General features: G+C 35.2%; 48 protein-coding genes. 2 read left to right on the top strand and 46 right to left on the bottom strand.

Translation table 11 applies throughout. From position 1 onward, the window contains the following. Nucleotides 1-239: 239 nt before the first annotated feature. The 19 genes from rplS to HHH54_RS03015 form a co-directional block, all read right to left on the bottom strand. Complete coding sequence (gene rplS, locus HHH54_RS03105) at nt 240-590, bottom strand: 50S ribosomal protein L19 (protein WP_198617378.1); 351 nt, start codon at nt 588-590, stop codon at nt 240-242. Nucleotides 591-704: 114 nt separating this feature from the next. After that, complete coding sequence (gene trmD / locus HHH54_RS03100) at nt 705-1,430, bottom strand: tRNA (guanosine(37)-N1)-methyltransferase TrmD (protein WP_198617377.1); 726 nt, start codon at nt 1,428-1,430, stop codon at nt 705-707. Further along, nucleotides 1,427-1,930, bottom strand: coding sequence for a ribosome maturation factor RimM (gene rimM, locus HHH54_RS03095; protein WP_198617376.1), 504 nt, complete (start codon nt 1,928-1,930; stop codon nt 1,427-1,429). The genes trmD and rimM overlap by 4 nt, the downstream gene beginning before the upstream one ends. A 103-nt stretch (nt 1,931-2,033) precedes the next feature. After that, nucleotides 2,034-2,309, bottom strand: a complete 276-nt coding sequence (gene rpsP, locus HHH54_RS03090) for a 30S ribosomal protein S16 (protein ID WP_198617375.1) — start codon at nt 2,307-2,309, stop codon at nt 2,034-2,036. Between the two features lie 122 nt (nt 2,310-2,431). Continuing rightward, nucleotides 2,432-3,799 carry a signal recognition particle protein gene (gene ffh, locus HHH54_RS03085; RefSeq protein ID WP_198617374.1) on the bottom strand — a complete coding sequence of 456 codons (1,368 nt, stop codon included), beginning with the start codon at nt 3,797-3,799 and terminating at the stop codon, nt 2,432-2,434. 13 nt (nt 3,800-3,812) lie between these two features. Further along, a complete protein-coding gene (locus tag HHH54_RS03080) occupies nt 3,813-4,145 on the bottom strand; it encodes a putative DNA-binding protein (RefSeq protein WP_198617373.1) in 333 nt (110 codons plus the stop codon). Then, nucleotides 4,132-5,337 (bottom strand): signal recognition particle-docking protein FtsY, encoded by a 1,206-nt coding sequence (gene ftsY / locus HHH54_RS03075; RefSeq protein WP_198617372.1) that lies wholly within the window; start codon nt 5,335-5,337, stop codon nt 4,132-4,134. Before ftsY ends, HHH54_RS03080 begins: the two co-directional genes overlap by 14 nt. A gap of 3 nt (nt 5,338-5,340) precedes the next feature. After that, the gene (smc, locus tag HHH54_RS03070; RefSeq protein ID WP_198617371.1) at nt 5,341-8,904 is read right to left on the bottom strand and encodes a chromosome segregation protein SMC; all 3,564 of its coding nucleotides are present in this window, start codon (nt 8,902-8,904) and stop codon (nt 5,341-5,343) included. Between the two features lie 4 nt (nt 8,905-8,908). Continuing rightward, nucleotides 8,909-9,640: a ribonuclease III gene (gene rnc, locus HHH54_RS03065; protein WP_198617370.1), complete on the bottom strand. Its 732-nt coding sequence runs from the start codon at nt 9,638-9,640 to the stop codon at nt 8,909-8,911. A gap of 153 nt (nt 9,641-9,793) precedes the next feature. Then, complete coding sequence (locus tag HHH54_RS03060) at nt 9,794-10,027, bottom strand: acyl carrier protein (RefSeq protein ID WP_019165520.1); 234 nt, start codon at nt 10,025-10,027, stop codon at nt 9,794-9,796. Between the two features lie 167 nt (nt 10,028-10,194). Next, complete coding sequence (fabG, locus tag HHH54_RS03055; protein WP_198617369.1) at nt 10,195-10,932, bottom strand: 3-oxoacyl-[acyl-carrier-protein] reductase; 738 nt, start codon at nt 10,930-10,932, stop codon at nt 10,195-10,197. Beyond that, nucleotides 10,925-11,851, bottom strand: a complete 927-nt coding sequence (gene fabD / locus HHH54_RS03050; RefSeq protein ID WP_198617368.1) for an ACP S-malonyltransferase — start codon at nt 11,849-11,851, stop codon at nt 10,925-10,927. Before fabD ends, fabG begins: the two co-directional genes overlap by 8 nt. Continuing rightward, the gene (plsX, locus tag HHH54_RS03045) at nt 11,844-12,830 is read right to left on the bottom strand and encodes a phosphate acyltransferase PlsX (protein ID WP_198617367.1); all 987 of its coding nucleotides are present in this window, start codon (nt 12,828-12,830) and stop codon (nt 11,844-11,846) included. Before plsX ends, fabD begins: the two co-directional genes overlap by 8 nt. Nucleotide 12,831: 1 nt before the next feature. Continuing rightward, nucleotides 12,832-13,392, bottom strand: coding sequence for a transcription factor FapR (fapR, locus tag HHH54_RS03040; RefSeq protein ID WP_198617366.1), 561 nt, complete (start codon nt 13,390-13,392; stop codon nt 12,832-12,834). Between the two features lie 145 nt (nt 13,393-13,537). Continuing rightward, nucleotides 13,538-15,583 carry an ATP-dependent DNA helicase RecG gene (gene recG, locus HHH54_RS03035; protein ID WP_198617365.1) on the bottom strand — a complete coding sequence of 682 codons (2,046 nt, stop codon included), beginning with the start codon at nt 15,581-15,583 and terminating at the stop codon, nt 13,538-13,540. A gap of 2 nt (nt 15,584-15,585) precedes the next feature. Beyond that, entirely contained in the window at nt 15,586-16,467 is an 882-nt protein-coding gene (gene sdaAA, locus HHH54_RS03030; RefSeq protein ID WP_198617364.1) for an L-serine ammonia-lyase, iron-sulfur-dependent, subunit alpha, read from the bottom strand. Continuing rightward, on the bottom strand, nt 16,464-17,132 hold the full coding sequence (gene sdaAB / locus HHH54_RS03025) for an L-serine ammonia-lyase, iron-sulfur-dependent subunit beta (RefSeq protein WP_198617363.1): 669 nt from the start codon (nt 17,130-17,132) through the stop codon (nt 16,464-16,466). Before sdaAB ends, sdaAA begins: the two co-directional genes overlap by 4 nt. 199 nt (nt 17,133-17,331) lie before the next feature. Next, nucleotides 17,332-18,981, bottom strand: coding sequence for a fatty acid kinase catalytic subunit FakA (gene fakA / locus HHH54_RS03020; RefSeq protein ID WP_198617362.1), 1,650 nt, complete (start codon nt 18,979-18,981; stop codon nt 17,332-17,334). A gap of 12 nt (nt 18,982-18,993) precedes the next feature. Beyond that, nucleotides 18,994-19,368, bottom strand: coding sequence for an Asp23/Gls24 family envelope stress response protein (locus HHH54_RS03015; protein WP_198617361.1), 375 nt, complete (start codon nt 19,366-19,368; stop codon nt 18,994-18,996). Between the two features lie 353 nt (nt 19,369-19,721). Here HHH54_RS03015 and rpmB point away from each other — a divergent pair, with 353 nt between their 5' ends. Further along, on the top strand, nt 19,722-19,910 hold the full coding sequence (rpmB, locus tag HHH54_RS03010; protein WP_086429264.1) for a 50S ribosomal protein L28: 189 nt from the start codon (nt 19,722-19,724) through the stop codon (nt 19,908-19,910). Nucleotides 19,911-20,043: 133 nt separating this feature from the next. Here the strand turns inward: rpmB and HHH54_RS03005 are convergent, their stop codons facing one another. From HHH54_RS03005 to gmk, 14 genes are all read right to left on the bottom strand, one after another. Next, entirely contained in the window at nt 20,044-20,679 is a 636-nt protein-coding gene (locus tag HHH54_RS03005; RefSeq protein WP_198617360.1) for a thiamine diphosphokinase, read from the bottom strand. A 3-nt stretch (nt 20,680-20,682) separates the two neighbouring features. After that, nucleotides 20,683-21,333, bottom strand: coding sequence for a ribulose-phosphate 3-epimerase (gene rpe / locus HHH54_RS03000; protein ID WP_198617359.1), 651 nt, complete (start codon nt 21,331-21,333; stop codon nt 20,683-20,685). Next, nucleotides 21,333-22,208: a ribosome small subunit-dependent GTPase A gene (gene rsgA, locus HHH54_RS02995; protein ID WP_198617358.1), complete on the bottom strand. Its 876-nt coding sequence runs from the start codon at nt 22,206-22,208 to the stop codon at nt 21,333-21,335. Before rsgA ends, rpe begins: the two co-directional genes overlap by 1 nt. A 172-nt stretch (nt 22,209-22,380) precedes the next feature. Then, the gene (locus HHH54_RS02990; RefSeq protein WP_198617357.1) at nt 22,381-23,646 is read right to left on the bottom strand and encodes a cytochrome P450; all 1,266 of its coding nucleotides are present in this window, start codon (nt 23,644-23,646) and stop codon (nt 22,381-22,383) included. Between the two features lie 156 nt (nt 23,647-23,802). After that, nucleotides 23,803-25,839, bottom strand: a complete 2,037-nt coding sequence (gene pknB / locus HHH54_RS02985) for a Stk1 family PASTA domain-containing Ser/Thr kinase (protein ID WP_198617356.1) — start codon at nt 25,837-25,839, stop codon at nt 23,803-23,805. Beyond that, nucleotides 25,836-26,579, bottom strand: coding sequence for a Stp1/IreP family PP2C-type Ser/Thr phosphatase (locus tag HHH54_RS02980; protein ID WP_198617355.1), 744 nt, complete (start codon nt 26,577-26,579; stop codon nt 25,836-25,838). Before HHH54_RS02980 ends, pknB begins: the two co-directional genes overlap by 4 nt. Before the next feature lie 6 nt (nt 26,580-26,585). Then, entirely contained in the window at nt 26,586-27,680 is a 1,095-nt protein-coding gene (gene rlmN / locus HHH54_RS02975; RefSeq protein WP_198617354.1) for a dual-specificity RNA methyltransferase RlmN, read from the bottom strand. A 6-nt stretch (nt 27,681-27,686) separates the two neighbouring features. Next, a complete protein-coding gene (gene rsmB / locus HHH54_RS02970) occupies nt 27,687-28,988 on the bottom strand; it encodes a 16S rRNA (cytosine(967)-C(5))-methyltransferase RsmB (RefSeq protein ID WP_198617353.1) in 1,302 nt (433 codons plus the stop codon). After that, nucleotides 28,989-29,921 (bottom strand): methionyl-tRNA formyltransferase, encoded by a 933-nt coding sequence (gene fmt / locus HHH54_RS02965; RefSeq protein ID WP_198617352.1) that lies wholly within the window; start codon nt 29,919-29,921, stop codon nt 28,989-28,991. Further along, nucleotides 29,914-30,402: a peptide deformylase gene (gene def / locus HHH54_RS02960; protein ID WP_349771828.1), complete on the bottom strand. Its 489-nt coding sequence runs from the start codon at nt 30,400-30,402 to the stop codon at nt 29,914-29,916. The genes fmt and def overlap by 8 nt, the downstream gene beginning before the upstream one ends. A 219-nt stretch (nt 30,403-30,621) precedes the next feature. Continuing rightward, nucleotides 30,622-33,030, bottom strand: a complete 2,409-nt coding sequence (priA, locus tag HHH54_RS02955) for a primosomal protein N' (protein WP_198617350.1) — start codon at nt 33,028-33,030, stop codon at nt 30,622-30,624. Then, nucleotides 33,030-34,238, bottom strand: coding sequence for a bifunctional phosphopantothenoylcysteine decarboxylase/phosphopantothenate--cysteine ligase CoaBC (coaBC, locus tag HHH54_RS02950; protein WP_198617349.1), 1,209 nt, complete (start codon nt 34,236-34,238; stop codon nt 33,030-33,032). Before coaBC ends, priA begins: the two co-directional genes overlap by 1 nt. A gap of 154 nt (nt 34,239-34,392) precedes the next feature. Then, the gene (gene rpoZ / locus HHH54_RS02945; RefSeq protein WP_198617348.1) at nt 34,393-34,602 is read right to left on the bottom strand and encodes a DNA-directed RNA polymerase subunit omega; all 210 of its coding nucleotides are present in this window, start codon (nt 34,600-34,602) and stop codon (nt 34,393-34,395) included. Continuing rightward, on the bottom strand, nt 34,602-35,225 hold the full coding sequence (gene gmk / locus HHH54_RS02940; protein WP_198617347.1) for a guanylate kinase: 624 nt from the start codon (nt 35,223-35,225) through the stop codon (nt 34,602-34,604). Before gmk ends, rpoZ begins: the two co-directional genes overlap by 1 nt. A 155-nt stretch (nt 35,226-35,380) precedes the next feature. On the opposite strand from gmk, the gene HHH54_RS02935 reads away from it, so the two are divergent. Next, the gene (locus HHH54_RS02935; RefSeq protein WP_198617346.1) at nt 35,381-37,078 is read left to right on the top strand and encodes an Rqc2 family fibronectin-binding protein; all 1,698 of its coding nucleotides are present in this window, start codon (nt 35,381-35,383) and stop codon (nt 37,076-37,078) included. A 113-nt stretch (nt 37,079-37,191) separates the two neighbouring features. Here HHH54_RS02935 and HHH54_RS02930 read toward each other — a convergent pair whose 3' ends face one another. The 13 genes from HHH54_RS02930 to lspA all read right to left on the bottom strand — a co-directional run bounded on the left by HHH54_RS02930 (nt 37,192) and on the right by lspA (nt 51,014). Continuing rightward, a complete protein-coding gene (locus HHH54_RS02930; RefSeq protein WP_198617345.1) occupies nt 37,192-37,611 on the bottom strand; it encodes a VOC family protein in 420 nt (139 codons plus the stop codon). Between the two features lie 301 nt (nt 37,612-37,912). Then, the gene (gene pyrE, locus HHH54_RS02925) at nt 37,913-38,521 is read right to left on the bottom strand and encodes an orotate phosphoribosyltransferase (protein WP_198617344.1); all 609 of its coding nucleotides are present in this window, start codon (nt 38,519-38,521) and stop codon (nt 37,913-37,915) included. Then, nucleotides 38,521-39,213 (bottom strand): orotidine-5'-phosphate decarboxylase, encoded by a 693-nt coding sequence (gene pyrF / locus HHH54_RS02920; protein WP_198617343.1) that lies wholly within the window; start codon nt 39,211-39,213, stop codon nt 38,521-38,523. The genes pyrE and pyrF overlap by 1 nt, the downstream gene beginning before the upstream one ends. Nucleotides 39,214-39,215: 2 nt before the next feature. Further along, a complete protein-coding gene (locus tag HHH54_RS02915) occupies nt 39,216-40,133 on the bottom strand; it encodes a dihydroorotate dehydrogenase (protein ID WP_198617342.1) in 918 nt (305 codons plus the stop codon). Further along, nucleotides 40,130-40,894 carry a dihydroorotate dehydrogenase electron transfer subunit gene (locus HHH54_RS02910; RefSeq protein WP_198617341.1) on the bottom strand — a complete coding sequence of 255 codons (765 nt, stop codon included), beginning with the start codon at nt 40,892-40,894 and terminating at the stop codon, nt 40,130-40,132. The genes HHH54_RS02915 and HHH54_RS02910 overlap by 4 nt, the downstream gene beginning before the upstream one ends. A 13-nt stretch (nt 40,895-40,907) precedes the next feature. Continuing rightward, the gene (gene carB, locus HHH54_RS02905; protein WP_198617340.1) at nt 40,908-44,081 is read right to left on the bottom strand and encodes a carbamoyl-phosphate synthase large subunit; all 3,174 of its coding nucleotides are present in this window, start codon (nt 44,079-44,081) and stop codon (nt 40,908-40,910) included. Next, nucleotides 44,074-45,174 (bottom strand): carbamoyl phosphate synthase small subunit, encoded by a 1,101-nt coding sequence (locus HHH54_RS02900; protein ID WP_198617339.1) that lies wholly within the window; start codon nt 45,172-45,174, stop codon nt 44,074-44,076. The genes carB and HHH54_RS02900 overlap by 8 nt, the downstream gene beginning before the upstream one ends. Further along, nucleotides 45,174-46,448 carry a dihydroorotase gene (gene pyrC, locus HHH54_RS02895; protein ID WP_198617338.1) on the bottom strand — a complete coding sequence of 425 codons (1,275 nt, stop codon included), beginning with the start codon at nt 46,446-46,448 and terminating at the stop codon, nt 45,174-45,176. The genes HHH54_RS02900 and pyrC overlap by 1 nt, the downstream gene beginning before the upstream one ends. A gap of 1 nt (nt 46,449) precedes the next feature. Continuing rightward, nucleotides 46,450-47,337 (bottom strand): aspartate carbamoyltransferase catalytic subunit, encoded by an 888-nt coding sequence (locus tag HHH54_RS02890; protein ID WP_198617337.1) that lies wholly within the window; start codon nt 47,335-47,337, stop codon nt 46,450-46,452. 22 nt (nt 47,338-47,359) lie between these two features. Beyond that, complete coding sequence (locus HHH54_RS02885; protein WP_198617336.1) at nt 47,360-48,652, bottom strand: uracil-xanthine permease family protein; 1,293 nt, start codon at nt 48,650-48,652, stop codon at nt 47,360-47,362. Between the two features lie 160 nt (nt 48,653-48,812). After that, nucleotides 48,813-49,337 (bottom strand): bifunctional pyr operon transcriptional regulator/uracil phosphoribosyltransferase PyrR, encoded by a 525-nt coding sequence (gene pyrR / locus HHH54_RS02880; protein WP_198617335.1) that lies wholly within the window; start codon nt 49,335-49,337, stop codon nt 48,813-48,815. A gap of 271 nt (nt 49,338-49,608) precedes the next feature. Then, nucleotides 49,609-50,529 carry an RluA family pseudouridine synthase gene (locus HHH54_RS02875; RefSeq protein ID WP_198617334.1) on the bottom strand — a complete coding sequence of 307 codons (921 nt, stop codon included), beginning with the start codon at nt 50,527-50,529 and terminating at the stop codon, nt 49,609-49,611. Continuing rightward, nucleotides 50,526-51,014 carry a signal peptidase II gene (lspA, locus tag HHH54_RS02870; protein WP_198617333.1) on the bottom strand — a complete coding sequence of 163 codons (489 nt, stop codon included), beginning with the start codon at nt 51,012-51,014 and terminating at the stop codon, nt 50,526-50,528. The genes HHH54_RS02875 and lspA overlap by 4 nt, the downstream gene beginning before the upstream one ends. Between the last annotated feature and the right edge of the window lie 261 nt (nt 51,015-51,275).

Below are 51,275 nucleotides of genomic sequence, written 5' to 3'. Positions count from 1 at the left end.
CATAAATATCTCTCCTTAATTAGTTTGTTGGTACTTACAATTATAGAGGTATTTGTGCCGTTTTTATATTAAAAACTAAAAAATAACGGCTAGTGAATATTTCACCAACCGTTAAAAGTATAGAACCTTCATTTTTCATCATGAAAATCTTCCTGTTTTCGGTTCTGAGACACATTAATGTCCCAGCCCCTTTTTTCATATCTTTGTTAAATCATCATTATGCGTTAAGTGCTCTAGAATTAGCGAATTTCTTGGATACGAGCAGCTTTACCACGTAAACTACGTAAGTAGTATAATTTCGCACGACGTACTTTACCACGACGTTTCACTTCGATTTTTTCAATTTTAGGTGTGTGTAATGGGAATGTACGTTCAACACCTACACCTGAAGAAATCTTACGCACTGTGAAAGTTTCTGAAATTCCGCCACCACGACGTTTAATCACAACACCTTCGAATACTTGGATACGCTCACGTGTACCTTCGATGATACGTACATGAACACGTAAAGTATCTCCAGCGCGGAATGATGGAATGTCGTCACGTAATTGTGATTTTGTAACTGCTTCAATTAATTTGTGATTTGTCATTTTTTATACTCTCCTTCAACCTATGTTCATGCCTCGACAATCATTAGAGCAGCGGACCATAGTGATATTTGTGTCTTCACACTCAAGTTATAGTAGCATAAACTACTTTTTTTTTCAATGCTTCTTTAGTGATTTTAAATATTTTCTATCTTCCTCTGTTAATGGATAATGTTCTAATAAATCTGGACGCTTTTTGAAAGTACGTTGTAATGATTGTTCATGGCGCCATGTATCAATGCGTTGATGATCTCCAGATAATAATACATCAGGGACTTTCAATCCTCTAAATTCACGTGGTCTAGTGTATTGTGGATATTCTAACAATCCGCTTGAAAAGGAATCATCCTCATGTGATACTTGGTTGCCTAAAACTTCAGGTATAAGTCTCACAACAGCGTCTGTAATCATCATCGCTGGTAGTTCTCCACCTGTTAACACATAATCACCCACAGAAATTTCATCAGTTACAAGCTCGGAGCGAATACGTTCGTCATATCCTTCATAATGTCCACATATAAATACGAGATGATCTGCTTGTGCTAAAGACTCAGCTTGTTTTTGATTAAAAGATTTCCCTTGCGGTGTCATTAAAATTACACGTGTTTCTTCAGTCGTTTGTATTGTATCCATAGCATTGAAAATAGGTTCTGGTTTAAGGACCATGCCTTGTCCTCCGCCGTATGGATAGTCATCCACCTGATTATGTTTATTATTAGCATAAGCTCTAAAATTAATAATTTTAGTATCTAAAATTCCTTTTTCACGGGCTCTTTTCAAGATAGATTGGTTAAGCACGCCTTCAAACATTTCAGGAAACAGGGTTAAATAATCGATTTTCATTCTGTTAACAACCCTTCCATCGGTGTAATATCAATACGTCTATGTTCAATATCTACTGTTTTCACGACATCTTCAATATATGGAATAAGATGTTCTTTCTCTCCTTTAACGACCCAGACATCATTAGCACCTGTTTCAAAAATTTCCACTACACGACCGATTGGTTCGTCCGCTACAAAAACAGTACAACCTATAATATCTGAATAATAAAACTCATGTTCATCGAGTTCTATTTCCTCATGATCACGTTCTTGATATAACAGATGTCCTTTCAAGTGCTCGATATCATTAATATTCGTATAGCCTTCAAATTTCAACATATGTAATCCTTTGTGTAATCGATGTGATGTTACGACTAATTCTAACATTTCACGATTCACTTCAACCTCTAACACTTCTCCTGGTTGAAAACGAATATCCGTAAAATCTGAGTGTGACTTTACCTTTACTTCACCTTTTATACCATGGGTATTCACGATTTTGCCGACTTCTACTTTCATTATTTGAAAGCCTCCTAACTAAAAAATCGTATCAATAAGACAAAAGGGCTTTGAGTCACAATCGATTGATTTTAGCTCAAGCCCTCTCTTGTATAAGATTAAATTATTTTGCTTTTTTTTGCTCGTCAAATGTTTTTAAAATACCTTGACGTGATAAGATGTTGTGTACTGTATTCGTTGGTTTCGCACCATCTTTTAACCATTTTAAAGCTAATTCTTCATCAATTTTAACTTCAGGAGCATTTACTGCTGCTGGGTTATAAGTTCCGATTTGTTCGATGATACGGCCATCACGTGGTGCACGTGCATCAGCTACTACAATACGGTAGAATGGGTTTCTTTTTGAACCTAAACGTGTTAAACGAATTTTAACTGCCATTTATAATTCTCTCCTTTAATTTCAATAATTTGTTATCTACAAGAAATTATAATAACAGGGTTTTAAACCTTTGTAAAGAGAAAATACTTTACCAATTAAAATTTCTTCAAACCTATTTCTTACTAAAAAGGAAGATTCATGCCTTTTAACATATTTTGTAGTTGCTGTTGTTTTCCTTTTTTACCTTTACCGCCACCTGTGAATTGTTTCATCATCTTTTTCATATCATTAAACTGTTTTAACAAGCGATTAACTTCTTGTAATGAACGACCAGATCCTGCAGCGATACGGCGTTTACGAGATACATTTAACTTAGCTGGGTCTTCACGTTCATCTGGTGTCATAGATTGTATGATTGCTTTAATATGATCGATTTGTTTTTCGCTCATATTAAGCTTATCTAAGCCCTTAATTTTGTTCATGCCTGGAATCATTTTCATAATATCATCCAGTGGACCTAGGTTTTTAACTTGATCTAGTTGATCCAAAAAGTCTTCAAGTGTGAATGAAGAAGTACGCATCTTTTGTTCTAAGTCTTTTGCTTTTTCTTCATCTACATCTTGTTGTGCTTTTTCGATTAAGCTAAGAACATCACCCATACCTAAAATACGTGAAGCCATACGTTCAGGATGGAAAAGTTCTAAACCATCTAACTTTTCGCTCATACCTACAAATTTAATCGGTTTCTCAGTAACTGCACGAATTGATAAAGCCGCACCACCACGTGTGTCACCGTCTAATTTTGTAAGTGTGACACCTGTAACATCAAGTTGTTGGTCGAATGATTCTGCAACATTAACTGCATCTTGACCAGTCATAGCATCTACGACAAGCATGATTTCATTTGGTTTTGAAATATCCTTAACTTCTTGTAATTCATTCATGAGTGCTTCATCAATATGCAAGCGTCCTGCTGTATCAATGATAACGAAATCAAGATGCTCTGATTTCGCATGTTGTAATGCATTTTCAACAATTTGTTGGGGTGGGACTTGATCTCCTTCAGAGTAAACGGGGATATTAATTTGTTTTCCTACCGTTTGTAACTGATTAATTGCAGCTGGACGATAAATATCAGCTGCTACTAAAAGTGGCTTTTTGTTATATTTTTTTCGCATTAATAATGCAAGTTTTCCAGCTGTTGTTGTTTTACCTGCCCCTTGTAGACCAACCATCATTACAACTGTTGGGGGTTTTTTTGACATTGTAATAGATGTATTATCGCCACCCATTAATGTCGTAAGTTCTTCTTGTACAATTTTAATAACTTGTTGTCCTGGTGTTAATGATTTCATTACATCAGAACCTAAAGCACGCTCTGAAACTGTTTTAACAAAATTCTTAACGACTTTAAAGTTAACGTCCGCTTCAAGTAACGCTAAACGAACTTCGCGCATCATTGTTTTAATATCAGCTTCAGTCACTTTACCTTTACCTTTAATTTTTTGCATCGTTGCCTGCAATCGATCTGACAATCCTTCAAATGCCATAAAGTGACCCTCCTTATTCTAAATCCTCAAGTTCTTGAATATAATTTTGTAACGCTTTAGGATTATTAATATTTTCTTTCATTTTTCTATAGATTTCTTGTCTTTTGGTAAAACGGCGATAAAGACCTAATTTTTTCTCGTAGTCCTCTACTAAGTCGCCAGTTCTTCTAATGTTATCATACACGGCTTGCCTACTCACTTCAAATGTCTCTGCGATTTCACTTAAAGCATAATCTTCTAAATAAAAAAGTTGTAGATAGTTACGTTGTTTTTTTGTGAGTAAGGATTGATAAAAATCGAATAAATAATTCATTCGAACGGTTTTAACTAAATCATTCTCGCTCATAGTCTACTTCCTCTGATTCTTGTTCTTCTGGTACATTTTGCTCAATCATATCGGCAAATAACCCGTATACATAACTTTCAGCATCGAATGGTTGTAAATCATCTAATTTTTCACCAAGACCTACGTATTTTACTGGAATATGCAATTCATTACGTATTGCAAGTACAATACCACCTTTTGCTGTACCGTCTAATTTCGTTAATACAATACCCGATACGTCTGTAACTTCCTTAAACGATTTTGCTTGTGATAATGCATTTTGACCTGTTGTAGCATCGAGACATAATAATACTTCATGCGGTGCTTCAGGAATCGCACGTGAAATCACGCGTTTAACTTTTTCAAGTTCATTCATTAGATTTTGTTTATTTTGCAAACGACCTGCTGTATCACAAATCAAAACATCTACACCTTTATTTTTAGCAGCATTGATAGCATCATACATAACAGCCGCTGGATCTGAACCTTCATTTTGTCGGATAACTTCCGCACCTACACGTTCTCCCCATACTTCAAGCTGTTCAATTGCACCTGCACGGAAAGTATCCCCTGCAGCTAACATTACTTGTTTGCCTTGTGCTTTATAACGGTGCGCTAACTTACCAATTGTTGTAGTTTTACCTACACCGTTGACCCCTACCATTAAAATGACATTAAGACGGCCTTCTTCTAAGTTCATAAACTCTATTTGATCATCATCTTGATGGTAAATTTCTACTATTTTTTCAACAATAACTTCTCTTAAATCTTCAGTCTCAGTGATATTACGACGTTTAGCTTCCATTCTTAATTCATCTACTAATTCCATTACTGTATTAAAGCCAACGTCTGCTTGTATTAACATTTCTTCTAATGCTTCAAAAAAGTCTTCATCTACTTTTCTGTAATGTGCTAATAAATTATTAAGTTGTGTTTGAAAGTTTTCTCTTGATTTTTCAAGACCTTCTCTAAATTTAGCACCTAATTTTTGAGACTCAATTTCTTCAAATTCTTCGATAGATATTAAACCATCATCCAAATCATCATCCCATTGTTGTGACCAATCGGGCTCGTCAGATGTTGACTGATGACTTTGATCTTTAAACGGCTCGTCTTGTTGTTCTGGTTCTGATTCAACCGGTGTATCTAGATGTTCTTCTTGCTCTCTTTCATTTTTAGAAAACTTATCTTTTAATCGTTTAAAAAAACTCATTACTTAGTCCTCCTCTAACATTTTATCAATTGTATTTAAATTCACACTGACAAGTCTCGAAACACCTAATTCCTGCATCGTCACACCATATAACCTGTCGCACATTTCCATTGTTCCTTTACGATGCGTAATTACTATAAATTGAGTTGCTTCAGATAACGTTTTTAAATAATTAGCATAACGCGTCACATTTGTTTCATCTAATGCCGCTTCTACCTCATCTAAAATAACAAAGGGAGCAGACCTCACTTTTAAAATGGCAAATAGTAAAGCAATTGCACTGAGTGCTCGTTCGCCTCCACTTAACAATGATAAATGTTGTAATTTTTTACCTGGAGGTTGAACTTTAATCTCGATGCCTGCTGTTAGATAGTCATTATCCGTCAATTCAAGTTCTGCCTGTCCTCCTTCAAATAACGTTTTAAAGACATTTTCAAACTGTGTTTTAATAGCGTTAAATGTAGCACTAAAACGCTCTACCACTTCTTTATCCATTTCATGAATGATTTGCTCTAAAGTTTCTTTAGCTTCTCTTAAATCATTTCGTTGTTCTAATAGAAAGTCATAGCGTTCTTGAATTTCTTCATATTGTTCAATTGCTTTTAAATTGACTGGTCCTAGTTCATCTATTGAAAGTTGTGTCAGTTTAACTTTTTGTCTTAATTGATCAATTTCTAAATTAAGGTTTGAAAAATGTGAATGCGCGTATTCAAATGTCATATGATACTTTTCATCAAGATGTTTTAGATTTTGATCTATTAAAACATCTAATCGTGATTGTGAAGTTTTAACATTTTGATACTGATTTTCAAGTTCTAAAAGCGATTGATGACTTTTTTCCAACGCTTTTTCATTTGACTCAATTAAATCTTCAATTGACTGGCGCTCGTGTCGAAACGTTTCTTGTTGTTCGAGTAAGTGCTTCTTTTTCTCACGAAACGCTTCTATCTCCTCACTTATTTTCGTTAGTGCCGTGTCATCGTTAACCTCATCAGAATTAATAAGATCAAGTTGGTCATTTAATTGAGATTGTTGCTTGTCTATTTGTTTCATTTGTTGTGTATAACGCTTCAAGTTCGCTTGTTGCGTTGAGAGTTTTTCTTTTGTTACAGCTAAGTCGGACTTATATTGATGTAAACGGTTTTGATGTTTTTGTAATTCTGTCTTATCATGTTTATTTTGCTCAGTGAGTTGTTTAATTTGTCGATCTAATGACTGTAAAGTGTCATCGATTTCAGCTTTTCGTTGTTGCTTAGTTAATAATGTGTTTTGACTCTCATTTGCATTATAACCGTCATTTTTTTCGAATTGAAATTCTTCATGGTCACGCTTTAACTGTTGTTCTATTTTAGAATATCGATCATATTCTAAATCTAAATCATGAAGCGCTTGTTTAAGTTGATTAAATTGGTGTTGTTGTTCAAGATACGTATCACTATATGACTCTTTTTCCTCTTTCTTTTGACTACAAAACGCTTCCAATTGTTTAATTTGACGTGTATATGTGTCAAGTTGTTGAGTTAAACGTTCATATTCATGCTTATGCCCTAAAACAGATTGTTGGTGCGCTTTACGTCCACCCGTCATCGCTCCACCCGGATTAACTATATCACCTTCAAGTGTTACAATGCGTGTTTTATAACGTATTGCATTAGCGACCTCATTCGCCGTTTTCAGATGATCAACAATAATCGTTCGCCCTAACAAGTTTTCAGCTATTGATTGATACTTAGCATCATATGTAACCAAATCACTAGCTATTGCAATATATCCTTCATGTTGTTTGGCTTGTGCTATGATTTGTGGATCTAAATGTTTAGGCTTAATCACGGATAAAGGTAAAAAAGTAGCTCTTCCTGATTGCTTGGTCTTTAAATATTGTATAGCTTGTCTTGCTACATGTTCATCTTCCACAATGACATGTTGAAGTGTTGCACCTAACGCGACTTCAATTGCTGTCGTATATTGTGAAGGTACATTTAATTTTTGCGCTACTGCTCCATGCACCCCATCAAATGATTCAGAGGATTTTAAAATTGATTTAACACCTTGATAATAATAAGTCATATCTTGTTGTTTAGACTGTGCTACTTCTAACCGTGATTTCAATTTGTCATAATATCTATACGCTTGATATAGTTTTTCTTCTGTTTCAGTTTGTTGTCGTTGCGCTTCACTAAGTTGCTGTTCTGTTCGTTCGATTTCAATTTGAATACGGTCACGTTCTTTCAATTTGCTATCTTTTTGTTTTTTGATTTCAGCCATTTGGTGCTGTGCCGTTTTCAATTCGTTATACGCCTCTTGTAAACGTGTATCTAGTCTATTCTGCTTTTTTTGATGCTCTTCAATGGTACGTGATAAAAAACGAATATCATTATTGAGATTGGATTGCTCCGTCATATACTGATAATACGTATCTTTTAATTGCTCAATTTCCGCATCACTATTAGCATCATCTCGATATATTTGAGATTCGAGCTGTTGAATATTTGTAATCAATTTCTCTCTTTGATGCTTTAGCTTTTCTATTTGTGATTGAACACTTTGTATTTCTTCTTGTGTTGAAGTCCTTTCATGATTCAAGCTTTCTTGTTCTTCTTCAATACGTGCATTCATTTGTGATTGATTTTTTTGGCGTTCTTCTAGTAATTGATATTTTCCGTTAAGTTGTTCAACTTTTTCTGTTACTTGAATTAAGTTGATATTTAAGTCTTCCAGTTGTTGATCCAGATCAAAACGTTGTCCTTTCGTTTTCTGCAGTAACTTTGAAATACTAGATTTTTGACTTTGTACTTTGGCTTGTCTGCCCTTTAAATCATTTAACTTTTGATCTAATGTCGAAATTTCTTGTTGGTATGCTGTTATATCATAAACCGTAACTTGAATATCGCTTTCTTTTAATGCTTCAGATAAATGCATATATTCTTTAGCGATAGCCGCTTCCTCTTTCAATGGTTCAACGCGTCCCTCAAGGTCATATAAAATATCTTCCACGCGTGTTAAATTAGCTTCTGTCTGAGATAATTTATTAACGGAAGCTTCTTTTCTTTTTTTATATTTCAACACACCTGCAGTTTCTTCAATAATGTGACGTCGCTCAGTTGGCTTAGCATTTAAAACTTCGTCCACACGTCCTTGTGAAATAATGCTAAAAGCTTCTTTTCCTAGTCCAGAGTCTAAAAATAGTTCTGTGATATCCTTTAGACGTTGTCGTTCATTATTAAGAAAGAAAACACTATCACCATTTCGATATAGCCTTCTTGTGATTGTAACTTCTTCCGACTCTACATTTAATAATCCTTTTTGATTATCAAGCTTCAATTGGACTTCAGCAAAATTTTGAGCATTTCGATGTTTAGCACCAGAGAATATAACATCCTCCATCTTACTTCCTCTTAATGAACGCGCAGATTGTTCACCTAACACCCATTTTATAGCATCCGTAATATTACTTTTACCGCTTCCATTAGGTCCTACTATAGCAGTGACCCCTTTGTCAAAATCAATTTGAGTAGGTTCAGCAAATGATTTAAATCCGTGTGCATGTATCGATTTTAAATGTACCATTCTTCTACTCCTTTTGTGACAATGCTAAATAAGCTTTTTCGGCAGCTTTTTGTTCAGATTCTTTTTTTGTTCGACCCACACCTTGTGCAATTGGTTTATGATTGAGTTGTACTTCTGACGTAAATTGCTTATTATGTGCAGGTCCGTCTTCTTGAATAATTTGATATTGCAAATGGCCTAAATATTTTTGGTGCACGTATTCTTGAAATTTCGTTTTAAAATCTACTGCTCCCATAAGTTGATCGCCTTCAACAAATGGAAAAATAGCATATTCTGCAAAAGTTTTAACAGCTTCTAGACCTTGATCTAAATATAATGCTCCGATAAACGCTTCGAATACATCAGCTACGAGAGAAGGTCTTGTTCTACCACCTGTTTTCTCTTCACCTTTACCTAGCAAAATAAGCGTATTCAGTTGAATTTTATTTGCAAATATTACAAGTGAGGGCTCACATACGATGTTTGCTCGCATTTTAGTCAAATCCCCTTCTGGTAAGTGAGGATATTGATCATAAAGAAAGCGTGATACCGTCAATTCTAATACTGCATCGCCTAAAAATTCGAGACGCTCATTATGATCTAATCGCTTCATATTAAAATCATTTATGAAACTAGAATGTGAAAAAGCTTGTTGAAATATTGAAATATCACTATATTGTAAATTTAATTCTTTCATCTTCATCTTAAATTGATTTTGAAATTGATCGATGAGTGATTGTTTACGATGGTTGGCCATTGGGCTCCTCCTTATCTTCAATGATTCAATCTTCATAGTATAACCTACACTAGAATTCTGGTTTTATTTGTATGAGTTTTATCATAATTGTTATGCTATGACCTGTTTGTTAGTAAAAAATCTGAGCCGAAACATCGACTCAGATGAAAACAATTATTTTTCAAGTGTATTAATGTAATTAACAGCGTCTCCAACTGTATTGATTTTTTCTGCTTCTTCATCTGGAATTTCAGTACCAAATTCATCTTCTAATTCCATTACTAATTCAGCAATGTCAAGTGAATCTGCTCCTAAATCATCTTTGAAAGATGCATCTTCAGTTACTTTGTCAGCATCAACACCTAAACGATCAACAATAATATCTTTCACTTTATCGAAATTTTCCACAATCTTTCACCTCCTTTAAAGGTTACTATTTTCACACACATCTAAGTGATGTTTTGTAGTCCTTGACTGTTATATTTTGCCATTTTATTTTAACAAATACAACCCATATCCACATATATCCAAGGATTTCACTCTGAATTATATATCCGCCATTGAATGTACAGATATTATTCCATGTGCATACCACCATTAACATGAATCGTTTGACCAGTAATATACGAAGCTTTGTCTGATGCTAAAAATGCTACAGTTTGAGCAATATCTTTATCTTCACCAAAACGGCCAAGTGGAATTTGTTCTTTCATTTTTGCTTTTAAATCATCATTTAAAGCATTTGTCATATCAGATACAATAAATCCTGGTGCCACTGCATTCACCGTAATATTGCGAGAAGCAAGTTCACGTGCTGCAGTTTTCGTAATTCCGATTACACCAGATTTTGTTGCGACGTAGTTAATTTGTCCTGGATTTCCTACAGCGCCTACAACACTTGAAAGATTGATAATTCGTCCTGAACGTTGTCTCAACATTTGTGGTGTCACTTTTTGAATACAATTGAATACACCTTTTAAGTTTGTATCAATGACATCGTCCCATTCTTGTTCTTTCATACGCATTAATAAATTATCTCTTGTAATACCTGCATTATTAACAAGTACATCTAGTGAGCCATATGTCTTTACAACTTCTTTAACCATTGTTTTGACTTCATCACCATTTGCAACATTAGCTTGAATTGCAAGGGCTTCTTGACCTTTTTCTTTAATCTCAGCCACAACAGCTTCTGCTTTTTCTTGATTGCCTGCATAATTGACAACTACTGTATAACCTTCCTCTGCTAGTTGTAAGGCGATACTTCTTCCTATACCTCGAGATCCACCTGTAACTAATGCAACTTTACTCATTTGCTAACCATTCCTTTACATCTTCGAGCGTTTGAATCGAAGTTATTTTCACATTTCTATCTATCTTTTTCACCAAACCTGATAAAACCTTATTCGGTCCAATTTCGACAAAATGGTCTGCACCTTGTTCAATTAACCATTTTACAGAGTCAATAAATTCAACTGGTGAATACAATTGTTGAACCATATGTTGTTTAATGATATCTCGATCAGTTTCACCTTTTGCATTCACATTTTGTATAACAGGGGTTTTGGCATCATGCCATTCAAATTGGTTAATAAATGCATCAAAGTCTTTTGAAATAACTTTCATCATTGAAGAATGAAAGGGACCTGACACATTTAATGGTAAAACACGTTTCGCACCTAAACGCTTACCTTCACCAACTAATCTATCAATAGCCGTTTGGTGCCCCGATACTACGATTTGACCAGGGGCATTGATATTAGCAGGCTCAATCACTGCTTCATCAGTTGAAAGCTGTTTACAAATATCCTGTACTTCTTCCAAGCTAAGACCGAGCACTGCTGCCATACTACCTGTCCCTTGAGGAAAGGCTTTAGACATTAATTCACCACGACGACGTACGATTTGAATAGCATCTTCAAAGTGTAATACACCACTCATTACTAAACTCGAATACTCCCCTAGACTATGTCCAATTGTAAAATCAAAATTCGGTCTCCCCATTGCTTCATATAAAGCAATGCTATGTGTCAATAATGCTGGTTGAGTATTTTCTGTTAAACCTAATTTTTCATCTTGGTCTGTAAACATTGTTTCTAAAATATCAAAATCCACATGTGACTGTGCTTTTTCAAAAATTTCTGTTGCCGCTTCATTGACCTGATAAAGATCTTGACCCATACCTACTTTTTGAGCGCCTTGTCCAGGGAACATCACAACCGTTTTACTCATTAAGCGTCCCTACTTTCTCTCGCATATTTTCAACTATTTGTGTCTCTACTGCGATTTTAGCTTGTTTAATAGCAGAGTAGAATGCTTTAGCGTTTGAACTACCGTGTGCTTTAACAACTATACCATCTAACCCTAATAAAACTGAGCCACCATATTCTGAGTAATCAAGTTGCTTCGCGATTGATTGAAGATCTTTTTTCAAAATCAATGCAGCAAGCTTGTTTTTGAAACTTGAGAGAAGATCTTTTTTCACGATTTTACCAACAGACTTCGCAATACCTTCAAGGTTTTTTAAAATCATATTGCCAGTAAATCCATCTGTCACAATTACATCTGCTTCATCTTCCATAATAGATTTCGCTTCAATATTACCGACGAAATTAAACGTTTGAGATTGATTCATAAGTTCAAATGCTTTTTTAGTAAGGCTATTTCCTTTTTGATCCTCAGTACCGATATTAAGTAATGCTACTTTAGGATTTTGGATACCTCTTAAATTAACTGCATAAATATGTCCTAATAGTGCGTTTTGATATAAATGCTCAGCCTTAGCATCTGCGTTTGCACCTACATCTAAAAATACAACACCTTTGCCACTAACAGTGGGTAACGTAACAACTAACGCAGGTCTTGATACGCCCTTTAAACGACCTACTATAAATAAACCTGCTGACATTAAAGCACCTGTATTGCCTGCAGACACACAACCGCCCGCTTCTCCATTTTTAACTGCTTCAGCCATACGTACCATTGAACTGTCTTTTTTCCGCTTAATAGCACGAACTGGTTCGTCTTCCATCGTAATTTTTTCTGTTGTATGATGTATGCTGACACGGGGATGCTTTATATGACATTGACTTTCATCACCAAACAACATGATCTCAAGATCTTCGAAATCTTGAACAGCTTTTTCTACGGCTTCAAGCACAATCTCAGGTGCGTCGTCCCCACCCATCATATCTACTGCTATTTTTACCATCTTATTCATCCTCACTTATGTAATACATTTTAAATAGCCCTTCGAAAACTTTAGTATCTTCTACATAAGAAATGACACTCATTTCATAGTATTTCTCTCCTTGATATTCAACAGTAGCATGTGCCTTTACGAGCTCACCTAATTGAACAGGATGTACAAAATGAATGTGACTTTCTTTTGTAAGCACATTAGCATGATTCACAATTGCAACACATAATGAATTTGCTTGTGCAAAAATGACATGACCTCTTGCAATATGTTTACGTGTGAAAACGTCTTTTTGAGTAATTGTTAAAATTGAGCGCGCTGATTGATTTGGTTCTAATTCAATAATATCTCCAATAATATCCTGATTCTCTAGCGCACTGATATTTTCATATTGCTTTTCAGCTACATTTTTAATTCGTTTTCGCAATTCTGGTATTTTTAGTTGACTTCGATCTAAGCGTATTGTTTGGATACTTACATTGAACATCTCACTCAATGCTTGATCGGTCATAAATGGATTATCACGGATGGTTTGTTCAATTAATGCGCGTCGTTCACTTTTAGTTCTTTTCACATTATCTCCACCCAATTTTAGTACCAAGTCTTAATCGACTCGTAGTTATTTTAACATGTTCCACTTTAAGTTCAAAATAATATAGTAATTTGGGAACATACCACTCTAACCTTATTATATTACAAATTTTTAACATATATCATTATTAATCAAAACTTTGATATAGCATATTCATTTCGATAAATTCACGTAAGCGTTTAAATTTATCAGTAAAAAATATTCCAGATTGAATCATTTCTGACGCTTCATCTCGAGCAACCTCTAACATTCGATAATCTTCGACAAGGTTAGCAACCAGAAAATCAGGAAGACCACTTTGTTTTACGCCAAAGAAATCCCCAGGTCCACGCATTTCAAGGTCACGCTCACTCAATTCAAAACCATCATTTGTTTGAGTCATAATCGTCATACGTTCTATTCCAGTTTCTGATTTTGGTGATGCAATAAGCACACAATAACTCTGATGGTGACTTCTACCTACACGTCCGCGTAATTGATGAAGTGTCGATAATCCGAAGCGGTCAGCATCATAAATCATCATAAATGTAGCATTGGGAACGTTAACTCCTACTTCAACTACTGTAGTTGATACTAAAACATCTAGCTCATGTGCACTAAATTGATGCATGATACTATCTTTCTCTTCAGACGTCATTCTTCCATGTAAAATACCGATACGATACTTCGGAAGTTGTACTTTAAGATGCTCATACAACTCAATCACATTTTGAACGTCCTCTAAGTGCTCTGAGCTTTCTATTAATGGTGAAATCACATAAGCTTGTCGTCCCTTTTGTAATTCATGTTCCATATGACTCAAAGCTTTTTGATAGCCTTCATGTTTCATCCAATATGTTTCAATCGGTTTTCTACCGCTTGGCATACTTTTAATAGATGAAACGTCCATTTCGCCAAAAACTGAAATAGCAAGCGTTCTTGGTATAGGTGTGGCTGTCATAAATAAGACATTAGATAATGCACCTTTTTCTCTTAATTTTTGACGCTGTTGTACACCAAAACGATGTTGCTCATCAGTAATGACCAAGCCAACATTATGAAAGGTTACATCATCTTGAATGAGCGCGTGTGTACCAATCAAACAATCAATATGCCCTTGTGCCAATTGTTCAAGTAAAAGAGCCCTTTTCTTCCCTTTAACCGATCCTGTTAGTAATCCAACGTTCATTCTATCGCCAAATAACTCAACTAAACTATCTGCATGTTGTTCAGCAAGAATTTCTGTAGGAACCATCAGTGCTGACTGGTATCCTGCTGTTTTCAATGCATACATACATATAGCTGCAACAACTGTTTTACCTGAACCTACATCACCTTGTAATAAGCGATGCATTCGGATAGGCGCTTTGAGGTCTCTAAATATTTGATTTACACTTTGCTTTTGGTCCTCTGTCAATTCAAATGGCAAAGCGTCAATAAACGCTTTGACCTTCTCTAAATTATAATGAACTTCAACAGCCTCATCAGAAGATTTTTCAAGTCGATTCAACCACTGCATACGTAATTCAAACATAAAAAATTCAGTAAACGCAAATGTACGACGTGCTCGTAACAATGCTTGTTTATCCTGCGGTTGATGTAAAGTATGTAAAGTATCGTATAGTGTTTCTAATTTATATTTTTGCCGTAAGTCTATAGGGAGCCACTCTTCTATTTTCACTTCTGAAATCACACGGCGTATTAAATCTCTTAACGTTTTTTGCTTTATTCCCTCTTTAACACGATAAATAGGTGTGAATAATGCTTGATCATGTTGTTCATTTTGAAATATCATCTTAGACCCATTGATTTCTTGTTTACGTCGTGACCATTTCCCTTTAATCGTTACACGTTGTTCTAATTGTATTTTCTTTTTTAAAAAGGGCTGATTAAAAAATACTGCCTTGACCGCAATATCATTGATAATAAGGTGCACCGTGAGTTTAGATCGATTCCGTCCAAAAAAGGCAACAGTTGGCGTCGTATACACAACGCCTTCTACTGTTACGTAAGCATCATCTTCAGCTTGGGATAAATCGATTAATGTATTATCCTCATATCTTGTTGGTAAATACAAAATTAAATCTTGAATGGTTTCAATATTCATCTCATTAAGCACAGCTAATCGCTTCGGTCCAAGCCCTTTAAGCTCACTCAATTGATAAGGACTCTCTATTAAATTGATTTTTGACATAATTAATCACCAAAAATTTGTTGTTTTATACGCTGACCCGTAGGTGTACCTGCAAGGCCACCTCGTCCAGTCTCCCGTAATGCAGATGGCATAGTTTGACCAATTTTATACATGGCATCTATAACTTCATCTGTTGGTATTCTAGATGTTACACCAGCCAAGGCCATATCTGCAGATACAATTGCATTAGAAGCCCCAGCTGCATTTCGTTTAACACAAGGTACTTCTACTAAGCCAGCAACCGGATCGCAAACTAATCCAAGCATATTTTTCATGCAAATCGCAAATGCTTCTGCAGATTGTTGTGGCGTGCCTCCTTGAGCTTCAACGATCGCTCCAGCTGCCATTGCCGCAGCAGAGCCAACTTCTGCCTGACATCCACCTGCAGCACCTGATATCGATGCATTATTCGCAACGACAAAGCCGAAAGCACCTGCTGTTAATAAAAAATTGAGCATATCTGTTCGTGATAATTGTAATCTGTTTTTAAGCGAAAATAAAACGCCCGGTACGACTCCAGCTGATCCTGCAGTTGGAGTTGCACAAATCTTACCCATTGCTGCGTTAACTTCGTTTGTAGCTACTGCCTTACTCACAGCATCAAGTAACAGTTCTCCCGAAAGCGCTTTACCACTTGCTAAATAATTTTGAAGCAATACAGCATCGCCTCCCGTTAATCCTGTCTTAGAAGTTACACCATTAACTCCGTCTTGAATCGCTTTTTCCATCGTATTAAAATGATGTGCCATTCTTTCATATATTTCATCTTTAGATAATCCTGTCATATTCATTTCTTGGTCTAACATTACTTCATGAATTGATTTATCTTCTGTTTGACAGATTGAAATTAATTCAGCAACACTTTTGAAAACATTTTCCTTCATTCTACATCCCCCATTAAAGAAACAGTTATTACACCTGGTACGTGTTTAATATGTTCAAGAACTTGGCTCGAAATCGCATCATCTAGTTCACAAGTCATCAAAGCTTGATCTCCTTTTTCTTTACGTGCTACTTGCATACTTCCCACATTGATACCATTGTCTCCAATGATGTTTGCTACTTTTCCTATTGTACCGAATGTATCTTGATGGAAAACTAAAAGTGTTGGGTAGTTACCGCTTATAGCAAGTGAAAAACCATTAATTGCTACAATCTCAATTTTTCCTCCACCAATAGACACACCTTCAACAGATATATTTTTATCATTCTTCATCATGTCTAATATTACTGTATTTGGATGTGCACGTTCTTCAGCCATCTCGATAAAGTTTACGCGCATTCCTTCATTTTTAGCAGTTTCTAAACTCGTTTTGATACGATCATCATCTGTATCATACCCAAGCAATCCACCGACTAGTGCAACATCTGTACCGTGCCCTTTATACGTTTCCATAAACGAACCATATAAATAAATATCCACTTGATCAGGTCGTTCGCCAAATAAATCACGTGCTACTAAGCCTATTCTGACCGCACCTGCAGTATGTGATGATGAAGGTCCAACCATCGTGGGACCGATAATATCAAAAACACTTTTGTATTTCATATAACTCCCCCTTTGTTTAACACTTACTTACCCTTTATTATAGCAATCCAATTATATGAAAGAAATAATATACTAAACAATGTCACATAAAGCTTTACTTTGATACAAGGTCATGCTAAAAATAAATCCTCGTGTCATCTCTAGTCATTAACTAGACTATAGAAATGATACGAGGATGTATACTAACTACTTCCTTAGATTATTCAACTGCAAATAAAAATGGATATATTGGTTGTTGGCCATTTTGAATTTCAACTTCGACTTCATCATAGTTTTCTTCTATATATGATTCAATCCAATCAATTTGAGTTTGTTGTGCTTCTTCACCAACAATAACTGTAAGAATTTCACTGTCATCATTTAACATAGTATCTAATGTCTTTTGTAAAACTATATTTTCATCGCGATCGCTAACGACAATTTTATATTCAACAAGCCCCATAAATGCGCCTTTTTCAATATTAATGCCATCTATTTTAGTATCTCGCACTGCATAAGTAATTGAGCCAGATTGGACATCGACTAATGCAGAAGTCATCGTCTCATAATTAGTATCTAAATCCGCTTGATCATCATAATGGAACATTGCTGTAATACCTTGAGGAACCGTCTTTGTTGGAATAACAACAGCCTCAATATCAGCTATCTCTGCAGCTTGTTGACTTGCCATTTGAATATTTTTATTATTTGGTAAGATAATTGCACGCTTGCAACCACTTTCTTTAATGACATTTACTATATCTTCAGTAGACGGATTCATCGTTTGACCGCCATTAATAACATGTGTTGCACCCATAGATTTAAATAATTTTGAAATGCCTTCACCCATTGAAATCGTAATGATAGCCGTTTCAACATTTTTTGTTTTCTCATTTTGCTGATTCGCACGTTCTTTACGTAAAACTTCACGATGTTGTTCACGCATATTTTCTGCTTTAACCTTAATGAGTTCACCAAATTCTTGTCCAAATGAGAAAACTTCACCTGGTGTTTCAGTATGAACGTGTACCTTTACAATCTCATCATCACTTATCACTAAAAGAGAATCACCATATTGACTCATTGATTCTCTAAAATCTGATTCATTGAAAGATTTTTTCCCGGGTTGAAAACGTACCATCATCTCAGTACAATAGCCATAAACAATATCTTCTGTATTGATAACACCATGGAAATCGTGTTCATCATTGAATAATTCTTCAGTGTCTAATTTTGGCGTTTGAGCAACGATTTTTTCACCTTTCATCGCTTTTAGGAATCCTTCGTATACCAAAGTTAAACCTTTACCACCACTATCTACGACACCTACTTCTTTCAATACGGGTAATAAATTTGGAGTATTATCTAATGACTGTTGTGCCGCTTCATAAACTGCTTCCATAATTTCCATACAGTCATCAGTTTTTTCTGCTTTTTCTACTGCAACACGGCCAGCATCTTTAGCTACAGTTAAAATAGTACCCTCAACTGGCTTCATAACTGCTTTATACGCCGTTTGAACCCCAGCGTCAAAACTTTGTGCAAATTGTTTTGCATCAATTTCACTTTGTTCTTCTAGCGCTTTAGAAAAACCTCTAAAAATTTGAGATAATATAACGCCCGAATTACCACGAGCTCCCATTAATAAACCTTTTGAAAAAGCTTTACCTAGTTGTCCAATATGACTAGAAGGATTATTTTGAACTTCATCTCTTCCTGATGTCATTGAAAGGTTCATATTTGTACCCGTATCTCCATCAGGTACTGGATATACATTTAATGCATCTACCATCTCTGCATTATTTGATAAATTTTGAGCCCCTTGTATAATCATTTCGGCAAACAAATTACCGTTGATCTTAGTAATCATGAAAATGTCCTCCTATTTATCCTTCGTGTCATGATCAAAACGTACACCTTGTACGAAAATATTAACTGAATTCACAGTAAGTTTTAAAGTATGCTCTAAAGTGTACTTCACTGTTGCTTGTACATTTTGAGCGACTTCAGATATTTTCACACCATAACTGACAATAATGTACATATCTATATCTAATACATCATCATTTTCGCGTACTACTATACCTCTAGCATAATTTTCATGGCCTAATATTTCAGCAATACCATCTCTTACTTGTTGTCGAGACGCCATACCTACAATACCATAACACTCAACAGCTTTACCGCCCACTACAGAAGCGATAACTTCATTGGAAATATCGATACTACCGTATTCATTTTTGATTTCTAGTGCCATTACAATAGCCTCCTCACAATATGAGTTTAAGTCCTTTAAATGCATAAGTCCGATAAATTTTATATTATTTTTACAAATTTAGGTCTTATTTTTTGTCTATTACAATATTTTATAATAATTAATGTCGTAATGAAAATGATAATGTATAATTTATCACACTAATATGATTGAGTATAGTCTTAGTACGACAATAAATACCTAAACACTTTGTAAATTATATCAGAAAAAACCATCTTCACAAAGTCATAATGTTATAGACAGTTTTTTTTCATTGCGCCGTCCCCACTTTTATGATATATTACTTTAGTATGTAGTAGGAAATGTATTTGTATTTCTTAAAAGGAGGTACGATGATGGGTAAAGAATGTTTCGTAACAGGCCGTAAAGCTTCAACAGGTAATAGACGCTCTCATGCTTTAAACTCAACTAAGCGTCGTTGGAATGCTAATTTACAAAAAGTTAGAATTCTTGTTGATGGTAAACCTAAAAAAGTTTGGGTTTCAGCTCGTGCTTTAAAATCAGGTAAAGTTACTCGTGTATAATCATTTATAAATATAACCGAACCTTTATGTGGAAGGTTCGGTTTTTTATTATGCTAAATCTAATAAGGACACCGCATGACGCCGTTCTATCTAATATTCTAATTGTATCATTAGTTCTATTGTTAACGTTAGGCTAGTCTCTACTACGTATCTGATAAACTAGGCCTTGATGCACTTCTATTGTTCCATATTTACCTTCAAATTCATTTGAAATCGTTAACGTCGATCCTTCACGTAACACTTCATGATCTAAATTATATTTGAATCCTTTTAACGATAAAGTTACTTCGTCTGAAGCTGGGACAAATGAAATATAATCATAGATTTTCTTATTTCTTTTCTCATATACATTTGGTGTAAGCAATTCAATTGTGTTTTTGTCATCAATGATTTGAATTTTTATCTTTTGGAAGTCAGGATATTTTAATAATTGCATTGCTCCCATAAAGTGATCCAATCGTGCACCCGTTGCTCCATAAATTTTTATTTTTTGATATCCCATTTTCACTGCTTTTGTTACTGCAATAGCAAGATCTGTGTCCGCTTTTTCTGCCGGTTCAGGTTGTATGTCTATTTTTTCACTAACCCATTGTCTTTCCTGATATGAAATAGAATCAAAATCACCTACTGCAAAAACAGGTTGAATTCCCTCTTTTAATAAAGCAACTGTGCCACTATCAACACCTGCCCACGATTCGTTTACTTTTCGTGATAGAATGTTTTTTGGTAAATGACGACGACTACATAACAAATGAATGCTTTTTTTCATATTTTACGCCTCACCTTTTAATAATTTTACAGTATTTGTATAATCTGCTTGATTGAAGAAATATGATCCAGCGACCAGCCAATCTGCACCAGCATTAATCACTTTTGAGGCAGTATGCGCATTGATACCACCATCAACTTCAATTTTAAAAGAAAGTTTGCGCGTTTGTCTAATCTTATCAAGTGCAGCTATTTTATCAATGGCATCCTCAATAAACTGTTGTCCACCAAAGCCTGGATTTACAGACATCACTAATACAAAATCAACATATTGAAGTATTGCATCAATGGTATGAATGGATGTGCCTGGGTTAATCACAACCCCCGCTTCGACATTATGAGACTTAATTTTTTGTATCGCTCTATGAATATGTGGTGTAGCTTCGATATGAATCGAAACTTTATCTGCACCTTTTTGACAAAATTCATCAATATAATCTTCTGGGGATGTAATCATTAAATGCACATCAATAGGAAGTTTTGTCTGGGGGCGTATTGCCTCAAGAACTGGAAAACCAATAGAAATGTTTGGTACAAATTGTCCGTCCATTACATCAAAATGAAGACCATCGACTCCCGATTGTTCTAGATTTTTAATTTCTCCTTTTAAATTTAAAAAGTCTGCTGATAAAAGAGAAGGGAATAATTTTGTCATTAATATCGTACCTTTCGATTTGAAATTTCATTAAAAAGTTGAAGATAATGGTCATATCGAAACTTAGCAATTTGGTTTTGTTCCTCTTGTTGTTTAACCGCGCACTTAGGCTCGTTGATATGATAACAATCTCTAAACTTACATTGTGTACCGGCTTGGCTAATTTCAATAAAGTAATCACGTAAGTCTTCTTTCTCAATATGAGAGAAATCTAATGCACTGAAGCCAGGAGTATCTGCTATAAAACCGTTATGTCGTTGATATAATTCGACGTGCCTTGTTGTATGTCGTCCACGGTTTAATGATTGTGATATTTCACTTGTTGCTAAGTTTAAGTCAGGACGGTAGTGATTGATTAATGTAGATTTCCCCACACCTGATTGACCACTTAATACAGCTAAACCGGACTCCCATACGCTCACAACTTGAGAAATATCTTCTTCCATTCCTACAAATTGAGTACGATATCCTATCTCTTCGTATATCGATAAAGTATCTTCAATCATTTTACGTTGTTTATCTGTTGCTAAATCTTTTTTAGTTACTACAATTCTTGGCATTAATCCATAAGAATGTGCGATTACCAAAAAACGATCTAATAACTGTGTAGAAAACTCAGGCTCTACCGCACTCATTACGACAACCAATAAGTCAATGTTACTTACTGGCGGTCTTTTTAGCTCATTTCTTCTGTCATGTATCTTATGAATATAACCTGATGCATGTGTCTCTACATCGATATCCACAATATCACCAACAATTGGTGTGATTTGCTTTTTTCTAAATAGACCTCTAGCTTTCGCATCATATAATGTACCTTCAACATCTACACGATACACACCACTTAAAGATCTGATAATACGACCTGTTTTCAAACTGACACCTCTTTTTACATTGTCATGATTACGTCACTATTATATCAAAATGTATGTCATAAAACATTTATAAATACGCACTCACTGAAACATTTAAACAACAATAAAAAGGTATATATAACTAAACAACACCCCTATTTTAGAGGTGTTGTTACATTTGAAACCACGGATATTAACGTCTTACTCTAACGTTAGTAATATTAACGCCACTTGTTACTTTTCCTGGGAATTGATCCAGTTTTACTGATAAATCTTGTGCTGGCGCATCAAAATCAATTTTATTAGCGAAGTATTGAATCACTTCTTCCATAACAATGACTGTCATCCATTCACCTGCACAACGATGATTTGTATAGAAATCACCGCCACCTTGAGGAATAAGATCGAACGGACTACCATCCCAATGTTCAAATCTATCTGGTTTAAATTGATAAGGATTTTCAAAAAGCTCAGGATCATGTGTTGTTCCAAAAATATCTAATAACACAAATGTCCCTTTCTTAAGTTTATATCCATCAAATTTAACGTTCTTTTTCAAACGACCAGGTAAAAATGGTACAAATGGGAAGATACGACGCACTTCTTGAGCAAATTTATAAGCATAATTTGAATCATGAGTCACTTGTAATTTAAGACGTTCTTGATCATATTCAATTAATGCTTTTACTGCGTACGTGATAAAACGATTCACCGCAACTAATGGTCTCACAATATTCATTAAATCTACTGCACATAAATGTAAATCCATTGGTTTATCATTTAAATCTTTCCAATGCGCAAATTCATATAGGGCTGTATTCGGTGCAACGTACTGTTCACCTTCTCTAACAGCTTTAATTTGTTTTTCTAAAAATGCTTCTACTCGCGCTCGTGCTTGTTTGGCTTTTTTATACCCAGATGGTGATTGACCAAGCGTACTAAAAGAGTCAATGAGAAGATCCATATCTTTTGCATTTTGAACTGCTTCTTCATGCGTAAATTTTAATCCTGCCCAACGAAAACCGATTTTCGTCAATAATAATGTCGCCTCTTCATACACATTGACATTTTTCTTGTTTTCCATATACTGTGTATGATTAAACCAGTATTGACGCGTTAACTCTCTTAAATATTTTAAGTTTTCAGTTGTCATTAAAGACATAAACAAAGCTTTTCTATCAACATGTACCTTTCCTTCTGTTGTATGAATCGCACCTTTACCAAACAGTGTATTAACGATACGTTTTGGTAATGTGCCTTTTCTAGAAATTTTGCTATTATCATAAAAAAGTTCTGCTGCTTCTTTACCACTGATAACAACCATTTTTTTCATACCTAGTGCTCGTGTTTCAAAAATTTTAGTTTGCATTTCTTCTAATCGACAAGGAACATATGTATATGCCTCTTTAATAATTTTTAGTGTATTATCAAGTCCGTTATCTTTTGGTATTTTATTCATAACTTTAATGCCTCCATACCTCGTATATTTATTCATATATACCCTATCATACCACTTTTTAACCACACCGTAACTAGTAAACAATATTCCACAAACTACTAAAAAAGCGAGTGAATTAAAATTTTTAACTCACTCGCTTTTGAATTATTGATACATTTAAATATCACTATAGTTGATTGATTGTTGTGTCACTGTTTTTCCATCAACCTTAACCGTATAGGATGCTGTCTTTTTAGGTTCAACTTGTAAATTTACCGTATGACTAGTATCTTTAGTAATCGTAAATGTTTCTGCTGGTTGTTGAGATTGATGATTTTGATCATTTATAACAATTTCAACTTTTTGTGGTTTTTCATCTTTCCCTGAGTATGGAATGACAAATGTCTCATAATATTGCTTATATAAAGCGATATCATTTTTCTCATCGTCGGAATTGTCTTCCTCACTTTTAGGCGCTTCATCTGTTTTTGGCGAATCGCTTTCCTTAGGTCCAGTAGAGATAATCATCTTAATTTCTGTACCTTCATCAACCTCTTGGTTCTTAGGTGAATGACTAATAATATGATCAGCTTCTACATTTTTATCATTTCTTGTTTTTTCTACAGTAACAATCAGCCCTTTTTCTTCTAATTGTGCTTTAACATCCGCATAATTTTGATTTGTATAATCTCCAACATGCACTTGTTTTTTTCCAAGCGATTCTGTCAGCACTACTTCATCTTGAGTAACATGAACGTCAGTACTTGCCGCAATGCTTTGTGCCTCAATATTGCCTTTTGCGATATCTGATTCTGTGTATGCAGTATCATAGGAAATCTTTTCAAATCCTAAAGCTTTAAGCTTATTTTCAGCTTCTGCTCTCGGTAAACCAATTAAATGAGGCATTTTTTCAATATGTGGTCCTTTTGATACAGTCAAATCAACTTGGCTCTGTTGTCTTACTTTTTCGTCTTGTTTAGGCGAAGAATACATAACGTGATTTTTATCGTATTTATCACTATAAACTTCTGTAATCTTACCTGTTTTGAGATGATTCTGTTCTAATGTTTTTTGTGCCTCTTCTAATGTCTGTCCTGTCACATTTGGAATTTGACTATATTTATTCCCTGTCATTGCTGCAACCATAAAAAACAATAATCCAGCTATTAATAAGAAAAAGATGAGGCTAAACCATATTTTTTTACCTAACGAACGCTTAGGCTTAGACGATTGTTGTTTTGACTGCTTATATGACGAGCGTTCTGTTGGTACAATTGGGATTTGGGAAGTTTCCTCAATATGCTTTTGACTATTTTCATTTTCTATAGCTTGTTTATCGATTTTAATTGTTTTCGTTGCACTTCTATTTGTAAAATATGGTTTTTCATTAATGCGACTTTCATCCAATGATGTTAATACATCATTAGACATTTCAGAAATGGAATGATAACGCTCTGAAGGATCTTTTTCTGTTGCTTTTAAAATAACATTACTTAATGCTTGTGGAATTTCACTGCGTTGTTCACTTGCATTTGGAATGGCTTCTTGAATTTGTTTAATCGCAATACTCACAGGTGTTTCACCTTTAAACGGTGGATCACCGATTAACATTTCATAAAGTACGATACCAAGTGCATAAATATCTGAACGTTCACCAGTCTTTTCACCCTTTGCTTGTTCTGGAGATAGATATTGCACTGTACCTACAACATGATTAGTTTGTGTCATTGCAGTTTCACTTAATGCCTTAGCAATACCGAAATCTACTATTTTTATAATATGATCCTGATTAATCATCATATTTTGTGGTTTGATATCTCTATGAATAATGCCTTTTGCATGCGCATGTTGAATACCTTTTAGAATTTGATTAAATAACTGAATCGCTATTTTCGGTTCAAGGGGACCATGTGCTTTAATATATTCTGCTAAAGTAGGGCCTTCAATATACTCCATTACTAGAAAGAAGCAATCTTCTTCTTCACCAACGTCTAGCACACTTACAATATTTTCATGTGATAAAAGCGTCGTACTTTGAACTTCTCTTTCAAAGCGTTTCACAGTTTCATCTTTTTCATTAGGTGGAATGTTGATTACTTTGAGTGCGACTGTGCGCTCTAAGATGATATCCCATGCAATATATACATTGGACATCCCGCCTCCACCTAATAATTGCTTTAGCTCATAACGCTCGTCAATACGGCGGCCAATCATACTGGTTCACCCGCAATTTCCGCAATGATAAATGAAATATTGTCTTTAGCCTCAACTTCGCGTGCTAAATTAAGTAAAAGTGTCCCAGCTTCTTTTATATCACGAGCTTCTCTCAATATTTCATGCATTTCTTCAGTTCTCACATAGTCAGTGAGCCCATCTGAATTCAACAATAAATATTGATAAAATTTGGTTTTATTTACAAAAATATCTGGAGTTACGAGCTTATCTGTCCCCATTACTTTAGTGATGATATGACGTCTTGGATGATGATAAGCCTCTTCTTCCGTAATTTCCCCTAACATAACAAGTTGATTTACAAATGTATGATCAATTGTGATTTGATCGCAATTGCGTTCATTAATCAAATAGGCACGTGAATCTCCTATGTTCGCCACAACAATATGATGATCATAAATCAATGCGCACACACATGTCGTTCCCATACCTCGATAGGATGGATTTTCTTCAGCTAAATAGAACAGCTCATGATTAATAGATTGTAGTACACGTTTTAACCATGCTTCCGCTTGATGAGCTTCTATTAAATTTTCAGATTCAAATCTTTCTTTTAACGCATCAACTACATAATTTGCTGCAACTTCACCCGCTTGATGGCCACCCATGCCATCGCAAATCACTAACAATTGTTGGTTTGTTTGATTATAAAAAATACCGCCAGCATCTTCATTTTGTGCCCGATAATCACCAACATCTGAATAAAGCTCTGCCTTTAACATTGTGATCTACCTCGTTTCTGACTGTCTTTCCTTAGCTCTTAATTGACCACATGCTGCGTCAATATCTGAACCTTGCTCCCTTCTTATTGTAGCATTGATTCCTAGACGTTTTAATTCTTTTTCAAATTTAAATATATCATCTTTAGGTGTTTTCACATAATTACGTTCAGGTACGTGATTGACAGGAATCAAATTCACATGACAATTTAGATGTTTAATTAATCCAGCTAACTCACGTGCATGTGAAAGTTGGTCATTCACACCACCAAACAATCCATACTCAAAAGTTACACGTCTATTCGTTTGTTTTTGATAGTATTCAATCGCCTCAATCAATTTTTCAACATCGTATGCACGGTTAATTGGCATTAATTTAGAACGAATTTCATTATTCGCTGCGTGTAAACTTACTGCAAAATTAATTTGTAACGATTCATCTGCAAAGTCATAAATACGTGGAATAATACCTGACGTAGAAACAGTAATATGGCGTGCACCGATATTTAAACTATGATCATGATTTACGATTTTTAAGAAATCCATCATCTCGCTATAATTTTCAAAGGGTTCACCGATTCCCATAATAACAATTGAAGATACTCTCTCATCTGTTTCATCAAGCGCTTTTTGAACAGTTAATACTTGCGATACTATCTCGCCTGATTCTAAATTACGCTTTAACCCTCCTAAAGTTGAAGCACAAAACGTACAACCGATACGACACCCTACTTGTGTAGTAACACAAACTGAATTCCCATAGTCGTGTCGCATTAGTACAGTCTCTATAGTATAACCATCTTGAAGTTCAAATAAAAATTTAATTGTTCCGTCACGACTCTCTTGACGGACAACGGTTTCCAATGTAGTAATTGTAAAATGTGCTTCTAATAATTGACGTAGTGACTTAGAAAGATTAGTCATTTCATCAAAACGATCAACACGTTTATCATATAACCACTCAAAAATTTGTTTCGCACGGAAACTTTGTTGACCGTGCTCTTTTAGCCACGCTTGCATTTCATCAAATCTTAAAGAATATATCGATTGCTTTTCAAAATCAGGTAGAAATTTATTCTTTTTTTTCTTTTCAGCAGTAATCATATTTGATTATCCTTTCTTTTTTATTCTAGTCATGAAAAATCCATCTGAGTTAAAGTCTTGAGGTAAAATCTGTAACGTTTTGATAGATTCATTAGTTTTAGGATGTGTAAAAGGCACGAATTCAAAGTCAGGGTGTGCTTTTAAAAATGTATATATCACGTTCTCATTTTCCATTTGTTCAATCGTACACGTTGAATAGACAAGTTGTCCACCAGGTTTTAAATTTTGAGTTACATTTTTGAGTATCTTCAACTGCAATTGTACTAGTTGTTCAACTTTTTCAGGTGTCATCGTGTATTTAATTTCTGGTTTATGTCTCAATACGCCTAATCCACTACAAGGAGCATCTACTAATATCTTATCAAATTGACCTTCTATAGGTTTTGTTGCATCATGTTGTGACGCTACTACTTTTTTCAATTGTAATTTATCAATATTATGTTGAATCAACTGAATTTTATGTTCATGAATATCGTGAGCGATAATATGTCCTTTTCCATCTAAAATTTCTGCCATGTGACACGTTTTACCGCCAGGTGCACTGCAACTGTCCAAAACATCATCTCCAGATTTTAAATCCATCAATAAAGAGACAAACATTGAACTTTTATCTTGAATACTTACCAATCCTTCTTTAAATAATGTAGATTGAACCACTACACCTTGAAGTACATGTAAACAAACTTTAATATGTGGATCCTGTTGTACTTTCAATCCCTCTGCTTCTAGTTGAGTCATCGCATCTTCTACGGTGATTCGTGTTGTATTAACACGTACTGTTTGCGAAACTGGGTGCAACATTTGTTCAGCAATGGTTTCAGCTACTTCAAATCCATAATGTGTTTCCCAGTGTTTTATTATCCAAACAGGGATACTATAACGTATTGATGCTCTTTCATATTTATCACGAATATCATCAATCTTAGGTAATGCTTGTGAAGTCAGTTGGCGTAAAATCGCATTAACCGTATTCCCTGTTTGTGCACCACCTCTTTTTTTAGCGATATCCACCGCTTCATTTATGATCGCATGTGTAGGCACTTTATCTAAGTACACGTATTGATAAATACTCATCCATAATAAACGTCTTACCCATCCTTTAATTTTGGTTTTAACAAATGGTTTTAAATAATAATTTAGAGTTAATTTTCGTTTGATCGTACCGTATACAATCTCAGTATATAGTCCTTTATCTGCTTGAGATAAGTTGTTTTTCGATAGTACCTCATTGATTTTCAAATTGCTATATGCGCCATCTTTCAATACATCTTCTAAAGTTTGGAAGCTTAACGCTCTAACCTGAACCATTTACAGTAGTTCCTTTCCTACTAATGATTCTTGTACACCGCTTAAAAAATTAGCAACCGGCATACGTTTTTTTCCAGATAATTGAATTTCTGTAAGTCCAATTGCGTCATCAGAACCTGTACCAACAATAATTTGTTTTTTTGTCGTTTGAATAATTTCGCCCGCACGTCCTTTTTGGTTCGGGACAATGACAGCAGCATAGATTTTCATCGTTTTGTCATCCATTGTCGTATATGCAACTGGCCACGGTGATAATCCTCTAATATGGTTGAAAATTGTCCGTGCATCCTGTGACCAATCGATACGTTCATCTTCTCTCTGAATATTAGACGCAAACGTAGCTTTCGTATCATCTTGAGGTGTACGCGTGTGTGTATGATTTAAAATAGCCGGTAATGTTTCTTTTAGTAACTCTGTACCTAATTCACTTAATTTATCGTGCAACGTTCCTACATTATCATTGTCTTCAATTGGAATGGCACGTTGCGTAATAATATCACCGGCATCTAATTTTTTAACCATATACATAATTGTGACACCCGTTTCACTTTCACCATCAATAATCGCTTGATGTATTGGAGCACCACCACGATATTTTGGTAAAAGAGAGGCATGCACATTAATAGCACCATGCACAGGTGCATTAAGTAAAGATTCCGGCAACAGTTGCCCAAACGCTGCAGTGACGATAAGATCACTATTCATCTCTAGTAACGTTTTTAATTCCTCAGATCCCGCTAATTTTTCAGGTTGAAATACAGGAATATCATATTTTTCAGCAACTACTTTAACTGGCGGTGGTGTCATTTTACGTTTTCTACCAACAGGTCTATCCGGTTGTGTGACAACAGCAATAACCTCTTCTGTTTGAATTAACATTTCTAATATATTCGTTGAGAAATCAGGTGTTCCCATAAAAATTATTTTACTCATCTTCTAAATATGCCTCCAATTCCGCATCTGAAATTTCACGTTCCATAATATCTATAAATAACACACCATTCAAATTATCAATAACGTGCAATATCATGCGTGCAACGTCATCATAAGCTGTAAGTTCTACTTTGTTTCCTTTTAAATCATAACTTTCCACTTTAATCATTTGACTACGGGTAACCTCACCAAATCGACCAGGGACACTTAAACATCCTTCTAAATCAGTAATTTTTGTTTCAGATTCATTTACAATTGTAGGATTAATTAATTGTAAAATACCATCTTGCTCCATATCTACAATCGCAATCTGTTCAGAAATACCAATTTGATTAGCCGCAAGCGCCTGACCTTCAGTGTCAAATAGCGTATCCTCTAAATCTTGTATCACGTTTTCAATGTGTTCATCAAATTGTTGTACCGCTTCTGCTTGCTGGCGTAGAATCGGATGATAATGTGTTAAAATTTTTTGAACTGCCACTTTGACACGCTCCTCATCAAAATTCATCGTTATATTATAACCCAAAATGATATAAATTGCGACGTGCTTTCTTATATCTTAACAAATGAGTCATCAAGCTTTTAACATAAACAAAGGTTGCCATAATCGTAATACATTAGGATTGTGTTGAAAATCAATACTTTTAAACTTGATTATCAGTACGCCTTTTACCTACGTGGCAACCTTAAATCAACCTAGTTACATCATCATATAGGGGTTGATATCTATTTTTAAAGATAGTTTCTTTTTGGTGTACATTTCATGGTAATAATCATCAAGATGTCTTAAAACATGAAGCAGTGCTGGTTCTCTTTTATATTTTACTAGAACTTGAAAGCGATATTCATTATTAATTCTCGATAGCGGTGCTGGTGAAGGCCCTAAAATTAATGATTTATCACTTAAGTGCTGAATTAATATTTGATGGACATGTGTCGCTGCTTGTAATACTTCTTTCATATTTTCGTGTGAAATCGTAAAGTTAATCAAATAATAGTATGGTGGATAATTGGCCATTTGACGATATCTCATTTCTTGATGATAAAAATCTAAATAATTAGCCTCTTTTACATATTCTATTGCGTAATGTGAAGGATTATAGGTTTGAATAATCACTTCTCCTGATTTATCGTGACGTCCTGCACGACCTGCAACCTGTGTTAATATCTGAAATGTTCGTTCACTAGATCTAAAATCAGGTAAGTTGAGCATTGTATCTGCGTTAAGTACACCGACTAACGTAATGTTCGGAAAATCTAGACCTTTTGCAATCATTTGAGTACCTAAAAGAATATCACCTTCACCGTTACCAAACTGATTCAATAATTTCTCATGACTGCCTTTTTGTGTTGTTGTATCCACATCCATACGAATAATACGTGCTTTTGGAAAACGTTGTTGTAATAACTCTTCAACACGTTGTGTACCTGTTCCCATTTGACGAATATGTTCACTTCCACAATTCGGACAACGGAATGGCGCTTGCTCTTGGTACCCACAATAATGACATTTCAATTGATCCGTTGATTTATGATATGTTAATGAAATATCGCAATTTGGACACTGAGGGACGTGCCCACAATCTCTACATAACATAAATGATGCATAACCGCGTCGATTTAAAAATAGAACAATTTGCTCTTTCTTTTGAAGACGTGTCTCAATTGCTTCAGATAACCTTTCTGAAAACATAGAACGATTACCTTCTGCAAGTTCTGCCCTCATATCACAGACTTCGATTTTGGGAAGCGGTCTTTCATTGACTCGCTTAGGCATCGATAACAACGTGTATACGCCTTTATCAGCTCTAGCATAACTTTCAAGGCTCGGTGTTGCGCTTCCGAGCACGAGTGGACATTGATGTTGTTGACAACGCCATTCCGCAATATCTTTAACATGGTATCTTGGATAATCTTCCTGTTTGTATGTTGCCTCATGTTCTTCATCTATAATAATTATCCCTATATTTTGAAACGGGGCGAAGATACTCGAACGTGCACCAACACTTACTCGAGCTCGACCATCGCGAATTTTTTGCCATTCATCATAGCGTTCTCCTTTTGATAATGCAGAGTGTAAAACCGCAACCTCGTCTCCAAACCTTGCTTTGAACCTTAATACCATTTGAGGTGTTAATGCAATCTCAGGAACTAACATCATGGCATTTTCACCACGATTTAAAACTTCCTCGATAACTTGAAGATATACTTCAGTTTTCCCTGACCCTGTCACACCGTGTAACAGGAATGTTTCACTCTGTTTGTGCTGAATCGATGCAAGTATCTTTTCATAAGCATTTTGTTGATCTTTTGTTAATGTTTGCTTCTCCTCTTGTTCAAACACACGACCTTCATATGGATCTCTTTCTATAATAGCATCGTATTTTTCAACAATTTGATATTTTTCAAGCGTCTTTATTGAGGACTGTGAAAATGACATCTCCATTAGTTCTTTCAAAAAGACATCTCGATGTTGTTCATCATATAGAAACGCTACTAACTCATACTGTTTTGGTTTTTTTTCTAATCGCGCTAGTAATTCATCAATATCTAAATCAGGTTGAATTCTTACCGCTTTTTGTGTTTTCTTTTTTGTATTTTGAGATATTAACGTTACCTCTTTAATGGTACCTTGTTTTAAATAGTGCATCATCACATCAACTTGATGATCTTCTTGTGCTTTTTTATAAAAATAATACCCATCTTTATTAAAATAGCGTACTATCTCACTCGGTAAGGCTTCGTCATCAACTAACTTAAATGCTTTTTGGTATTTAGCTTTAACAGCACTAGGTAGCATTGCTTCTAATATGGAGATCCGTTTAGAAATAAAGTTTTGACTATACCATTCACTTAATCTCACAAGTTCTTCAGTAAGTTCAGGTTGAATATCTTTAACTTCTAAGATGGGCTTTAATCGTGATACATCTACTTCAGCTTCCTTATTGTCTTTACATGCCATTACAAACCCTTGTATTTTACGTGGACCAAAAGGCACAACAACACGTATACCAGGCTGAACAATCGCTATCATATTATCAGGTACAATGTAATCAAACGTTTTATCTACGCTTTTAGAATCTATATCTACAATAACTTGTGCTATCATTACTGCCAACTTCTTTCAAGTTCTGACAAAATATGATAGGCAAGTTGTTTTTTATTAACTTTTTCAATTGGCTTTGTCTGCCCATCTTTAAAGTATAGCGTTACTTCATTTTCGTCAGACTGAAATCCGATTGATGTATCACCTACATTGTTTGCAATAATAACATCTGCATTTTTACGCTCTAACTTTTCACGTGCATACTTCTCAACGTCACGTGTTTCAGCGGCGAAACCTACTAATTTTTGTGTCGTCTTATGCTCCCCAAGATATTTTAAAATATCTTTCGTACGTTTAAATGTCACAACAAGATCACCATCTTGTTTTTTCATTTTATGTTCTAAATGTTCAACCGGAGTATAATCAGATACAGCAGCAGTTTTGAATATCACATCTTGGCTTTCAAAATGCGCGACTACCGCTTCAAACATCTCTTCTGCACTTTGAACTTGTATCACTGTGACATTCTGAGGCACTTCCAAGTGTGTGGGTCCAGAAACTAAAGTGACATGTGCTCCTTTTTTTTGTAATGCCTCTGCTAATGCATATCCCATTTTCCCAGACGCTCGATTTGATACATATCGCACTGGATCAATTTCTTCAACAGTAGGCCCTGCTGTAATTAAAATGTTTTTATCTCTAAAAAATGATGATTCAGAAGTATTTTGGACGTGTGACTCATTCATCTCACGTTCCACAACAGCCTTGATTTCCATAGGCTCAGCCATTCGCCCTTTTGCTACATAACCACATGCTAAAAAGCCTTCACCTGGCTCAATAAAATAATAACCATCCGAAGTTAATGTTTTCATATTATGTTGAATGCGTGGATTTTCATACATATGAACATTCATAGCTGGCGCAATAAATTTGGGTGTTTCTGTTGCAAGTAAAGTTGTAGTAACCATATCATCTGCTATACCATGACTTAATTTCGAAATTACATTTGCAGTAGCAGGTGCAACGATAATTGCATCTGCCCAGTCACCTAGAGCCACATGTTGTATTTCAGCTGGATTTTGTTCCTTAAATGTACTTGTATATACTGCATTTCGACTAATCGCTTGAAACGCAAGTGGTGTCACAAATTCTTGTGCATGTTCAGTGAGCATCACACGAACATCATATCCACTTTGAGTTAATTTACTTGTTAAATCAATCGCTTTATACGCAGCGATACCACCTGTCACAGCAACTAATATATTTTTCATAATTTCACTCCTGATTCTAAACGCTTAATTGCATTATAGTATATTTAAAACAAATTGCATAAGAAGTCTTTTGAAAATATCAAACTCGATAAAAAAAGCAGGATGACATTCGCCATCCTACTCATTCATTTATAACAAAATTTAATCCATATCTTTACATTATTTCAGATTCAACATGAGGTTTAACTTTTTTTGCTGCAATTTCTTCAAGTGCACGTCCTACTGTTTTTTTACTTGTATATTTATCAAGTAACAAATCGTCTGGCTCAGCTTGAATTTCACGGGCACGTTTAGCCGCAGTTGTTGCGATTAAATATTTAGAATTTACTTTACTTTGTAATTCATGTAACGGTGGATATAACATTATTTTTTAGCCTCCAATAACATTTTTCGATATTTTGCTTCAATACGTTCTCTTTTTAAATGTTCAGCTTCAACAATGGATTGAATACGTGCTTTAGCAAGGTCAACTTCATCATTAACTACAACATAATCATATAGATTCATCATTTCAACTTCTTTGCGTGCTTCATTTACACGACTTTGTATTTTTTCAGTTGACTCTGTGCCACGTCCAATCAAACGTTCTTCTAAATGATCTAAGCTTGGCGGTGCTAAAAAGATAAACAACGCATCTGGGAATTTTTTTCGAACTTGTTTCGCACCTTCTACTTCAATTTCTAAAAAGACATCATATCCAGCATTCATAGTGTCTTTCACATATTGAACAGGTGTACCGTAATAGTTGCCAACGTATTCTGCATACTCTATAAATTCATCTTGTTCAATGAGTGCCTCAAATTCTTCTCGTGTTTTGAAGAAATAATCCACACCATCTTGTTCGCCTTCACGCATAGGACGTGTTGTCATTGAAATCGAATATTTATAAGAGGTATTAGGATCATCAAAAATACGTTTTCTAACAGTACCTTTCCCTACACCTGAGGGGCCTGATAGTACAATAAGTAAGCCTTTTTCAGTATCCATGCCTTACGACCTTTCTTCGCTATTCTTTTATTTACATATCTTACCATAATTTTGAAGGAATTGTATAGTAGCTATCTAGATAATCTTAAGGTCTGACGTTAGTTTATGCACATGTTATAATAAAGAGATGAAATTTTTAAAGGTGGCAGATATTTATGGCATTTGATGGTGTATTTACAAGAAAAATGGTTGAAGATTTACAATCGCTAGTGTCAGGGCGTATTCATAAAATTAATCAGCCTGAAAATGACACAATTATTATGGTCGTGCGACAAAACCGTAAAAATCACCAATTACTTTTATCCATTCACCCTAACTTTGCAAGAATGCATCTAACAGAAAAAAAGTATGATAACCCTTTTGAACCTCCTATGTTTGCACGCGTGTTTCGTAAACATTTAGAAGGAGGTATTATTCAAGCGATTCGACAAATTGACAACGATAGACGTATTGAAATTGATGTGGAAAGTAAGGATGAGATTGGTGATACGATTTATCGAACAGTAATATTAGAAATTATGGGGAAACACAGTAATCTTATTTTAGTTAATGATCAGTATAAAATCATTGAAGGTTTTAAACATTTAACGCCGAATACAAATCAGTATCGAACAGTGATGCCAGGATTTCAATATGAAGCGCCACCAACTCAAAATAAATTAAATCCGTACGCTTTTGATGGTGAAGATATTTTAAAATATATCGATTTTAATGCTGGAAGAATTGATCGTCAGTTACTAAATACATTTGAAGGATTTTCTCCACTTATCACAAAAGAAATAGTTTCACGGCGACACTTTATGACGAGCCAGACGTTACCAGATGCGTTTAATGAAGTGATGGCTGAAACACAAGCTCCTGTATCGCCAGTATTTCATAAAAATCATGAAACAGGTAAAGAAGATTTCTATTTTATGAAATTACAACAATTCAATGATGATATGGTTCAGTATGACTCACTTCATCAATTGTTAGATCGTTTCTATGAAGCACGAGGCGAGAGAGAACGTGTCAAACAACGCGCGAATGATTTAATGAAACTAGTGCATCAACATCTGCAAAAATATCAGAATAAATTATCAAAACTGATTACAGAACTTGATGAAACTGCACATAAAGAAGAACAACAACTATTCGGTGAATTGATTACTGCTAATATTTATCAACTTAAAACAGGTGATCGTTCACTGACAACAGTTAACTATTATACTGGAGAAAACGTGACAATTCCTTTAGATCCAACACGTTCACCATCTGAAAATGCTCAGTATTATTTCAAGCAATATAATCGTATGAAAACACGTGAACATGAGCTAAAGCGACAAATCAAACTCACAAAAGAGAATATTCAATACTTTGAAAGTATCGATCAACAATTAGCACATATTACTGTCGACGAAATTGACGACATTAGAGAAGAATTAGCTGATCAAGGGTTTATCAAACAACGCAAGCAACATAAGAAAAAGAAACAACATAAAATCCAACTTCAAACTTATGTTTCTACTGACAATGATACAATTTTGGTTGGGAAAAATAATAAGCAAAATGATTATCTTACGCATAAACGTGCTCAAAAATCTCATACTTGGTTACACACGAAAGATATTCCTGGTAGCCATGTTGTGATATTAAGCGATCAGCCTTCTGAACGTACAATTGAGGAAGCCGCAATGATTGCAGCTTATTTTTCAAAAGCGGGGGAATCTAGTCAAATTCCTGTTGACTACACATTAATTAAACATGTGCATAAACCAAGTGGTGCAAAACCTGGATTCGTCACATATGAACAACAAAAAACACTTTATGTGACGCCTCACTATGATGAGATACAAGCTTTAGCTGCGAAGTAATTGAATCCAATATTTTACGAGGTTAGAACTTGAATTGTGATTATTATCAATATTGTCACAAGACATTCTAACCTCGTTCTTCTATACGTTATGAAATTAAATATAAATCTAATTTACGATTTCTTTTTATTCTCAGGAAAAGCGAGTTGGAAATTGACACCAAATTTATCTTGAATCCATGCAAATTCACGATATTGTGGTGGCATTTCTGTTTTCGGCATTAAAATAGCCCCGCCATCTTTCAAACCATTATAAAGCGTATCCATTTCATATTGATCTTTAACCGTCACAAATAATGACATAGCCGGATTCATCTCGATATCCGTACCATTCATATTATCAATTGCCATAAACACTTGACCATTTAATGTAAAAATAGAATGTTGCACTTTCCCCGCTTGATCTGGTACAGAATCATCGTATTTAACCATTGTGATAATCTCACTATCTTCGAATAAAGATGTATAATATAAAATTGCTTCTTCTGCATCTCCATTAAACATTAAAAAAGTGGTGATTTTTGGTATTTTCATTTTGTATCCTCCTTGAGTGTACATAACTTTTGAAGTTAACATTATCTCTTTATACTTTCACTTCTTATTATAACCGGTTACAATGGGATTAAATCATGTTTGGAGGAATTTTCATGTTAAGCATGCATTTACTTATACCTATACTCGTTTTATTAGCAATCATTGGTGGAGGCTGGCTTTTCTTAAAATGGTATTTACGCTAACTCTAATCGTTTTCACAGATACTAAATACTAAAAATAAATACTAAAAAGAGGTTAAATTGCACAAAATTTTAGGTGCATTCAACCTCTTTTTACGCTCTTATAATTGATTACGCCATTGCATTAAACTTTCGATATCTGCTTTTGCAATTTTGCCTTCTTGTTCTGCTACTTCGATTAATTCATCATAATTTGTTAAAGTCACAAACGGTGTCTTCGCAGCTTCAAACGTCTCATCTGCTTTCTTCAAGCCATACGTAAAGATAGCAACGACGCCTAACACGTCTGCCCCAGCTTCACGTAAAGCTTCAACAGCTGTTATAGAAGAGCCGCCTGTTGAAATTAAATCCTCAACAACAACAACTTTTTTATCTTTACTTTGTGCGCCTTCAATTTGGTTTTGCTTACCATGACTCTTACTTTTCGAACGAACGTAATTCATTGGTAAATTCATTTGTTCTGAAATATATGCTGCATGTGGGATTCCTGCTGTTGCAGTACCTGAAATCACCTCAGCATCTGGAAATTGAGTTTGAATTAATTCAATTAATCCGTCACGAATCGCGCTACGCACAGCTGGGTAGCCTAAAGTGACACGATTATCACAGTATATTGGTGATTTAATACCAGAGCTCCAAGTGTACATATCATGAGGTGATAATGACACTGCTTCGATATCTAATAATGCCTTTGCAATTGATTTAACCATTAATTTAACCAACTTTCCTTAATTTGATGATAACTTTCTACGGGATTTTCACTTTGTGTAATTGGACGACCGACTACAATGTGTGTCGCACCTAATACTTTTGCTTCTTCAGGTGTTGTAACACGTTTTTGATCATTAGCATCACTATTTTGGGGGCGAATACCTGGTGTTACTTTCAAAAAGGCTTCACCACATTGTTCCCGAATCATTGTTGCTTCAAGTGGTGAACATACTACTCCGTCTAATCCAGAAGATTGTGCAAGTTTAGCATAATTTAAAACCGCTTCTTCCATTGATGTTTGAATATTTTGTTCCTCATGAAGTTGTGCTTCTGTTGTAGATGTTAATTGCGTAACAGCTATGATTTTGATATCAGGATTATGCTTTCTTAGTCCTTCAATCGCACGTTCCATCATGATTCGACCCCCTGCTGCATGTACATTAACAAGGTCTACATTAAGTTGAGCAAGACCTTCCATCGCTTTAGAAACCGTATTTGGAATGTCATGCAATTTTAAATCTAAAAAGATATCATGACCTAAAGCTTTAATAGCTTGAATTAACTCAGGTCCTGTTTGATAGAAGAGCTCCATCCCAACTTTTACAAATAAAGGCTCATCAAATTGATGTAAAAATCTCATCACTTCATCTTTACTAGCAAAATCTAGTGCGATAATAGGTGTTTTTTTCATGATTACACTCCTTCTTGAGTACGTCCCTTTAACTCTGTAATATGCGATACGCCAAGTTGATCTAATCGTTCAGGTAATTGGTCGATAATCTCTTTACAAACAAGTGGATTCTGGAAGTTTGCAGTACCGATTGCAATAGCATCTGCACCTACTGACACAAAATCAATAACATCTTGAACATTTTGGATTCCACCCATTGCAATAATCGGAAAATCTGGTAATGCTTTACGCACTTCATAAACCATACGTAATGCAACTGGTTTTATTGCAGGTCCACTTAAGCCACCTGCGCCGTTATGAATGATGGGCTTTCCTGTTTTTGAATCAATGCGCATACCGACAAGTGTATTAATCATTGTAATACCATCTGCATGCTCACTGATTGCGTTTGCCATTTCAACGATATTTGTTACATTTGGTGATAACTTAACATAAACCGGTACAGATGAAACTGCTTTAACTTTTCGTGTCAATTCTGAAGCGACCTTAGGATCTACGCCAAACTGCATCCCACCTACTCTAACATTCGGACATGACACATTGAGCTCAAGTGCTTTCACATTTGGTGATTTAGAAATGTGCTCAGCCACATAAACATAATCATCTTCAGTTGAACCAGCTACATTTGCGATAATCGGTACGTCATAGTTTTCTAATGCTTTTAATTCATGTTCAATAATGTGATGCACACCCGGATTTTGTAAACCTATTGCATTTAACATACCACTATCAGTTTCGGCTACACGTGGCGTCTCATTACCAAAACGCGGTTCTTTTGTTGCAGCTTTGACCATAATCGCACCAAGCTCTGATAAATCATAAAATTGACTATACTCAGCACCAAATGCAAAACAACCACTTGCAGGCATCACAGGATTCTTTAGAGATAACCCCGGTAATTCAATATTTAATCGACTCATAAGACAACTGCTCCTTTTTCAAAGACTGGTCCATCTGTACACACTTTAACGTAATCTGTATCGCTATCAGGTACGTGACATACACATGCAAAACATGCACCTACACCACAACCCATACGTTCTTCCAAAGAAATATATCCTGGAACATCTTTAAGTGTATAAGATTGTGTTAGCGCTTTTAACATTGGTTTTGGTCCACAAGTGTAATAAATGTCATAATCAACAGGTAATCGATCAATGACATCCGTGACAAAACCTTTTTCACCTAATGTGCCATCTTCGGTTACAATATATGTTTCTCCTAATGCTTCAAATTGAGATTGATAAAATACGTCTTTTTTCGAACGGAATCCAAGTACATGTACGACTTCAATTCCACGTGCTTTTAATTGTTTTGATAGTTCATAAAGCGGTGGAACACCGATACCACCACCTACCAATAATGCTTTTTTCTGAGCTTTTTCAACGGGAAATCCATTACCAAGTGGCGCAATAATATCTATGTCATCCCCTTTAGAAAGCTTAGCAATCTTTTCAGTTCCTGCTCCTTCAGCACGGAAAAGCATCGTAAAGCTTTGTTCAGATGGGTTGATTTCACATATTGAAATAGGACGTCTCAACATGTGTAAAGAATCTTCTCCTACTCTAATATGCACGAACTGACCCGGTTGCTTTAATTGATTAACAACCGGTCCAGCCACTTTCAATTCGTAAATACGATCTGCAATATTTTCATTTGAAATGACCGTTAATTTTTCCACCGCTTTATACCTCCTACATATTTCGCATTGAGAATGTCATACTTTCAATCACATTTGTTAATGCATTAGCCGTATCTAAGGATGTCAAACATGGAACACCATTTTCTACAGATGTTCTTCTGATTTGGAACCCGTCTCTTTCAATTGTTTTTCCTTTTGTCATCGTATTGATAACAATTTGAACATCGCCATTTTGAATTTTTGTGATTAAATCATCTTGTCCACCTATTTTGCCTACTGTTTCAACTTTAATACCATTATCTGATAATTTTTGTGCTGTCCCTGATGTTGCAATAATTTTATAACCAAAGCCATTTAATCGTTTTGCAATTTTGACCATTTCATCTTTATCTTTATCACTCACTGTAATCAATGCTGTTCCGTAATCTTTAACTGTCATACCCGCAGCTGTTAATCCTTTGAATAGCGCTTTTTCAAGTGTAAGATCTCGACCCATTACCTCACCAGTTGATTTCATTTCAGGTCCAAGTGTAATATCAACATTTTTTAATTTATTAAAGCTGAATACTGGCGCCTTTACAAATACCCCTTCTTGATAAGGCTGGATACCTTGTTGATAACCTAAATCAGCGAGTTTTTCACCCATAATAGCACGCATCGCTAATTGTGCCATTTGAATTTCTGTAATTTTACTTAAAAATGGAACTGTACGACTAGATCTTGGGTTAACCTCTAATACATATACTCCATCATGTGCGATAACAAATTGGATGTTGATTAATCCGACGATATTTAAACCTTTAGCAAGTTTTATCGTAAAGGATTCTAATGTTTGAATTTCTTCCTCTGTTAATGTTTGAGGTGGATAAACTGCAATAGAGTCTCCAGAGTGTACGCCCGCTCGTTCGATATGTTCCATAATACCAGGAATAATGACTGTTTCACCATCACTAATAGCATCCACTTCAATTTCTTTACCTGTTAAATAACGGTCTACAAGGACTGGATGTTCTGGGCTCGCTTTCACTGCTTCATTCATATAATTTTCAAGTTCTTGATCATTATATACAATTTCCATAGCGCGACCACCAAGTACATATGATGGTCTCACAACAACCGGATATCCAATATCTCTTGCATTTTCTAAAGCTTCTTTAGCAGAAGTTGCAGTTTTACCTTTTGGTTGTGGCACATTAATTTGCGTTAATAATGCTTCAAACTCTTTTCTATCTTCTGCACGATTTAAGTCTTCTAAAGAAGTTCCAAGTATTTTAACACCATATTTCGTTAATTTATCAGCTAAATTAATCGCAGTTTGTCCTCCGAATTGAACGACTACGCCTTTAGGTTTTTCTAGATTGATGATATTCATAACATCTTCTTCTGTTAAAGGTTCGAAGTAAAGTTTATCCGAAATTGAAAAGTCCGTAGACACTGTTTCAGGGTTATTATTGACAATAATTGCCTCATAACCTGCTTTTTGAATGGCCCAAACTGCATGCACTGTGGCATAGTCAAATTCTACACCTTGTCCAATTCGAACTGGACCTGATCCTAATACAATAATTTTCTCTTTTTCTGATACAAGAGATTCATTCTCTTCTTCATACGTACCATAATAATATGGTGTTGCTGATTCAAACTCTGCCGCACATGTATCGACCATTTTATAAACTGGATTGATTTGATGTTTTTGACGCAATTCATATACATCAGCTTCCTTCATTTCAAAGCGATGTGCAATTGTACGGTCACTAAAGCCATATCGTTTCGCAAACCTTAAATAGTCGATATCCCCTTTGTGTTCTTTTAAGACATGCTCCATATCAATGATGTTTTTAAATTTATTCAGGAAGAAGTAATCAATTTTTGTCATATCATGAATTTCTTCTAGTGTTACTCCACGGCGAATCGCTTCACCAATAAAGAATAGTCTCTCGTCATCTTGAGCATTAATACGTTCTTTAATATAATCCAAATCAAATGATTCACCATTTGGCAATCCTAAATGATGAACACCATATTCTAACGAACGAATTGCTTTTAATAATGATTCTTCATAAGTACGACCGATAGACATTACTTCTCCAGTTGCTTTCATTTGCGTACCAAGTTCTCTTTCGCCTTTTTCAAATTTATCAAATGGGAAACGTGGAATTTTTGAAACGATATAATCAAGTGTCGGTTCAAATGCTGCGTAAGATGTGCCTGTTACAGGGTTCTTCATTTCATCCAATGTTAATCCTACAGCAATTTTAGCGGCAAGTTTCGCAATAGGATAGCCTGTTGCTTTTGATGCTAATGCTGATGAACGCGATACACGTGGGTTAACCTCAATAATATAGTACTGCATTGAGTGTGGATCTAATGCAAGTTGAACGTTACATCCGCCTTCAATTTTTAAAGCACGAATAACTTTTAACGAAACATCACGTAACATTTGATATTCAACGTCTGATAATGTTTGACTTGGTGCAACTACCACTGAGTCACCTGTATGGATACCAACAGGATCAATATTTTCCATGTTACAAACGACAATCGCGTTATCATTTTTGTCTCGCATCACTTCATATTCAATTTCTTTGTATCCTGCGATAGATTTTTCAATTAAACATTGTGTTGCTGGGCTGTATTTTAAACCATTTGATACGACTTCTTTAAGCTCTTCATCATTATGACAAATTCCGCCACCAGTTCCACCCATTGTGAATGCTGGACGCACAATTAATGGATAACCCACTTGCTCTTTAAATTCAAATGCTTGTTCTAAAGTGTTGACAATATCACTTTCAGGCACTGGTACGTTTAAATCGTTCATTAGTGTGCGGAACAATTCACGGTCTTCAGCTTGGTTGATAGATGCGAGTTCTGTACCTAATAATTTCACATGGTTAGATTCTAGTACACCACTTTCATGTAATTCTATTGCCATGTTTAAACCTGTTTGACCACCTAATGTTGGAAGTAATGCATCGGGCTGTTCTTTACGGATAATACGTGCAATAAAATCATGAGTTAATGGTTCGATATAAACTTTATCTGCAATTTCTTTATCAGTCATGATTGTAGCTGGGTTTGAATTGACTAGAATGACGCGGTACCCTTCTTCTTTTAAAGCAAGACATGCTTGCGTACCCGCATAGTCAAATTCAGCTGCTTGACCGATAATAATCGGACCAGAACCAATTACAAGTATTGTCTCGATATCATTTCTTTTAGGCATGAGTAACGCGCTCCTTTTGTTTATTTTCGTTCATCATTTCAATAAATTGATCGAATAGATAGTTAGAATCAGTTGGGCCTGGACATGCTTCTGGATGATATTGTACTGAGAAAGCTGGGAGATGCTTATGTTTTAATCCTTCCACAGTACCGTCATTCAGTGCGACATGTGTAATTTCTAAATCCGTATGTTGAATTGAGTCTGCATCAATTGAATAACCGTGATTTTGACTCGTTAAAGCAATTTTACCTGTAGCTAAATCTTTTACAGGATGATTTGCCCCGCGGTGACCAAATTTCATTTTGAATGATTTTGCGCCTTGTGATAAAGCAAACAGTTGATGACCTAAACAAATACCAAAGAATGGGACACGTCCAAGAATGCCTTTAATCATTTCAACCGCTACTTGAACATCATCAGGATTACCAGGACCATTTGATAGCATCACACCATCAGGATTTCGTTTAAGAATTTCCTCAGCTGATGTATCGTAAGGTACAACTGTAACCTCACATCCACGTGCATTAAGCTCTCTTACAATGTTTTGCTTCTTACCAAAGTCAACTAGTACTACTTTTAAATCAAATCCTGTTGAAACATATGGTGATTTTGTTGAAACAGTAGGTACTTCAGTTCTAGGAAATGTCGTGTTTTTAAGCGTTTCAATCGTTGAATCTACCTCAGATGCATCATCAACAAATGCTGCTTTTAATACACCATGTTGACGGATTTTTTTAGTAATACTTCTTGTATCCACACCACTGATGCCAGGAATATTATATTCTTTTAACATTTCATCAAATGACATTTCTGAACGGAAATTACTTGGAAACTGACAAGCTTCTTTGACAACCACACCGCTTAAAGTAGGTACTAATGATTCAAAATCATCTCGATTAATCCCGTAATTTCCTATTAAAGGATACGTAAATGTCACGATTTGTCCTGTAAATGATGGATCTGAAATTGTTTCTTGATATCCTGTCATTCCAGTTGTAAATACAATTTCTCCTTGAGTGAGTTCATCTGAACCTAATTTGAATCCTACATATTGACTCCCGTCTTCAAACACAAGATAACGTTTCTCAAACATTATTTTTCCTCCTCAAAACGAATATCGCCTTCAACCATTGTTAATACAGGTTGTCCATATACTTTTTCACCAATAAACGGTGTGTTTGTACCTTTTGATAAGAAATCTTCTGCTTTAATTTCAAATTCATCATCTAAGTTAATTAATGTTAAATCCGCCAACGCACCTTGTTCTAACTTACCATATGGTAAATCAAACGTTTGTGCGGGTTTCGTTGTCAAATAGTCTACTAATTGTTGTAATGACCATTCACCGTTTTTTACAAAATGTGTGTACAAGAGTGGAAATGCTGTTTCACTACCTACAATACCAAATGGTGCTCTCGTCATTGGTTGTTCTTTTTCATCTTTAGCATGTGGTGCGTGATCAGTTGCAATACAATCAATCGTGCCGTCTAATAATCCTTCAATTAGTGCTTCACGATCTGCTTTGCTTCTTAATGGTGGATTCATTTTATAAATCGCATTATCTCCGGGTACATCATCTTCTGTAAGTAATAAATGATGCGGTGTCACTTCTGCTGTCACTGGAATCCCTGCTTTTTTAGCATCTCGAATGACACGAACACTTTCTTTTGTTGAAACGTGACAAACGTGATAATGACATCCTGTTGCTTCACTTAAAAGCACATCACGTGCTATTTGAACAGACTCACAAATACTTGGAATACCAGGGATACCTAACTCTTGACTACGTTTCCCCTCGTGCATTGCACCGCCATAAATTAAACTATTATCTTCACAATGTGCAACAATCGCTTTATCTAATTTTTGAGCAGCTTGCATAGCTTCATACATCATTGAAGCTTGTTGAACACCTACACCGTCATCTGTAAAAGCAAACGCACCTTCTTTACTTAAAGCTTCAAAATCTACATGTTCTTGTCCAGCTTGACGAATTGTAATTGATGCATAAGGTAGTACACGAACATGTGCAGTCTCCTTAATACGTTCATTGAGCGCTTCCATATGTTCTACTGTATCCGGCACAGGTTTAGTATTTGGCATTGGACATACAGTTGTAAAACCACCGCGGGCTGCTGCTTTTGTGCCTGTTTCAATCGTTTCTTTATGTTCGCCGCCTGGTTCTCTTAGGTGCACATGGACATCGATAAATCCAGGTGCCAAGAAATGCCCTTTTGCATCAATAACTTTCATATCATTAGTCACTTCAATATTTTCAGCAATTTCTTTAATCGTTTTACCCTCGATAAGTACGTCAACCTTTTTCAATTGTCCAGCTTCTAACATTTTCGTATTTTGAATTAACTTCATTTTATTCCGCTCCTTTTCCGATTGTTTCAGTCAATACTGCCATTCTTAAATACACACCATTTTCCATTTGTTTAAAAATACGTGATTTTGGTGCTTCAACAAGGCTGTCTGCGATTTCTACACCTCTATTAACTGGTGCCGGATGCATCACAATAGCATGATCTTGTAGACGATTGTATCGTGCTTCTGTTAAACCATAACGTTGATGATACTCCTCTTTTTCAAAACCTTGATGTCCTGCACTGTGGCGTTCATGTTGTACTCTTAATAACATTACAATGTCTACTTTATCAATCACATCATCTAAATTTTGATATGTACCATCCATAGTTTCGTCTTGCCAAATTTCAGGTGCTACAAATGAAACATGTGCACCTAATGCTGTTAAGCTATGGTAATTACTACGTGCTACACGCGAATTTTTAATATCACCACAAATCACGATATTTAAATCTTTAAAACGACCAAATTCTTCGTAAATTGTCATTAAGTCCAATAGACTTTGTGTAGGATGCTGTCCACTCCCATCCCCAGCATTAATAATTGGAATGCCAATATCTAACAGATCTTCGTAATAATTCGTTTCATTGTGTCGAATGACTAATGCATCACACCCTATCGTTTGAAGTGTTCGACATGTGTCATACAGTGATTCACCTTTTTGAACGGATGATGTTGATGTTTCAAATGAGATTTGCTTCATGTCTAAACGGTGCTGTGCCATTTCAAAACTACATTTTGTCCGTGTAGAATTCTCAAAAAACAGATTAGAAATATATTTTCCTTTTAAACTTGGAGTCTCTTCATTATTTTTATATTTTGAAGCTGTTTCAATTAGATGTTCAATTTCATTGACTGATAAGTCTTCCATTGAGACTAGGTTTTGCATGACAGATATTCCTCCTATTGATTTAACGTTTTGGTAAAACTAGATTTAAAATGATACCAGCTGTTGCCGAAAGTGCCATACCTTCAATTGTAAGTTGAATACCTAGATTACTTAAATTAAGCATCATATTTCCGATACCAATGACGAGGATCACAGAGGCGATGACAAGGTTACGATTATTTGCGAAATTCACTTGACTTTCAACAATCATTCGTAAACCACTCGCTGCAATTGTTCCAAATAATAAGATTGAAACACCACCCATTACTGGAGTTGGAATAGATGCAATTAAAGCTGTAAACTTCCCAACAAATCCTAGAATGATAGCGATTAACGCCGCACCGCCTATGACATAAATACTGTATATTTTCGTAATCGCTAGTACACCAATGTTTTCACCATAAGTTGTACTAGGTGGCCCACCGATAATACTTGAAAACATTGTTGAAACACCATCACCAATAATTGAACGATGAAGGCCTGGATTTTCGAAAAAGTTACGGCCGACAATTTTGTTAATGACCATTTGGTGTCCAATATGTTCACTTACTGTTACAAATACAATAGGAAGCATGACAGCTATCAACCCGATATGTATGGATGGGTGATAATTTACGAAAGGAATATAAATATCTGGAAATTGTAACCAACGCGCCTCTTGTACAGGTTTAAAGTTAACAATTCCAAAAAGAACAGCTGCAATATATCCTACGATGATTCCTATTAAAACTGGGATTAGTGAAAAGAACCCCTTTCCAAACCCTTGTACTAATAACGTAACAAACAAGGTAATCGCTGCAACCGCAACGTAAGTCAAGTTATAACCTTTCATTGCGCCCGAATCTTCAAACATAGCCATATTAACAGCAGTTGGTGCTAAACTTAATCCAATTACCATGATGACTGGTCCGACAACAACAGGTGGTAATAAATGCATAAGCCAATTTGTCCCACTTAACTTAATCGCAATACCAATGAGTACATACATCACACCACTCATGAATAATGCAACAAGCATGTCACCTAAACTATTAGTACTCAATCCAGTGATAATCGGTGTGATAAACGCAAAGCTCGATCCTAAATAGGCTGGTATTTTCCCTTTAGTTATTAGAATATATAATAAGGTTCCTACACCAGATGCAAGCAATGCTGATGACACTGGTAATCCCGTTAAAAACGGTACTAATACCGTCGCTCCAAACATTGCGAATAAGTGCTGTAGGCTTAAAAATGCCCACTGTCCTGCATTTGGTTTTTCATTAACATCTAATACGGGTTGTACTGTACGTTGAAACATCTTCTCATTTTCCATGGTTATTCGTCCTTTCTCTACAAAAAAGTCTCCTAACATTACGTTAAGAGACTGCACAGACACATACGTATATTTTGTAAAAGGATATAAATCTACCTTTACTCATACACGTATAAAGTGTCACCTTTGTCAGTCTCTCGTACTGATTTAAAAGGTCATATTATTTTATAACTACTGCATTTTTAGAATCTACTTCTTCGAGATACACTTCAACGGATTCTTTGTGAGATGTTGGTATATTCTTACCAACAAAATCAGCACGAATCGGTAGCTCACGATGGCCACGATCCACTAAAGTAGCAAGGCCAATTTTTTGCGGACGACTATGTAATAATATCGCATCCAGTGATGCTCTAACAGTGCGTCCAGTGTATAATACATCATCAACTAAAATAACAACTCGATTATTGATGTCAGTATTAATCTGAAATGTTTTAGACTGATCTTGAGTACGTGATTCATTATCATCTCTAAAATTGGTAATATCTAGCGTTCCAGTCGGAACTTCAGCTTCTTCGATTTGCTGAATTTTTTGTTGAATGCGTTTCGCTAAAAATTCACCGCGCGTCTTAATACCTAATAAAGCAAGATTTTGTGATCCTTTATTGTACTCTAGTATTTCGTGAGCAATTCTCGTTACAGTTCGATTAATTGCAGATTCATCTAAAACGACACGTTCAGCCAATATCGCCACTCCTCACATCAATCTTTAATATACAAAAAATAACTCATGCCTTTGAAAGACATGAGTTAAAGTTTAGCATTAACATAGTATTAGATATAGAGATACTATATTTATATATCGATAATCATGTCTTTTAAGCCTCACGGGACCTATAATTAAAGACTAAAGATTTATTTGTTTGTATCACTGATTTGTTTTGTTATTTTTAATATTAACGTTTTTTTCACTTGATGTCAAAGTAAAATTTATATTTTCAGGTTCTTGATTTTATTTAACTATAGTATGATGCTTTTATACGTTGAATGACATCTTGAAATGCTTTTGGTAGCGGTGCTGAACGCTCAATATATTCACCAGTTTTAGGATGATTAAAACCTATCACACCAGCATGCAACGCTTGTCCATCCATATCAATCGTTTTCTTCGGACCATACTTAGGATCGCCAACTAACGGATAACCAATATATTTCATATGAACACGAATTTGATGTGTACGTCCTGTTTCTAATTGACATTCTACTAATGTGTAGTGATCAAAACTTTCAATGACATTAAAATGTGTAATAGCTTCTTTACCTTCATCTACAACAGCCATTGATTGGCGGTCATTTTTATGACGTCCGATTGGTGCATCAATCGTTCCAAACTCATGAGGAATATGACCATGTACAAGTGCTGTGTATTTACGCGTAACCGTTTTAGCTGTTAATTGTTCTACTAAATTACGATGTGCTACGTCATTTTTAGCAACCATTAATAAACCGGAAGTATCTTTATCGATACGATGAACGATACCTGGACGAATTTCACCATTAATACCTGATAAATCTTTAATCTGGTACATTAATCCGTTTACTAACGTACCACTATAATGTCCAGGAGAAGGATGAACAACCATACCTTTTGGTTTATATACAATTGCAACATCCTCATCTTCATAATAAATATCTAAATTTAAATTTTCAGGTTTGATATCCGCTTCAACTGTTTCTTTTTCCGTCACGATAATTTCATCACGTAACTTAACTTTATAATTAGATTTGACAGGTTTGCCATTAACTTCTACAAGTCCATCTTTAATCCAATCTTGAATTTGACTACGAGACCATTCATGATTGAATTCAGGTAATACCTTATCAATACGTTGTAAATGATAGCTATCTTGTGTAATTTTAAAATCATATTGACTCATTTTCTCACCTCGTCTTTTGATTGAGTATCTCTTAGTAATACAATTATCAATAATATCACACCCACTGTTAAACTACTATCTGCAATATTAAAAATAGGAAAATCATATCCAAAGATAAAAGTATCAATAAAATCAATAACTTCTCCTCGTAGCAGACGATCAATAAAATTCCCTATCGCTCCTGCAAAGAGTAAACTTAACGACAATTGCATCATAAATTGATATTGCGCTTCTTTAATATAGAAATAAATCAGAGCAATTAATATCACAATGGTTACAATATAAAAGAAAGTCATTTTACCACTTAATATGCCCCAAGCCGCACCATTATTACGATGTGATGTGATAGATAAGAAATTTGGAATAATGATATAAGAATCTCCAATCGTCATTTTCGTCGCGATCATCCATTTAGTAAGCTGGTCAAACATAATAATCAAAGCAACACTTAGAATGGAGGGGCCGATATAATATTGACGTTTCATAAACTAGTTCCTCTCTTAATTTCTTTTTAAAATGATCAACAGCACTATTATAGCTCAACTTGCTGTATTTCAGAAACGATACATATACGCTATTTGATTGAATTATTGACTATTAATATCAATAATCTCACTATGTAATATAATATAGAAGCATTTTATCTTTTATATTTAAAAAGTAAAAACGAACTCGTAACATAATAAAAAATGTCACCAGTCCGATTTGTTGTAGTCTTTGAGATTTGACTCTCAAATGCTTTTAAT

The organism is Staphylococcus canis, assembly GCF_016238445.1.
Lineage (GTDB): Bacteria > Bacillota > Bacilli > Staphylococcales > Staphylococcaceae > Staphylococcus > Staphylococcus canis.
The sequence above is the reverse complement of the archived record's forward strand: the minus strand, read 5'-3'. Positions and strand labels throughout refer to the sequence as shown.

Coding starts and splice junctions, on each gene's coding strand:
- rpoZ (WP_198617348.1), bottom strand. CDS start 34,602: ATGTTATATCCACCGTTACATGAATTACAAAGTAAAGTAAATTCTAAA.
- HHH54_RS03080 (WP_198617373.1), bottom strand. CDS start 4,145: ATGAGCGAGAATGATTTAGTTAAAACCGTTCGAATGAATTATTTATTC.
- rpe (WP_198617359.1), bottom strand. CDS start 21,333: ATGACAAAATTATTCCCTTCTCTTTTATCAGCAGACTTTTTAAATTTA.
- HHH54_RS02930 (WP_198617345.1), bottom strand. CDS start 37,611: ATGAAAATACCAAAAATCACCACTTTTTTAATGTTTAATGGAGATGCA.
- HHH54_RS02980 (WP_198617355.1), bottom strand. CDS start 26,579: ATGTTAAAGGCAGAGCTTTATTCAGATGTTGGTGATTATCGGGCACAA.
- HHH54_RS02885 (WP_198617336.1), bottom strand. CDS start 48,652: ATGGAAAATGAGAAGATGTTTCAACGTACAGTACAACCCGTATTAGAT.
- rsmB (WP_198617353.1), bottom strand. CDS start 28,988: ATGGTTCAGGTTAGAGCGTTAAGCTTCCAAACTTTAGAAGATGTATTG.
- gmk (WP_198617347.1), bottom strand. CDS start 35,225: ATGGATACTGAAAAAGGCTTACTTATTGTACTATCAGGCCCCTCAGGT.
- HHH54_RS02915 (WP_198617342.1), bottom strand. CDS start 40,133: ATGAGTCGATTAAATATTGAATTACCGGGGTTATCTCTAAAGAATCCT.
- pyrC (WP_198617338.1), bottom strand. CDS start 46,448: ATGAAGTTAATTCAAAATACGAAAATGTTAGAAGCTGGACAATTGAAA.
- HHH54_RS02935 (WP_198617346.1), top strand. CDS start 35,381: ATGGCATTTGATGGTGTATTTACAAGAAAAATGGTTGAAGATTTACAA.
- HHH54_RS03005 (WP_198617360.1), bottom strand. CDS start 20,679: ATGAAAAAAAGCATTCATTTGTTATGTAGTCGTCGTCATTTACCAAAA.
- smc (WP_198617371.1), bottom strand. CDS start 8,904: ATGGTACATTTAAAATCGATACATGCACACGGATTTAAATCATTTGCT.
- rimM (WP_198617376.1), bottom strand. CDS start 1,930: ATGAAAGTAGAAGTCGGCAAAATCGTGAATACCCATGGTATAAAAGGT.
- fmt (WP_198617352.1), bottom strand. CDS start 29,921: ATGAGTAAAATAATTTTTATGGGAACACCTGATTTCTCAACGAATATA.
- coaBC (WP_198617349.1), bottom strand. CDS start 34,238: ATGAAAAATATATTAGTTGCTGTGACAGGTGGTATCGCTGCGTATAAA.
- fakA (WP_198617362.1), bottom strand. CDS start 18,981: ATGATTACTAAGATCAACGGTAATTTGTTTGCCGAAATGATTATACAA.
- sdaAB (WP_198617363.1), bottom strand. CDS start 17,132: ATGAAATACAAAAGTGTTTTTGATATTATCGGTCCCACGATGGTTGGA.
- ffh (WP_198617374.1), bottom strand. CDS start 3,799: ATGGCATTTGAAGGATTGTCAGATCGATTGCAGGCAACGATGCAAAAA.
- fabD (WP_198617368.1), bottom strand. CDS start 11,851: ATGAGTAAAACGGTTGTGATGTTCCCTGGACAAGGCGCTCAAAAAGTA.
- lspA (WP_198617333.1), bottom strand. CDS start 51,014: ATGAAACGTCAATATTATATCGGCCCCTCCATTCTAAGTGTTGCTTTG.
- carB (WP_198617340.1), bottom strand. CDS start 44,081: ATGCCTAAAAGAAATGATATCGAGACAATACTTGTAATTGGTTCTGGT.
- rpsP (WP_198617375.1), bottom strand. CDS start 2,309: ATGGCAGTTAAAATTCGTTTAACACGTTTAGGTTCAAAAAGAAACCCA.
- fabG (WP_198617369.1), bottom strand. CDS start 10,932: ATGAGTAAAGTTGCATTAGTTACAGGTGGATCTCGAGGTATAGGAAGA.
- plsX (WP_198617367.1), bottom strand. CDS start 12,830: ATGGTAAAAATAGCAGTAGATATGATGGGTGGGGACGACGCACCTGAG.
- rpmB (WP_086429264.1), top strand. CDS start 19,722: ATGGGTAAAGAATGTTTCGTAACAGGCCGTAAAGCTTCAACAGGTAAT.
- HHH54_RS02890 (WP_198617337.1), bottom strand. CDS start 47,337: ATGCAAAACCTAGTCTCAATGGAAGACTTATCAGTCAATGAAATTGAA.
- ftsY (WP_198617372.1), bottom strand. CDS start 5,337: ATGAGTTTTTTTAAACGATTAAAAGATAAGTTTTCTAAAAATGAAAGA.
- rlmN (WP_198617354.1), bottom strand. CDS start 27,680: ATGATTACTGCTGAAAAGAAAAAAAAGAATAAATTTCTACCTGATTTT.
- pknB (WP_198617356.1), bottom strand. CDS start 25,839: ATGATTGGCCGCCGTATTGACGAGCGTTATGAGCTAAAGCAATTATTA.
- pyrE (WP_198617344.1), bottom strand. CDS start 38,521: ATGGTTAAATCAATTGCAAAGGCATTATTAGATATCGAAGCAGTGTCA.
- recG (WP_198617365.1), bottom strand. CDS start 15,583: ATGTCAAAAATCAATTTAATAGAGAGTCCTTATCAATTGAGTGAGCTT.
- pyrF (WP_198617343.1), bottom strand. CDS start 39,213: ATGAAAAAAACACCTATTATCGCACTAGATTTTGCTAGTAAAGATGAA.
- HHH54_RS03015 (WP_198617361.1), bottom strand. CDS start 19,368: ATGGCACTAGAAATCAAAAATGAATACGGTAGTATCGATATTTCCAAT.
- HHH54_RS02990 (WP_198617357.1), bottom strand. CDS start 23,646: ATGAATAAAATACCAAAAGATAACGGACTTGATAATACACTAAAAATT.
- HHH54_RS02900 (WP_198617339.1), bottom strand. CDS start 45,174: ATGTTTGAGAAACGTTATCTTGTGTTTGAAGACGGGAGTCAATATGTA.
- HHH54_RS02875 (WP_198617334.1), bottom strand. CDS start 50,529: ATGAGTCAATATGATTTTAAAATTACACAAGATAGCTATCATTTACAA.
- rplS (WP_198617378.1), bottom strand. CDS start 590: ATGACAAATCACAAATTAATTGAAGCAGTTACAAAATCACAATTACGT.
- sdaAA (WP_198617364.1), bottom strand. CDS start 16,467: ATGAAGGAAAATGTTTTCAAAAGTGTTGCTGAATTAATTTCAATCTGT.
- trmD (WP_198617377.1), bottom strand. CDS start 1,430: ATGAAAATCGATTATTTAACCCTGTTTCCTGAAATGTTTGAAGGCGTG.
- priA (WP_198617350.1), bottom strand. CDS start 33,030: ATGATAGCACAAGTTATTGTAGATATAGATTCTAAAAGCGTAGATAAA.
- rnc (WP_198617370.1), bottom strand. CDS start 9,640: ATGGCCAACCATCGTAAACAATCACTCATCGATCAATTTCAAAATCAA.